Genomic DNA, 57,671 nt, shown 5'->3' on the forward strand with positions numbered 1-57,671 from the left:
TCCAATTAGACCAGGGCCACTTGTGGCTGCAATAGCGTCAATATCTTTCAACTTTATATTAGCTTGTGTAAGTGCTTTAAGAATCAAGCTATCAAGAATTTCAACATGAGCACGCGCAGCAATTTCGGGAACAACACCACCATAAGGTGCATGATGTTCAATTTGGCTCCAAACGATATTGGAAAGAATACAACTTTTTCCATTACTGTTGTGCTCAATAATAGCAGCAGCAGTTTCATCACAGCTTGTTTCTATTCCCAATAGACGCATTGCGGGATAACCTTATGTTGAAAGATTTTTTCATGTAGTGGGTATCACGGATCAAGAGGGATGCAAAGAGTTCTCTTAAAATATAAGGTATATGAGAGGCAATGCATCTGGATATGATCTATGGGGTGTATAGTCAGTGATGGATTATTCCTCCATTTGAAAATTCAATAAAAAAGTAGAATGTTTAGTATAGGATGCATTTTAAAAATATGGTCAGTTATGTTTGTTGACCAATTCTTGGGAATTTTTGTAGTCAAGCCATATGATGTAAGTGTGAGAGGTTGGCAGCGTTAAACCTGGAAAATTTTTTACAATTAGATTTTTATAGGTTTTTAGTACACTTGATGTATTTATTCCAAAATTGATGTGTTTTGTAATTTTTTGACAGTGAGTGGCTACTTTGACAATGAGTAACTGCCATTGGCTGTTGTTGCATTTACTGTTTATGATCAACAATTTTTAAGATTTTTTTTAACATCAATTTTGATGTACTTCCAAGATTTTTTCTCTAAAATATTAAGTGTACTTGAGGGAGGATAGGCTATTAAAATATTTGGTTTAATTGAAATGTCTGGCTTGTGAGTTAAGAGGAATTGAGTAAAAATACTTAAAAAGCGAGATATTCAATTAACGGTTAGCTTTTTAAAGTTTCTTTCATTTTATTATTTTATAATAAAATGAGCGGGAGAAAAGAGGCGTTTATGGCAAAATTTTCAAAACCCAAAGCAAAACCACATTATACTGATACTAACCGTGAAACATCTGTAATTGAGTGTGATGTGATAGATTATGATTTAGAGCAAGAAACACAAAATTCGGCAGAATCAATGACAAAAGAAACACAAAGTACACAAAAAGCAAAGGAAAGGAAAGTATCTGCTATTGCTTGGTTTCATTCGTTGATTTTAGTAATTGTTGGCAGTTTTATCACCTTAAGTTTTTGGATAGGAATGCAATGGGCGGGTTTTCTTTCTCCTTCTCCTTTTTTGAGAAGCGAGCATATTAGAGAAGAACAAGCTTTACAGATTGCTGAAATTGCAAAAAGCCAAGCTGAAGAAACAACGCGGCAATTGCATCATATTATTCAAGAACTTGATGCATTAAAGACAGCTTTTTCTATTTTTTCATCACAAGGTGATAAGTCTTTTCAAAGGGGTGAGGCATCACAAGAAGAAAATAAGGAAATTTTTGCGGCTTTAGAGAAAAAGGTCAATGTTCTTGAAGAGAATATACAAAATTTAGTTGCAATCTCACACGCTATTCATGAAGCTTTATTAGCTGAGCAGGGCAATACAAATGATTTTGCTGCGTTAAAGCAACAAATAGACACTCTACGAGAAGAAATTGCCGCTAAGAATGATATAAGAGGGGGAATAGACCCTGAATTTTTAATGGCGATTAATGCCTTAAAAAATGCCGTCGATCAGGGTAAACCTTATGCCAATGAATTGGAAATAATACAGCGTTTTTCACCTTCAGTTTCTGGGCTTGATCTTTTGCAAGAAACAGCAAATACAGGTCTTCCAAGCCCTGCTAAGCTTGCGGCTGATTTTTCTAGTATTGCAGATACGATTGTTGGGCAACAAAATATTGTTGCACCAGATGCTGGTTTTTTTGCACAAATTTGGGCCTGGATAAAGAGTTTATTTGTTTTACGGCCAGTTGGAAGTGTGGAAGGTGTGACAATAGGTGCGATTGTAGCGCGGATGGAAATGGCCATTCAAGTTGGAGATTACGAAAAGGCTTTAGCAGAGTGGCAAACATTACCCCAAAGTGCTCAGGATATTTCGGTAGATTTTATGCAGCAGTTAAAACGGCATTTAACTGTTCAACGTGTTTTTCAGCAATTACTGATTTTTGTGCAACAAGGATCTTCTAAGGCTATAAAAATGTAAATGGAGCCAAGAATGATACGTGTTTTTATTTATATTTTTGTTGTTTGTGTTCTTGGAGCAGCTTTTGGATGGGTTGTTAGCCATAATAGTGTTGTGACCATAACATTTATGCACACGCGATTATCTATTTCATTGTTAACTTTTTTAAGTACATTTATTGTATTTTTAGGGATTTTATGGGGACTTTTGTATGTTGTTTGTTTTGCACCTGGGGCTTTCTACAATTATTTTTATACACGCCGTCAAAGACGTGGTCGTGAAGCCCTTTCACAGGGCCTTCTTGCAGCCTTTATTGGTGACCATCTAACAGCGCAAAAAATGGAGACACAGGCGTTAAAGTATCTTGAAGAAAATTGTGAACCGTTGATAAAACTTTTACAAGCTCAAACTCTGGTTTTGCAAAAAGATTCTATTCGCGCCATTCACCTCTATGAGGAGATGAGACAAAAGAAATCAACAAAACTTGCAGGGCTTTATGGTTTGTTTCGTGAGGCTATGGATACAAAAACTTATGAAGCAGCACAGCACTATGCACAAGAGGCGTTTACTTTATCACCATCACTTGTGTGGGCTCATCAGGCTGTGCTTGATCGATTGAGTGCTGAGGGGCAATGGGATGAAGCACTGGATGTTTTTGAAAAAGTGCAAAAAGCTTTACCACGCTCTGCCCGTTTGACTGCAGAACGCAATCATACCCATGCTCTGTTACTAAGTGGAAAGGCGCTTCATGTCTTTAAAATCCATCCTGTAAAAGCACGTAGTGCTATTTTAAAAGCACATAAGTTGGTACCTGATTTTGGACCGATAACGGTTATAACAGCTGGTATTCTTTATAAATTAAATGAAACCCGCAAGGCTGATAAAATAATCATTGAAGCTTGGAAGAAGGATCCTCATCCTGATTTTGGAGCACTTTATCTTGGGAGAGAAGAAAGAGCTGTTGGACGTTTGAAAAAAGCTAAAAAACTGGCTTCTTATAATAAAAACACTTTTGAATCAGCCTTTCTTATTGCTAAAGCTGCTTTAGATGCAGGTGAGTTAATATTAGCAAGAGAACAAGCAAAAAAAGCACTAAATTATCACCCCCGTGAAAGTGTGTATTTATTACTAGCAGATATTGAAGAGGTACAAGGAAATGATCAGGGGTTAGTGCATCAGTGGCTCTCTTTAGCACGCAATGCAGAACGTGATCCAACATGGATTTGTGATGATACTCTTTTTTCTTCTTGGTCAGCGGTTTCTCCAATAAGTGGGCGATTGGGCTGTTTTGAATGGAAGGCGCCTCCTCGTCGGTTTCCTTTGACATTAGAAGCTGATGACATTGTACTGAAAAAAGAAGACAAACAAAGTGTTACTGAAATAGCTTTTAAGGATAATCTTTTAAGCAAATGTCCACCTAAAGAAAATGATAGCCCCTTTGAGGTTTACACAAACAAGCAGGATGAAGAAACACTCAATCAGATCCATTTAGATGTTGATGACTCAAACATTAAAACAACGAAAAAAAAGGTTTCTACATCAAAAAAGAAATTTCAATTATTTTAAAGAGAAAAGTTTAAAGTAAACTTTGTTGACAAAAATCATTTTCTTGTGCTTTAGAAGCACGTAACTAAACTATATTGCTGCAATAATAACTAAAAAGAAATTTTTGGCAAAAATGGATCTTGGTAAAAAACAGAAAAATAAAAAGCCAAGAATTGCAGTGGTTTTACATCGTCAATCTCCATGCATTGGCCGCTTGGGACAATTTCTGCAACAAAATGGTTTTGTTCTTGATGCTTATTGCCCTATTGCAGGACAAAAGCTTCCCGATACATTGGAACATTACGCAGGTGTTGTCATTTTAGGTGGCCCGATGAGTGTCAATGACGGGGAAGCATATATTCGTGAAGAAATTAATTGGATTTCTTTATCCATGAAAGAGAATAAACCTTTTTTAGGTATTTGTCTTGGAGCACAAATGTTAGCGCAAAATCTTGGTGGACGTGTTTGTGCTAGAAGTGATAAAATTGTTGAAGTTGGTTGGTATCCACTAGAAGCAACACCTCAAGGTAGAGCGATTATGGATTGGCCTGAAATGGTTTATCATTTTCATGATGAAGGTATTTATGATTTACCTAAAGAGGCAGTTCTTTTAGCAAGTGGTCAAACATACCCTGTACAAGCTTTTCGTTATGGAAATAATGCGTGGGGTTTGCAATTTCATGCTGAATTAACACGGGCTATGATGCAGCATTGGGTCGTGCGTTCAGCTAAAAAATTGACTAAAAAAGGTGCCCAACCTGCCTATGCACATTTACAAGGCCGCTTAATGTATGACAAAGTTTTGCGCCAGTGGTTTAAAAATGCATTGCAACAAATTTTTGGTGTTCCTGCCATTTAAATAAATTTAAAAATTATGTTTATTTTGAAAATAATCTTTGAAAAAAATTTTCGTTTTGTTGGTATTCTATTATGAATATCAAAATAAGAGCTTTTTGATGCTATATTGACGCATTTTGCTCTTCAAAACAGGCCTTTTATGATGAAGGGAAGGGAGAGAGACTTATAGTTGAAGTGCTTGGAAAACTGCTACCGTTTCATTGTTTTTAAAAATCAGAGGTTTAAAGAAATATCTGTGCGCAAGACAACAGGGGGAAATTTTGAAATTTAGATATTTTTTTCAGTGATGCTGATAACAAGATTTCGCATCTATTGGGTCTAAAAAGTATAATAATAGTATTTTAAATTAAGCCTGAGGATAATAATTTATTAGGGTATGTTACTTTTGATTTTTCTATTTTTACGACATTCTTATTTTGTTAATCTTCTCAAAGTTGATAGGGCTTTATGAGTGAAGTTTCAATGATATGCCTCATTTCTTGGAAGAAGATGCGATAGTAGATGATAGAATTGATTGGAAAACAGTATTTGTAGAGAAGAGATGTTTTTTCAGTATAACCAATTGATTTTCATACAGATGGAGTATCTGAGGTAAATAGCTTGTTTCTTTCGATAATGAAGGATATTTGACAAGCAAAATTTAAGTTTCTGTTTCTTTGCATGCAAAATCCTTCTCCACTATACAAGTGTTTGTTTTCTTGTACATAAGCCCGTTTTTTTAAGCTTTATTTTTAATTGATAGCTTGAAGAGTTGCAAACAGCCAGCTTATTTATCGTTTTAAGGTTATGCAGGGGTGAGTAAACCCTTGTTTTCAGCTTGGCTGCTTTGCACACCGCTTTAAGTTTGGAAAGCAGTATTTTTGAGCTGGGCAATCATGTTGGCTGCAAAGATGAAGCGAGAAATATTAAGATCGTTTTCAATAAGTGCACCAATTCGGTTTGTTACATCGCAAATTTGATCTTCTTCGGTTTTAATCCATGCTGCAAGTGGATCATTTTTATCACCGTAGTTTTTTAAGATTTTTATAACAATTTGCCGTACATTTTCAGCAATATTTTCTTTAGCTTGGCTTAAGACCATATCATCATAATAATCAAGAACAGGAATTGTTTGACTGGCGTCATTAATGCGGTTTATGCGAATAATCTGAGTCAATGAAAGATAGATTTTTGCAGTTTTAATAAGGTCGCTTTGGCTTTGTTTTGCGATTAAAGAAATATCACAAATCATTGGGGCAACTTCAAGAAGAGCTAATTGTTTTGCTAAAGTGTTTGGTATTTCTTCTTCGCTATATAATGCTACTTTTTCTGCAATTTTTTCATGTATATCTTCATTGTTGGAGTGTGTAAGCTGTTTTTCAATGGCTTTACGTGCTTGTTGAATTGTTGTCACAAGTTCTTCTAGTGGTACGGATAAATCGATATTGAGCAATCCCCAATTGGTTGTTTCAAAGAGCATTGAAGTAATTGCTGCATAAAATTTATTTTGAACAAGGCCGGGTATTTTATTGTCAAGATTATCAATCTGGTCAGAAAGCTGAGGGATTTCAAATCCATCACGAATAGCAATAAAAACACGAATAATATTTTCAGCCTTTTGTCCCGTTTTATCTTTCAGGCGACTAACAAAAGTAGGTCCTCCACGATTAACAATATCGTTGGCAATGAGCGTGGCAACAATATCACGACGCAATTGGTGGTTAATAATTTCGTTCTTAAAACTTTTTTGGAGTTGAATTGGAAAATAATTTAACAAGGCTGTATCAAAATAATGATTGTCAACAATGGAATTGTTAATGATTTCTTCTTGCAGTGTTAATTTAGCATAAGCCAAAATAACAGCCAATTCTGGGCGTGTAAGGCTTTGACCTTGAGCCATTCTTTGGCGCAAAATTTGATCATCAGGCAGAATTTCAACCCTGCGATCAAGCAGTTTTTTCTGTTCTAAATCATGTATAAAGCGGGCTTGGTAAGGCAGGTCAATAATGCCACGACTTTCAGCCAAAGAAAGGGCAAGAGTTTGCAGATAATTGTTGCGTAGAACTAATTGTTCAACTTGTGGTGTCATTTGTTTTAAAAGTGTATCACGTTCTTTACGCGTAAGCATTTGAGCACGCATTGCTGATGCAAGAACAATTTTGATATTTACTTCAAGATCGGAACAATTAACTCCTGCGGAATTGTCAATGGCATCGGTATTACACCGCCCACCATTTAAGACATATTCAATACGACCACGTTGGGTAAGACCAAGATTGGCCCCCTCACCAATGACTTTGGCGCGTATTTGTTCGCCGGTAATGCGAAGTGCGTCATTAGCACGGTCGCCCACTTGAGCATCGGTTTCTGTTATTGCACGTATATAGGTACCAATGCCACCAAACCATAAAAGATCAACAGGAGCTTTTAAAATGGCTGTAATAATTTCAAAGGGTGTTCCTGTTTGTTTCTCAAAACCGATGGCTTGTGCAGCTTCAGGAGAAAGAGTAATGGTTTTGGCTGCTCGTGAAAAGATACCACCACCTTTTGATAATTTCGCTTTGTCATAGTCTTGCCAACTTGAGCGGGGGAGTTGAAACAGACGCATACGTTCTGTATAACTTTCAGCTATATTGGGTTGTGGATCGATGAAAATATCGCGGTGATCGAAAGCAGCGATAAGCTTTGTTTGTTTGGACAATAACATTCCATTACCAAAGACATCTCCCGACATGTCGCCAACGCCGACACAACTAAAGGGGGTTGTTTGAATGTCCTGGTCAAATAATTCCCGAAAATGTCTTTTAACAGCTTCCCATGCACCTTTAGCCGTGATTCCAATGACTTTGTGGTCATAACCTGCTGATCCTCCAGAAGCAAAAGCATCATCAAGCCAAAAGTTACCTGCTTGGCTGATTGCGTTTGCAGTATCGGAAAAAGTTGCTGTGCCTTTGTCTGCCGCAACAACAAAATAAGGATCGTCACCATCATGGCGGATCACATTTGTGGGGGCACTTATTTTGCCATTGACGAGATTATCAGTAATGGAAAGCAAAGCTGTGATATAGTGAATATAAGCTTGTCGTGCTGCTTCTACCACCACAGCGCGGTCGTTGGTTTGGGGAAGGTGGTGGGGATAGAAGCCACCTTTTGCACCCACAGGAACAATAACTGCATTTTTAACCTGTTGGGCTTTGACTAAATCTAATACTTCAGTACGGTAATCTAATGCGCGGTCAGACCAACGAATGCCGCCACGGGCAATAGGACCAAAGCGCAAATGGACCCCTTCTACTTCTGGTCCGTAAACAAAAATTTCTCGATAAGGGCGTGGCTCAGGTAAGCTTTCAATTTGGCGTGGGTCTAGCTTGGTTGCCAAAATACGCCGTGGGTTACCATTTGGAAGAGGAACAAAAGCATTGGTTCGTAAGCTTGCGGCGATGAGATTGCGATAGCGGCGTAAAATGAGGTCATCATCCAGATTGGGGACCATCTGCAATTTTTCTTCGATACGCTGTTGAATGATTTGTTCGTTGTTTTGGCGTTCTTTCTCTTGGTGGCTTGGATGAAACTTCAAATGAAATAAAGCGTAAAGATCCTTGGTAATATCGGGATAAGCATTTAAAGTTTGAGCGACACGTTTTTGTGAATAAGGAATTCCAGCTTGTTGAAGATAGCGTCCGTAATGGCGCAAAATAACGATTTCACGCCAATCAAGTTGGGCCGTTTGTGTTAAGGCATTAAAGGCATCATCATCGGCATTTTTAGCCCAAATGGCTTCAAAGGTTTCAGCGTGTTTTTGACCATTTTCATTAAGATCAATACAGGTTTGGAAAGCACTTTCCAGTTGCATATCATGAAGATACACATATTTCCCATGCCCATCTGGTAACTCAAGTGTTTGTTCAGCGATGACACGAAAGCCCATATTTTCAAGAAGTGGGACACGTATAGAAAGGGCAAGTGCTTCGTGGCGATGAAAAAGTCTGAGAGAAATATTGTGTTTTTCTTTATGATGGGTGTGATAAAAAGTGACAAAAAGAGGCTTTTCATCGTTAAGGCTTAAAATATGGTCTGCATCTGCAATGGCATCTTCAGCTGAAAATAAATCACGATAGCTGTTTGGAAATTGGCTTGCTAGAAGGGTTTGTTGTTCTGTTGCTTTGTGGGCAAGAGCCACAGCTTGAACATTATCTTCCCAGTTTCTTGTTATTGAGCGAACTTGTTGTTCAAGTATAGTGCGTTCAATAACAGGAGCACTGTGGTTTCCTTTGCGGTGAATGATATAGTGAATGCGAATGAGTGTGCTTTCTAGGAAGAGCGGGTAAGATTCAAAAAAATCACCTTCATAAGTGTCAACAAAATACGCGCCAATTTTTTCAGGAATATTACTGCTGTATTGATCACGCGGGACGTAAACAAGTATGGAAACAAAGCGTCCAAAAGAATCAGTATGTGCAAGCACGCGTAAACGTGGACGTTCATCTAATTGCAAAATAAGTTCGGCATTTTCTGTTAATGTATCAACGTCAGAGCGAAACATTTCATCTCTTGGATAAGTTTCTAAAACGTTAATAAGTGCTTTTCCAGAATAGTCAGCCTGATTATATCCAAGGCGTTGAATAATGGTTTGTGTTTTTTCTTTTAAGAAAGGAATTTGCAAAACAGAGCGGGTATAAGCAGAAGATGTAAACAACCCTACAATACGTAATTCCCCACATATACGCCCTTCTTTATCAAAAATTTTAATTCCAATATAATCTAACCAAATGGGACGGTGAATTTTTGAGCGGCTATTGGCTTTTGTCACAATAAGAAGATCATTACTTTCCATAAAAGATAAAACTTCTTGGGGGCGTTCTTCTACGTGTGTATCGCCAATAATGCGAATGGAGGCATCTGTGAGAATACCCAATTCAATATTGCCAGCTTTCAAACTGTTTTGGGGTTCTTTATTTTTAATGAAGTCATAAGTACGCATTCCAAGGAAAATAAAATTATTATCTGTAAGCCAATTGAGAAATTCAATGGCTTTTTCACCTTCTTTTTGGTAATTTTGTGGGAGGTTTGTTTGATAGGCGTGGATATGCTTTTTAAGTTCCTCCAGCATAGGTTTCCAGTCTTGCACAGCGGCATTGACTTGTTCAAGAACTAGAGTGAGTTCATCTTTAAGTATTTTGGCCTTTTGTTTGCTTAATGCTTCAATGTGAATTTGTATAAGGCTAATGCGTTGTCCAGAAGGGCAATCAAGAACAGGATGCGCAATTAAATAAATGTGGTTTGCGTGTTGATTAAAGACGTTTAAAACAGAATCAAGTAGGAAAGGTTTGTTATCATTGACAAGTGTGATAGCAGTTATAGGCTTGCTGCTACGTGTTAGCTCTTTTTGTTCAAAGCAAATGGTGCTTTTTCCTGCTTGATGTAAGCTGAGCGCTTTAGAAGCAATAGCCGCAGCTTTTTCGAGTTCATCTTTTTTATAACAAGCAATATCTTCTTTATCAGTATGGGCGAAAAGGATTTTTGCTAATTGTTTTTGATTGTTCTTGATATCTAATGCTTCTTGTTTTGACATAGTTATACTCCCCTTTTTGCTCTTGGTGACCTTTTCTCCTCACAAGAGCAGGTCGTTTATGCCATCTTTATACTGTACCATTTTATTTTTGAATGAATAGTTATTTATTCAGATAATTATAAAATTTTTTCGCAAGTTAGAGTAATGCTGTAAATTTTGGATAAATAGTTGGCATAAGTAAAAGGATATTTTTATTGATATTTTTTCTATGAAAAAGTAACATGTTTTTAAAATATACACTAACAATAAATATAAAGATGACAGATCTTCCAGAAAGACTTTTAAACGGTTATCGGTCCTTTATGACCAATAATTTTTCGCAGCAGGCAGCGCGTTATCGGCAATTGGCAGAAGAAGGGCAAAAGCCTGAAATTTTGATGATTGCGTGTTGTGATTCGCGTGCAGCGCCAGAAACGATTTTTGATGCCAGTCCTGGTGAAATTTTTGTTGTGCGCAATGTGGCAAATTTTGTTCCACCTTTTTCTCCTGGTGATCAATATGATGCAACAGCAGCAGCAATTGAGTTTGCAGTGCAGTCGCTGAAAGTTAAGCACGTTGTTATTTTAGGTCATGGGCGTTGTGGGGGAATTAATATTGTTCTTGGTGAGGTGTATAAGCCCTTGTCATCGAACAATTGTATGGGGCTATGGATGGATCTTTTGGTTTCGGTGGGAAAAGGGGCTTGCTGTCGTGAATCGATGACTGAAACACAGCGACAGGCTGCGTTGGAGCATTTTTCTATTCGTTATTCGTTGAAAAATTTAGAGACATTTCCATGGTTAAAAGAACGTAAAGATCAGGGGCTTTTGACAGTTCATGGTGCTTGGTTTGATATTTCAAACGGTGAATTGTGGAGCTTAGAACAAGAAACAGGGCATTTTATGCGTGTTGAGGAAAAATTACTCACCCGGTCATAAATATCTTTAATATCTTTTTGTTGCCTAATCTTTGTGTGCAAAGGTAATTTATGATCAATCTTGACAAAGAGTAGTTTTTGTTGTTTGAAGAAACAAACATTCAGTGACAAGAATTAACTTGGAGCCACCGACTGGGACCCCACTTATTTTAAGGGTATAAAAAGATCCCAGAGGTCAACATCCGATAACGCGTTGCGTCCTCGGATGCCATTTTGATTTGTTTGTTATGTGGTCAATGAGGTAGATGATGTTTGAATCTTTGCAGGAGCGTCTTGGTTCCATTCTGTCCAATTTGACAGGGCGTGGTGCTTTGTCAGATCAGGATGTTGCAACAGCGCTGCGTGAGATTCGTCGTGCTTTGTTAGAAGCTGATGTTGCACTGGATGTGGTGCGTTCTTTCACTGATAGGGTTCGTGAAAAAGCTGTTGGCTCTGCTATTGTTAAATCTATTAAGCCTGGCCAAATGGTTGTTAAAATTGTTCACGATGAACTTGTGAGCGTGTTGGGTGATGAGGCTGTCCTTAGTGATCTAAACGCACCAGCACCAGTTGTTATCATGTTGATTGGTTTGCAAGGTTCGGGGAAAACAACTACGACAGCAAAGCTTGCAAAGCGTTTAACTGACAAACACAATAAAAAAGTTTTGATGGCGTCACTAGATACGCGCCGCCCCGCAGCACAAGAACAGCTTCGTCAATTAGGAGAGCAGGCGCAGCTTGCAAGCTTACCTATTATTTCTGGTCAATCTGCTGTTGATATTACTGCACGGGCAGTGCAGGCAGCAAAATTAGGCGCTTATGATGTTTTGCTTCTTGATACAGCAGGACGCAATCATCTTGATGATGCTTTGATGATTGAATTGGCTGAGATCAAGGCATTGTCGCTTCCTCATGAAATTATGTTGGTTGCTGATAGCCTTACCGGTCAAGATGCTGTTCATCTTGCGCGTTCTTTTGATGAACGTGTAGGCCTTACAGGAATTATTTTAACACGAATGGATAGTGATGGCCGCGGTGGTGCAGCACTTTCAATGCGTGCTGTTACAGGAAAGCCGATCAAAGCCATTGGGGTTGGTGAAAAAATAGATGCTTTGGAAGAGTTTCACCCTCATCGTATTGCAAATCGTATCCTTGGCATGGGGGATATTGTTTCTTTAGTTGAAAAGACTGCTGAAGCGATTGATCATGAAAAGGCGATGAATTTTGCAAAAAAGATGCAGGCTGGAAAATTTGACCTTAATGATCTTGCAGAGCAATTACAAAAAATGAAAAAACTTGGGGGTATGGGCAGCATTATGGGAATGATGCCGGGTTTGGGAAAGATGAAAGAGCAAATAGCGGCTGCAGGTCTTAATGATCATCTTTTGAACCGCCAATTGGCTATTATTTCATCAATGACATTTGCAGAGCGTGCTAATCCTGAGATTTTGAAACATAGTCGTAAACAAAGAATTGCTAAAGGATCTGGTACAAGTGCCGCTGATATTAATAAGCTTTTGAAAATGCACCGTCAAATGGCTGATATGATGAAAGCTATGGGAGGAAAAGGCAAAGGCGGTTTGATGGGAAAAATGTTAGGAGGGCTTGGTTCCAAACTAGGATTTGGGGCTGGGGGTGTTCCTGGTAATATGCCTAATTTATCGGGAATTGATCCGGCACAGTTATCGGCGTTACAAAAGCAGATTAAAAATGGTAATTTAGGAGAGAAATTACCTGGTCTTCCTCAGAGTGGATTACCATTTCCCGGTCTTCCCAGTGGCCTTTCTGGGAATGGGGGGAAATTGCCTCCGCTTCCTAAGAAGAAATCGTAAAGCACAAGAAAAAAGGAAGCGTGATGCAAAAGAAAGTACCAGATGGTTTGACGCGTTTACAAACATCTATTGATAATTTTGGTGTGACGCTGGTTCATATTTTAGCAAAATGCTTTTGCTGTATACAAGCAATTGGGGAGTTAAAAGCTTGTTATGATTTATCTGCAGTTTATGTGACGTGTGAGCAAAATAAGGTTGCTGGTTTGCGACAATTGTTTATGGACAATTGTCTTGAACCTGATTTTGCTGAAAAATTTTTAAATTTCACCATTAGAAGTGATTTACCATAATAATCGTTGCTGAAAGGCAAAGAAACAAAGCAAATTAATTTAGATAAAAATTAAAGTTGATCGGAGAAAAAGATGGCATTAAAAATTCGTTTGTCTCGTGGGGGCTCAAAAAAGCGTCCTTATTACCATATTGTTGTTGCGGATGTGCGTAGTCCGCGCGATGGGCGTTTTCTTGAGCGTGTTGGTGCGTGGAACCCCATGTTGCCTAAAGATCAACAGCGTGTAAAGCTAAACGAAGAACGTATTCAATATTGGCTTGGTCAGGGTGCTCAGCCGACAGATCGTGTTTTGCGGTTTTTAGATGCTGCTGGTTTGAAAAAACGCCCAGCACGTAATAACCCACACAAAGGTGAGCCTGGTAAAAAAGCACAAGAACGTGCTGCAGCAGCAAAGCAAGCTGCTGAAGAAGCATCAGCTTCAATTGCTGAAGAAACTGTATCAGAAGAAGTAGCTGTATCGCAAGAAGATGCTGTATCAAAAGAGGCGGCTGTATCAGGAGAAGCATAGGCGCTTTAAATCTCTTAACTTAAGAGAAGTGTTGTGAAAGCTTGTGTTTTAAGCAGGCAATCATTGCTTGTTTTTATCTGAAAGATGTTTGCTTGTCTTTTAAAAGGTGGTTTGGTTTTTTAAGCCATTAATTTGAGCCTTTTAAAAGTCAATAGCGCGGCCTTTAATTTCCCAATCTCCATAACGTGCTGGGTCTTTTCCGCCGCGCCCACCATTTTCCAAAGGCATATTTTCATGGAGTGCTTGTTTACGTCTTTGTGCAGCCTCTTTGAGGGCACGTTGTGCTTCTGGGGGAAGGGGGCGCTGCTTAAGGGAAGCTGCATTTTGTTTTGTTGCATCTTGTTCTATCACTTTATCTTTTTGGTCCATTTTATGCCTTTCTTCCATTGAAGAATCAAAAAATCCTTATCATATAGATATTATTACGCATTATCATGGAGTTTTAAAGCAATGAATATCCTGCGCACAACAATGCTTGTGGCTTTTATGACTGCACTTTTTATGGGGGTTGGTTATCTTATTGCAGGAAGCAATGGTATGGTTATTGCTCTTTTGATGGCAGGGGGTTTAAACTTTTTTTCTTATTGGAATTCAGATAAAATCGTTTTGCGTATGTATGGTGCGCGTGAAGTGGATCAGCATTCGGCACCCGTTTATTATAAGATTGTGCGTGAATTGGCGCAAAGAGCTTCTCTTCCACAGCCGAAGGTCTATATCATAGACAATAGGCAACCCAATGCTTTTGCTACAGGACGCAATCCGCACAATGCAGCTGTTGTTGCAAGTACAGGGCTGTTAGAGCGGTTAAGTCCAGAAGAAATTGCTGGGGTCATGGCTCATGAGTTAGCGCATATTCAACATCGTGATACCTTGATTATGACTCTTAGCGCAACAATTGCAGGGGCAATTTCTATGCTTGGTAATTTTGCTTTATTGATGGGGGGGCAGCGTTCTTCTTCAGAGCATTCGCATGGTGCTGGGGTGCTTGGTAGTCTTATTGCTCTGTTTGTGGCGCCTTTTGCAGCTATGTTGGTGCAAATGGCTATTAGCCGTACACGTGAATATGCTGCTGATCGACGTGGAGCTGAAATATGCGGTAATCCCTTATGGTTGGCTTCAGCTTTGAGTAAAATTGCAGGTGGGGGACATATGGTGTATAATGAACAGGCAGAGCATAATCCGGCAACGGCTCATATGTTTATTGTTAATCCTTTGAAAGGTGAGGGAGCAGATAGCCTTTTTTCTACTCATCCAACGACTGCAAATCGTATTGCGGCTCTTTATAAGCAAGCTGAGGAAATGAATATATTCAAAGCCAAGAATATAAAAGAAGGTAAAAAGAGTATGTTTGGTGAAAAGGTGAGCGGTTTAGATTTAGAGAATGAAGATTTAAATTTTAGTGCTCAAAACGATGCTCTTAATCGTCAGGAAAGGGGTGCTTTTCGGCGTACAACAGATCGTCCTTCTTGGCTTCGTCATCAGAATTTTAAAAAGCCTCGGTCATAGTGTTTTTAAAGGGGGAGGTGTAGAGGTGTTATTGTGCAAAATAAAAAAGCGGGATGTATGTCTGAAAAGAATATTCCGGGATTGGTTGTTCGCCAAGTTTGTGTCCGTCTTTTAGGTGTGGTGCTTGATAAGCATAAGTCTCTTTCTGGTTTGACCGATCATGAATATGGACATCCACATTATTTAAAGCTTTCACACCGTGATCGCCTATTATGTCGGGCTATTTTAATGGCGGCTTTGCGTCATCGAGGTCAGATTACAGCTGCTTTATCGCGTTTTTTAAAACGGTCTTTGCCGCTTCAAGCATTGTCGCTTCAGCATCTTTTACATATCAGTGCAGCACAAATTCTTTATCTTGATATTCCTGATCATGCGGCGATTGATTTGGCGGTGCAAATGGCTAAAATTGACCCGCGCACACGCCGTTTTTCAGGGTTAGTGAATGCTATTTTACGCAATTTTGCACGTGAGGCGGTGTGTTTGCGTGTGCAAGAGCCGACCATTAAGGATGTTCCAGCTTGGTTTGGGCAGCTTTTGGTGTCAACATATGGGGTTGATAAGGCGCATCAAATTTTAGCGATACAAAATAATGCACCATCGCTTGATTTGACTGTAAAATCAGACAGTATTGGTTGGGCAAAGCGGCTTGGGGGTGTTGTTTTGCCTAATGGTTCAATTCGGCTTGGCGCTTTGGATGGTTCTGTGGTTAATTTACCAGGATATGCGCAAGGGGCTTGGTGGGTTCAAGATTTTGCAGCAGCATTACCTGCTTGTTTGTTAGGAGATATTCGTGGCAAACGGGTTGTTGATTTTTGCGCAAGCCCTGGTGGAAAAACGGCTCAATTGGCTTTGCAAGGGGCAGATGTGACAGCTGTTGAGAGTTCGGCTAATCGGTTAGAGCGTTTAAAAGAAAATATGGAACGTCTTCATTTGTCAGCCCATTATTGGACTGGTGATATGAGAGATTTTTATTCTGAGCGGCTTTTTGATGCGGTTCTTCTTGATGCACCTTGTTCTTCTACGGGGACGATACGCCGTCATCCAGATATTTTATGGACTAAATCGTCTGACGATATCACCAAATTAGCAGCTCTACAGTATGATCTTCTTTTGGCAGCAATTGCTTTTGTAAAGAAGGGTGGATGCATTATTTTTTCTAATTGTTCATTGGCAAGACAAGAGGGAGAAGACCTTATTAAAAAGATTTTGTCTACGCGTGATGATATTATTTTAGATCCCATTTTAACAGAGGAGATGGGTTCTATGAAGCATTTGCTCTCTTATGATGGTACTTTGCGCACAACGCCTGCTGATTGTTGCTATGATAATTGTGATGTTGAAGACCCGCTGTTATTTGGAATGGATGGTTTTTTTGCAGCACGTTTACGCAAGGTGGCTTAATTAACGTTTCATTTACATAAATCGCCGACATTCACTGTGTTTGATAAAGAAATGATTGAGCATTTTGTTTGATAAAGAATGGCTGGAGAGATAAGTGTGGCGATTGCGGTGGGAAGTCATCAGGTAAAGACATCAGTTTTTGTGTATAAGGTGTTACAATCTCTACGGCGTTTATGGGTGGGGCCTTTATTTCGTTGGCGATTTTTGGGTTTTCATCCGCAAAGAATTTTAGCCCATCCCATTGATTTGCACTTAGCTGATTCAAAAGTAGCACATGAATTTTACCATGGCCGTTTTGCTTTTGCTGGTCGGGTTGTTCAGTCTGGTTCTCTTTCGCCTTTTTCATTAGTTCCACCAACGCCAGAATGGGAAGCAGCACTTCATGATTTTCATTGGCTGCGGCATATGACGCCAGCACGCAACCCATTAGCTATAGCACATGCGCGCTCTTTATTAGAAGATTGGCTTGATCATAGTGGTAAGAAAATAAAAGGGCTTTCTTGGAGTGGGGGGGTTGTTGCACGACGTTTGATTTCATGGATTTGTCATTCGCAAATATTGTTGGAAGGTGCAAGTGAACAGTTTAAAAAGCGTTTTTTGCATTCGTTTGGTTTTCAATTTCGTTATTTGCGTATATTAATTCACAGTATGGAAGAAAATGATCAACGCTTACAAGCGGCGATCGCTTTGGTATTTTCTTCTTTGGCTTTGCCTGTTTGTGCTGCCACAAGGAAGAAGATGCAAACCTATCTTATCCGTGAACTTTCACGTCAAATTCTTGTCGATGGGGGGCATATTTCACGCAGTCCTGCTATTTTGCTCAGTTTACTGTTGGATTTATTATCTTTGCGTGATCTTTACAAACATAGCAATGAAACACTGCCACGTGTTTTAATTGATTCAGTTGAACGTATGTTACCAGCTTTGCGGTTTTTTATCCATGAAGATCAAACACTTGCACATTTTAATGGGGTTGGTCCTGTTATGTCGGGGCACCTATCGACTATTTTAGATTTTGATGAAACAGGGGCAAATCCTTTTAGTTATGCGCGTTATTCTGGTTTTCAGCGTTTACAGGCCAATCAAACAACTGTACTTGCAGATACGGGAAAATTTCCACCACATTTTGCTTCAGAATATGCTTGTTCGGGATGTTTATCATTTGAGATGTCTTCTCAAGGAAACCGCTTTATTATCAATGCGGGTATTGCTCCTTATGGGGGGGAAGAGTATCGGCATTTCGGGCGTGTCACAGCGGCACATTCAACAGCAACAATCAATGATTGTTCGGTGGGCATTTTTCGCAAAAAAAAGAGCAAAAATACTTCCCTGTTGCTTGAAGGACCGACGGATATTAAAGTGCAACGTATAGAAGAAGCAGAAAAGATTGGTTTTATTGCATGCCATGATGGGTATGTGCGACCTTTTAATCTTATTCATGAGCGCGGTCTTACTTTAACGACAAATGGAGCGATTATTGAAGGGTTTGATCGCTTTTTCATGCCGCATACTGCTCACTCAAATGGACATAAGGCTGATTGTAATGAGTCTCATTGTGTTGTCGTTCGGTTTCATCTTCACCCCGAAGTTGAGGTCATCCATAATGGAGACAGTGTGCATTTGGCTGTGGAAGGTAAGAAGATGTGGCATTTTATGTCGCCTGATACGGATATTTCTTTAGAAGATTCGATTGATTTTGCTGAATTAACGGGCCCACAACGCACGCAGCAAATTGTTTTATATTTCCGCCCTGCGTTGACAGAAAAAATTCATTGGCGTTTTGTTCGCCTTGAGTCAGAGTAGGAATATGCTTTTGATGTTGGAATGAAGGTGGTTTTATTATTTATGGATTTCAGAATTTTAAGCCTTATATTCTTTCAGTTTTTTGGAAAAGAGATATATTCTATAATAATACATTATAAATTTGCTTGAATTTTAATCCTTTTATTTTTAGAATCTTCCTTATGGCTGCTATTTCAAAAAATTATTCTACGCCTGATCTTCATCAGGTTCGTCGTGCTCTTCTTTCTGTTTCTGATAAAACTGGTTTGGTGGAGTTTGCACAAGCGCTTCACGCTTATGGGATTGAGCTGATTTCAACGGGGGGGACATCCAAAGCATTAAAGGATGCTGGTTTACCGGTAAAAGATGTTGCTGAGGTAACAGGATTTCCGGAACTCATGGATGGGCGTGTTAAAACACTCCACCCATTGATTCATGGTGCTTTATTGGGCATTAGAAAAGACCCAGACCATGCAGCTGCTATGGAAGAACATGGTATTTGTGGGATTGATCTTGTTGTGGTTAATTTATATCCTTTTGAAGCAACAATTCAATCGGGGGCAGATTCACAAACGATTCTTGAAAATATTGATATTGGTGGCCCAGCGATGATTCGCGCAGCGGCTAAGAACCATGCTTATACGGGTGTTGTGACATCAGTTTGTGATTATGATTTGGTTTTGGATGAATTAAAGAAACATAATGGGTGTTTAAGCTTTTTATTGCGTCGTCAATTAGCAGCACGTGCTTATGAGCACACAGCTTCCTATGATGCAGTAATAGCGGCTTGGTTTGCACAAGATTTAAAAGTTGAAATGCCATCTTGGCAGAATTTTTCCGGTCATCTTGATAGTGTGATGCGTTATGGGGAAAATCCGCATCAACGGGCAGCGTTTTATCATACGCGTGATAAACGTTTTGGGGTTGCAACCGCAACGCTTTTACAGGGTAAAGAACTTTCTTATAATAATATGAATGATGCAGATGCAGCATTTGAGCTTGTGGCAGAATTTGATCCTTGTAGAACCGCTGCTGTTGCTATTATTAAACATGCCAATCCTTGTGGTGTTGCAGAAGGGCAGAGTTTAAAAGAAGCTTATTTAAATGCTTTAAGATGTGATAACATATCAGCATTTGGTGGGATTGTTGCTTTAAATCGCCCTTTAGATGAAGAGTGTGCAGGAGAGATTGTTAAGCTTTTTACGGAAGTAATTATTGCTCCTGATGCGACAATGGGGGCACGTGAAATCATTGCACAGAAAAAAAATCTCCGCTTATTGATAACGGGGGGGGTGCCTAATCCACGTTCTGAAGGGCTGATTTTTAAAACACTTTCAGGGGGAGTTTTAGTACAGTCGCGTGATAATGCGGTGGTTGAGGATTTAAAACTCCAGGTGGTAACGAAGCGGGCGCCAAGCCAAGATGAGATGCGTGATCTTCAGTTTGCGTTTCGTGTTGTTAAACATGTTAAGTCAAACGCTATTGTTTATGCAAAAAACAGTGCAACAGTGGGTATTGGTGCTGGCCAAATGAGCCGTCTTGATTCAGCTAAAATTGCAGTTCATAAAGCTGAAGAAAACGCAAAAGGAATGGGTTTAACAGAGCCTTTAACCAAGGGATCTGTTGTTGCATCAGATGCGTTTTTTCCCTTTGCTGATGGTTTATTGTCAGCTGCTGAAGCTGGTGTGAGCGCGGTTATTCAACCAGGTGGGTCAATGCGCGATAAGGAAGTTATTGCAGCGGCTGATGCGCATAACTTGGCAATGGTTTTTACAGGTGTGCGCCATTTTCGCCATTAAAGCGTATGGTTTTTTATTTGTTTTTGTTTACCAGTCGAATGAAGGAAATTTGGCAATATGCTCCTATGCTATAAACGCACGACAGTTATGTGATTATAGCACAACTTATTTGTGAAATTTGCTCTATCTTATGGATCTCAAGAATTTAACGTAAGATTTGGGTAAAAAACATGAACATTCTACAGTCTTTTGGTTCTTGGCGCCGTTATCGTCGGACAGTTAAGGCATTAAATAATCTTTCAACATATGAACTTAATGATCTTGGTATTAATCGGGGTGATATTCGTTCAATTGCATGGCGTTTTTCGCGCAAATCTCTTTGATGTTTGTTTTTGATGAGCACTACTTACACGTGATCACTTGGGTGTGAAATTTAAAGGGGGCGTTTTGATGCGGGGTTTGTGTTTTCCCCTATTGTAGAAATAGGGGAAGAGGGCAAAAAAGAGAATTGTTTTCCTATCAGCTTTACAAGTTTATGAATGATGTTTCTTTGAAAAGAAACCGAGTAAAGTCTATAATTTTCAGCACAATATGATGATATCTTAAGTAATGCATGCTCTTTTTAAAAGAGGGGGGGGTATTTGAGTATTTATTTTATGAGATGGGGATATTTGAGGGTTTTATCTTTTTTAGTTATTATATTTTGAAAGCAGAAAAAAAGATGCACCCAAAACACCAGCTGCTAAAATGAACCATGTGAGAGCATAGCTAAGGTGATTATTGTTAAAATGTACAACTGTTAGACCGACAATAGGAAGATTTCCTTGTGTGGTTATTTTTTGTGTAACATCAATAAAATAAGGGGCCACATTGGAAAGCCCTAGTTTTTGGGCCATGGCGGGGAGTTGGCGTGTATACCAGAGATTTTGATCAGGGTTATTTTTGCGTGGAAATATTCCCTCTCCTTCGCTCATACGTAAAAAACCGGTGATTGTAGTCTGCTCTGTATTCGTGGAAGAATGGGGATGAGGTGGGGTGTTTTCTTGCTCAAAGTGATGGCGTGCATCCATAGGAATAAAACCACGGTTTACAAAGGTTAGAGTATTATCGGCTGTTTGTAAGGGGGTTAAAACCCAATAACCAGTGGTATCTTGAGTGAGGGCTGTTATAAGAATATTTTTGTCTGTTAAAAGCTTTCCGGTAAGTGTGACGGGGCGATATTCATCTTTATCAAAAGTAACATGCTCCCATTGATCTTGGGGGGGAGCTTTGATGGGGGGTAAATGAATGCGCTGATTAGCACTGGCAATAAGATTCGTTTTCCAGTTTAGCCGTTGCATTTGCCAGACGCCTAGTGCACTGAAAAGCAAAAAAAAGCTTATACATAAAATGCCAAGCAGAATAGAAAAAAAACTTATATTTTTGTTGTGTGATTCTATAGGAGATTGTTTCATTTTAGTCATCAATTCTCTTTTAGCATGTTCAGCGTTTAAAGAAAATATTTTATGTGTTTTTTTCAAAAATGAGTAACATATCTGTCAAAAAGGCAGTAATATTGGTAATCACGCGAAAAAAATATGGTTGATATTGGTGATGGAACTGCAAAATTGATAAAATAAGTATCAATAAGCATTGATAAATATCAAAATGCTTGACCTTTTAGTGCTAACACCTTATAAACCCGACATTTCCAATGATGCTTGTTCAAGGCTAAATTTGGTGTGCTTGGCACCCGTTTTGTATTGCTGGATTTGGAATTTAAAAGTTTCTTAAAGTTTAAAGGTGAAGTCTATGTCTCGTGCCTGCGAATTAACAGGAAAAGCTGTCCAGTATGGGAATAATGTTAGCCATGCCAATAATAAAACGCGTCGTCGTTTTTTGCCAAATCTTTGCAATGTGACATTAATTTCGGAAGTGCTTCAGCAAAGTTACCGTTTACGCATTTCAGCGCATGCTTTACGTTCAGTTGAACATCGCGGTGGTCTTGATTGCTTTTTGGTGAAAGCTGATGATAAAGAGTTGTCGCAACGTGCGCGTTTATTAAAACGCCAGATCATGAAGAAAAAAGCTGAACAAGCTGCTTGATTGATTTTGATTCAAAGCAGAATTTAAAATGTTTGCTCTTGTTTTTTGAGGGTGAGATTTTAAATCTGTGGGTGTTTAGCTTATACTATTGATTGATTCGCGTTTATACCTCAGGTTACAAGGAATGTTTTCAACCTGTAAATCTTTAGCAGAGCAGCAAAGAAAAAAGCATATTGTTTTTGCAAGTTTTGCAATGTGTTTGGCGGTGACTGCTTCCAATATTTTGGTTCAATATCCTATCTATTGGTTTGATTTGAATGAAATCTTGACCTATGGGGCTTTTACCTATCCAATTGCTTTTCTGATTAATGATTTAACGAATCGTTTTTATGGTCCAGCTGCGGCGCGACGTGTTGTGTATGCTGGTTTTATAACGGCTTTTTTTGTTTCTTGGGTATTAGTTACGCCACGGCTTGCCATTGCTTCTAGTATGGCATTTTTATTTGCGCAATTACTGGATATTTTTGTTTTTACACCTTTGCGACGTAAAACATGGTGGAAGGCACCTTTAGCAGCAGCATTGGCTGGCTCAGCTTTGGATACGATATTGTTTTTTGCCATTGCTTTTTCTAGTCATTTTAGCTTTATCGATCACATGACAGGTTATGTTGATAGTTCTATCTTGGATAAAACAATATTTTTTGGGTTTGATGTTCCAGTTTGGTTCTCACTTGCTTGTGGTGATTTTTCGGTCAAAATAGTGATGAGTCTGGTTATGCTTGTGCCTTATGGTACAATTTTGAGAAGTTTTAGAGCTTCACTTTTATCAGAGAATTAAAAAGAAAGCTTTTCGTTAGTTTTTTTAAGATTTATCATCAATTCATAAATATGATCAGATTTTATAGTGTATTTGTGGAAATAAATGGCATTTGAAATGTGCTTTATTTATGTGTTTGGTGCATGCAAATCATTTATCGTGGATGTTTATCTTTTGAAAATATTGTGTGAGCGATTAGTTTTTTTAGGGTCAAAGAGTGTTGCTAATTGTTTTGTCATGGCATCTGCTAGTTCTTCAGCGTTGACGATTGTCACGGCGCGTTGGTAATAACGTGTGACATCATGACCAATGCCAATGGCAATTAATTCTATAGGTGAATGTGTTTGGATTTCTTGGATGACAGCGTGCAAATGCTTTTCAAGATAAGAACTAGGATTAACAGAAAGTGTCGAATCGTCGATTGGTGCACCATCAGAAATGACCATGAGGATGCGGCGAGATTCGTGTCGTGATAGAAGGCGCTGATGCGCCCAAATGAGTGCTTCACCATCAATATTTTCTTTGAGCAATCCTTCCTGCATCATTAGGCCTAAATTACGTCGGGCACGGCGCCATGGTGTATCGGCACTTTTGTAGATGATATGGAGCAGATCATTTAAACGCCCTGGATTATCAGGTTTATTTTGGTTGTTCCATTCCTCCCGGGCTTGACCGCCTTTCCAAGCTTTAGTGGTAAAGCCTAAAATTTCGACTTTGACTTTGCAGCGTTCAAGTGTTTGCGCTAAAATATCAGCACAACTTGCTGCAACAGTAATTGGTCGTCCTCGCATTGATCCTGAATTATCAATGAGCAATGAGACAACTGTATCACGAAAGTGTGTATCGTGTTCTCTTTTAAAAGAAAGCGATTGCATGGGATCGATAATGAGGCGTGCAAGTCGTGCTGTATCCAGATGTCCTTCTTCAAGATCAAAATGCCAAGAACGATTTTGTTGTGCCATAAGACGGCGTTGCAGGCGGTTTGCTAAGCGTCCGACAATGTTTTGGAGATGATTTAATTGTTTATCAAGGCAGTGGCGTAAATGATCTAATTCGCTTTCTGAACAAAAATGAGTCGCTTCTGAAATTTCATCAAATTGACGCGTGAAAATTTTATAATCAGCAAGTTTCTCCATTGGCTGAGAAACATCAGAAGAGCATTTGAATTTCCTTTGTTCTTTTTGCCAAGTATTTTCCTGTTTTTTTTGGGTTGTATCATCATCGCTTAATTGGGTGTTTCGTGTGCTCTTTTTATCATATCTATCATTGTTTTGGTCAGTTGTTTTTTGTTCTTTATTTTGAGAGTATTTTGCGCTTTCGCTTTCTTCTTTATCTGGGCTTTTGGTTTCAAGATCATTGTTTGGTTTTCTACTGCGTTCCCTCTTGGAATTTTCATTCAATTGGTCGGTAATTTTCAATGCAATAAGCATTTGATGAACAATATGTGCAAAAGCTTTTTGGTTATAAATATGATATGTAAGCTCACGCAGTTCTGTTGCAGCTTTTTGTTCAATTGATTGACGCCATAATTCCAATATGGGTTCAGCTTCTTGTGGAGGGGGGCGTTTTGTTATCTTTTCACGCAGTAAAAGTGCAAGTGCATCTTCTAAAGGCGCTTCATTTTGATGGCGCACCATTTGGTAATGGGTTTTTTGGTATTTATCGGCGAGCATTGTATCAAGATTTTGAGCAATTCCTTCCATTGCTAAGGTGCCGATTGCTTCAACGCGTGTTTGCTCAAGAGCATCAAAAATAGCACGTGCTTCTGGTTGTGTTGGAGCAGACTTGGCATGAATATGGGGATCATGCCATGCTTTGTGTAGTGCTATGCAATCTCCCAATGCACGGGTAATGGTGACATCTTTTTGTGTTATGTGTGGTGGTAATATTGATAGGCGAACATAATTGTCGTTTGTAGATGATTTATTTTTGTTAAAAGTGATTTCAAAATTGCATGTGCTAGAAAGTGTGCGGGTACAGATAGAAACGGCTTTTTTAAAAGCTGCAATGTCAAACTTACCATTGGGAGAGTGGTTTATTTGATGTTTGCTGTTGTCACCAACTTCTGTCGTCATAATTGACGCATTCCTTAAAGATCAGACATTATAGATTGAGTGATTTGGATAAATTGAGTGATTTGGTAAGCTCTTTTCCAAAAGCACGTTGGTAAAACTCTGCAACGATTGAGTGTTCGAGTTCGTCACATTTATTAAGAAAGGTTAATTGAAAAGCCAAGTCAACATTTTGAAAAATTTCAGTATTTTCTGCCCAGGTGATTACGCTGCGCGGGCTCATAACCGTTGAAAGGTCACCATTGATAAAGGCTTGGCGTACCATGTTGGCTACATGCACCATTTGTGAAACTGTTTTTTTTCTTTGAGATGTTTGGAAATGTTTGACTTTTGAACAGACAATGTCAACTTCATGGTCATGGGGTAAATAATTTAATATCGCCACAATAGACCACCGGTCCATTTGGGCTTGGTTAATTTGTTGTGTGCCATGATAAAGCCCTGTTGTATCGCCAAGGCCAATGGTATTTGCTGTTGCAAAAAGGCGAAATGCTGGATGAGGAGCGATAACGCGGCTTTGATCGAGTAAGCTCAACCGTCCAGAGGCTTCAAGTACCCGTTGAATAACAAACATAACATCAGGTCTGCCTGCATCATATTCATCAAAAACAAGAGCAATGTTATTTTGATAAGCCCAGGGTAAAATGCCATCTTTAAATTCAGTAATTTGTAGGCCATCTTTCAAAACGATGGCATCTTTTCCAACAAGGTCAATGCGACTGACGTGACTGTCAAGATTAATTCGAATACAAGGCCAGTTAAGACGTGCTGCAACTTGTTCAATATGTGTTGATTTACCAGTGCCATGATAGCCAGAAACCATAACACGACGATTAAAAGCAAAGCCTGCTAAAATGGCTAAAGTTGTTTGCTGGTCAAAAAGATAATCGGGATCTAAGTCAGGGACATGTAAGCTTTTTGCGCTAAAAGCGGGTACTTTCATGTCTGTATCAATATGAAATATATCACGAGCGCAGACTGTGATATCAGGAACATCGGTAGCGTGATTTGGTTTTGTCATTGTTTTTTTGGAAGGGTATCCACTCTTTATTATTTGAGTTGAAAAACAATACAAGACATCAATTGCTGATGCAATGCTCTTTAGAAAGAGAGGGAATGGGGATTGAGATCTATCACTTTTTAATATTTCATGGTGCTTTTAAAACAAGTAAATTAAACAAGAAAACAGCTTGCACTAAAGTGGATTGCTTTGAGCACGGTGATCCTCCTTTAGCACAGGCCGGATTTCTTGAGTAAATTATAGGCGTGTAAAACATCGCGGAAACGTTCTTCTGAAGAACGGTTACCACCATTGGCATCAGGATGATGTTTTTTGACCAGTTCTTTATATTTTGTTTTAATATCCTCAGCTGAGGCATTGGCTTGTAACCCTAAAGTATCAAAAGCTTTGGCTTCCAAAGGTTTTAATTTTCGTGAGGTTGTACTGGCTGAGTGACGTTTGGTGAAAAATGAAAAAGGATCACGCATACGGTTTTGATAAGCCGCTGTTCCAGAGCGAATTGTTGCATAATGAGGGGATGTTTTTTTTGATGCACTATTGCTCCCAGTAGACCACGTAGGGCGGTGCCCTGTGAGGGCGTCTTTCTGAAAATTTGCGATATCTTTATCGCTAAGGCCTGAGAAATAATTGAAGTCTTTATTATAAGTACGTACATGATCAAGGCAAAAGTAAAAATACTGCCCTTCACGATTACGGCCTGCTGGTGCTTTGTGCACCCCGGTTTTTTCACACCCCTCCCATTGACACTGTTGGGCTTGTGCTTCACCTTGTTTTCTTTTATTGGAGCTGATACGAATTGAATCAAATAGTTTAGATGTTGTAGCCATGTTTTTGGTTTATGCAAAATCGGTGTGTTTGACAAGGATTGACTTTGAAAATTTATTTTCATACTTAATGTAGTGTCGAAGATGGCTAATTACACTATCCATTTTAGTGGAGAGTAAAGAAAAAATGTCTACTGTGATTCAAACAGTCATCGAAACAAAGCTTCGTGATGCTTTTTGCCCACAAAAACTTGAAGTGATTAATGAAAGCAGTCTTCATGCGGGGCATCGTCATGAAGGTGGTGTTTTTAATAGTCATGGGGAAACGCATTTTCGGGTGAAAATTTTCTCTTCTTCTTTTTCAGGTATGTCACGGGTAGAAAGACACCGGGCGATTTATAAAGTTTTACAGCAAGAATTAACGACGCATATTCATGCTTTGGCTCTTGAAGTTGAAGCTATTTGAGATGGTTTTTCTGATTCAATGACTTTTGAAGCACGAGGATGTGCTTTTTGATAAACTTCTAATAAGCGGTCTGTATCAATGTGGGTGTAAACTTGTGTTGTCGATAAACAGGCATGGCCAAGTAATTCCTGAATGGTACGCAAATCCCCTCCACGCGACAAAAGGTGGGTTGCAAAAGAATGACGCAATGCATGGGGTGTAGTCGTTTCTGGTAAACCAAGACGAGCACGTAAATTTTGAACAAGGCGTTGAATAATAGCCGGTTGTAGCGGGCCACCTCGAACACCACGAAACATTGGTTGAGTGCTCACTAAAGAGTAAGGGCAGCATTTAAGATAAGCCTCTACCATTTCGTAAACGGTTTTAATCAGTGGAACTAGGCGTGTTTTACCCCCTTTTCCTATTATAGATAAACTTGTTATCTCTGGATCAGAAAATTGTTCCGGTGTAAGTGCTAAAGCTTCTGATATTCGCATTCCGCAGCCGTAAAGGAGTGCTAAAACAGCAACGTTACGGGCAATAATCCATGGTTCATCTTCTTGCTGATTTTCTGGTTTGATGATATGCAATGCTGCTTGTACGTTCAAAGGTTTAGGTAAAAGCTTTGGGTGTTTTGGTGTGCGAATAAGTTTAGCAGCTAGGGTATCAACGATACCCTCACGCGATAAGTAATTGAAAAAAGAGCGCAAACTCGCTACATTTCGGCTTAAAGAGCGTGCACTTATTTTTAACGTACGCCGATGAGCCAAATAAGCACGCAAATCAACTACACGCAAATCAGCAAGGTCTTTGCAAGTTACTTCATGCCCGAGGTGATGACACAAAAAAATCAAAAATTGTCGTGTATCGCGTTCATAAGCTTGTGCTGTGTGTGTAGCCATACGACGCGTTTTTACAAGACCCTCTAGCCATTTTTTTCTTGCAACCAAAAGACCTTGCTCCGCTGGGATCAGAGGAGCATTTTGGCCTTTTTTTGTTGTCATTATTGGAGGACATTCCTAGTTAAGGGTATTTTTTTCCTTTGTATGTTTTTCAGAACTAGCCTCCTGCCCATTTGTTTTTTCTTTCTGTTCCACAGAATTAGCAACGGCTTGACTTTCACCTTTTAAAGAGAGTACCTTTAGAAGGTTATTCATTGATAAAAGATGCGCAAAAATCCGCCCTAAAAAGCCGTTTTTATGCAATTTAGCAAGTTGATGAGCGGGTAATTTATGAAGTTTTTCTTCATCAACAATCCAGAAGTCTTCTAATTGAGCTGAAAGACCTTTGTCGTTTTTAACATTAATTGACTTTTGACTAAGAAGGTCCATCTTAACAAGGGTATCAATAAATTCAGCCGTTCTTTCCATACCGATTTTAAAGTGCTCGAGGAAATTGATACGCTCTTCCATGAAGGGAGAAATAGATCCATCGGAATTGAAAAGTTCTATACCGGTAACGTCATTAAACATACCAGATTGTTGGTCAAAACAAACGGAAAGCTCTTTTTGATCTTGTATTTGTGCAAGAACAAAAGGATAACGACGAATAAAAGCAGGGATATAAGTGTCACGTTGCCAACTTTTATCAGCAGTAATGTAATTATTTACATCATTAGAAAGACCTACAAGAGCGATGGATGTGTAATGGCGCTTTTTTTGCTCATCTTCTGCACTCATAAACAAGATAGGGTAATCGAGAGCAGCTTGAAAATATTCATCACTTGCTAGGGGAACCCAATGAGTATCCTTTGCAAAGGACATATCTTGTGAGGGATTGAATTTAAGACTTTTATGAAAGGTCTTGTTGATTGGAGTAACATTTTTATAAAAAAGCATAATATTCGCCATCAGACTTCTCCTTTTTTCATTCACTCTATGCCACAAAATACGCTTTTATAGAATTTTTGTATGGCAACAAGCTCTAATGGACAATAATTTAAGTATATAATGATTCTTTCTTTTTAGAAGAGATGATATTATACATGAAACAAAAGAGAAAAAAACTTAAAAAGGCAATTTGTCTTGCTATTATTGGTTCAGCCCACGGAATCAGGGGGGATGTTTGGGTTAAGGTATTGGGAGGTGAGCCTCAGCGCTTAAAGACTTACGGTATCCTTTATGATGAAGGAGGGCGCTGTTATGAAATTGCAACATTTCGGGTGCAAAAAAACGATGCAATTGTGCGTTTTAAAGGGGTGGAGGAGCGAAGTGCTGCTGAAGCTTTAAAGGGAATTAACCTTTATATTAAGCGGGATCAATTGCTTGATGATTTGGCTGAGGATGAATTTTATCAAATCGATTTGATTGGGCTTTGCGTTTATGATGATGCAAACAAACTTCTTGGTGAAGTGAGCGGTTTTTTTAATTTTGGTGCTGGTGATTTGCTTGAAATCCGTTTAGATGGTGGCAAGAGAGAGCTCATTCCATTTAGCAAGGCGGCTGTGCCGGAAATTTGTGTTGCTTCTGGTTTTATTGTGATCAATCCAGTGGCAGCTGGTTTGGTTGCATGAAAGAAGAATAATAAACAAGGGAGATTTGAACAAAAAGAGTGGGATGAGAGAATAAACATGGGATTTCAAGCACATATTTTAACACTTTATCCTGAAATGTTTCCAGGATTATTGGGTTATTCTTTAGCAGGGCAGGCTCTAGAGCGAGGGATATGGTCGCTCAATACAGTACAGATTAGAGACTTTGCTTTTGACAAACACCACAGTGTTGATGATACACCGGCTGGTGGTGGTGCTGGTATGGTGATGCGGGCAGATGTGTTAGCTGCTGCAATTGATAGTTGCCCCCCTGATTTGCCAAGGTTTTTGTTGAGCCCACGGGGACGCCCTTTTAACCAAAACTATGCTCGTTCTTTGGCGCGTGGTTTAGGCGCGATATTGGTGTGTGGTCGTTTTGAAGGGGTTGATGAACGCGTGATAAAAGCGCGAAAATTAGAAGAAATTTCAATTGGTGATTATATTCTTTCAGGTGGAGAGGTGGCTGCATTGGTTCTTATGGATGCAATTGTACGGCTTTTACCCGGTGTTATGGGCAATCAAGCTTCTGGAGAATGTGAAAGTTTTGAGAATAGTTTGCTTGAGTATCCCCATTATACGCGTCCTTCAGTTTTTGAAGGACTTACTATTCCACCGGTATTGACATCAGGCCATCACAAAGCTATTGCAAATTGGCGTCAAGAGCAGGCCGAATGCTTAACACGTCAACGTCGACCTGACCTTTATGCTCTTTATACCAAAAATCTTCGAAAAGCTTGATTCATTTTTAAAGATGGTGTATTGCACAACGCACTTTTAAGAGAGTTTTTTGAAAAAAGCTTTCTATGGATTTAAAAGAAATAAATTCTAAAAGAAAAAAATAGTGTATTCGCTCTTGTTTAAAGCAGAGCCCAGGTGTTTAAAGCAGAACCCAAAGAATATCCTTTTTGTGTGAAAGGCAGCTTTGTGGTAAGAGTTGAAGGCTCTGACTGTTCGAAAAGAACATGAAGGATGAAAGAAATGAATATTATAGCGCAGCTTGAAGCTGAACAATGCGCAAAAATTGAAGAAAAACGCCAATTTCCAGCGTTTCAGGTGGGAGATACATTGCGCGTTTTGGTCCGTGTGACGGAAGGTACGCGCACACGTGTTCAGGCTTATGAAGGAATTTGCATTGCACGTTCGGGCGGTGGTTTGAATGAGAGCTTTACAGTGCGCAAGATTTCTTATGGCGAAGGTGTTGAGCGTGTGTTTCCAATGTATTCTCCCTTGGTTGAAGGTGTTGAGATTGTCCGTCGGGGTAAGGTTCGTCGTGCAAAGCTTTATTACCTTCGTGGTTTAAGAGGAAAGGCTGCACGTATCGCTGAAAAGAGAGATTACCGTAAGAATGCTAAGGTTTCTGAGGGAGGAGAAAAAACAGTCGTTGCAGAAAAAGTTGAAGACAAGACTGCTGAATAAATATTTCTTTAAAGTTTTTTTAAAAAAAGCGGCTTTTATGCCGCTTTTTTGCTTTGTGAGGGAGAATTGCGATTAAAAAGAACTTCTTTATCAAGGAATTTTATACAAAATAAGAGAGATCCCTATAGAGATGCTTATAAGAGATGCTTGGTGATCAAATTTTAGAGAATCATTTTGTTTTTCATGGAAAAATGAAAGGTGTCTTTTAATATTTTATTTGCTTTGTATTGATCTTACAAAATGTGTGTAGTGGTTAACTTTAACAATATTTTTGTAATGAATTGTTTGTTACTTTTTTGATGCAAAAATTGCTTACACAAAAACTATCAAGAAACCGATATGCTCTTATAAAAATGGGTACATTTAAAAATGGGGAGATTGGAGGAGATGTAGAGATAGCACCTCCTTGGTCGTGTGAATTAAAAGTTATTCCAATAATTTTCGTTATAATGAGTCTTTCAATGTATTTTTATGAAGGAAATGCGGGTTTGATGAAGGAACAAATATAAGCAAAAAGCTGTAACACTGTTATTGAAGTTGAATTTGGTATGTGTGGATTATTGGGTTCAATCTATTGATCTTTTAAGAGAGAGGGGTTTGTCTTTAAAAGAGAAGCTTATTTTAATAAGGGGAAGTTTATTTTAATGTTAAGCGTAATTTGAAAGTTCTCTATAAAGAAGAGCGGTATTCGTTTTTTCATAATGATTTAATATAGTTAATGATTTAAACTGTAAATATTGTGAAGTATTTCATTACTATTTAACGGGTGGGATTTGAGTGCGTTTGAAAAAATACATGTTTGCGTTGAAGAAACAATGTTTAAGCCTTTGACGTGAAGATAAAATTGTACTAAACAAAGCAGGCTTTATGGTTTATTGCTATAAGCTAATCGGTTTTTTTTATGCGCGACCTTTAATCCGTTATTTGAGATAACCGACCTGTAATGTGCGCCTTTAGGTATCAAAATTGGAATGTGCTTGATCGTTTATTATGAGTTTTCTCGTTTGCGATAAAGTTGCAATAAAAGTCAGGTCAGAGTTTTTATGATAGAGACATCTAGGATAAAAGATCGCCCTTATTCTCCCCATTTGAGTATTTATCGTTGGTCGATTACTATGGCGATGTCGATTGCACATCGTATCACTGGTGTAGCGCTTTATTTTGGAATGATATGTTTTGCCATTTGGTTGGGGGCAATCGCTTGCGGGAGTGATACGTTTAAAACGGTTAATGGGATTTATGGATCTTTCCCGGGGTTGTGTGTGTTATTTCTTTTTACGCTTGCTGGGGTTCACCATATGGTTGGCTGTATTCGCCATCTTGTTTGGAATATGAAGCCTTGTCTTTTAGCAAAAGAAAAAGCAACTGCGACTGCTTGGGCAACTGTGTTTATTACCCTTATTGTGACATGCGCAATTTGGGTTATTGGATATGGGTTGTCTTGATAGGGGATGGAGAGAAATATGAAAAAAGATTTTCGAACAGAGTTTGGGAAAGTGCGTGGTTTTGGAAGTGCGCATGAGGGAACAGGGCATTTTTGGTTAGAAAATCTGACGAGTTTTACCAGTGTGCTGCTTTGGATATTTTTTATTGTTCTTGTTATTTCGCTTGTGGGGGAGGGGTATGATGTTATTTATGCACGACTTTCGCACCCTATTGTGGCGGTTTTAATGGGTTTGATGACTTTTTCAAGCCTTTATTATATGAAACTTGGAATGCAAGTTGTTATTGAAGATTATATTCCACATGGAAATTTGCGGATATTATTTTTAGTATTAAACACCTTATTTTGTTGTGTTTTGGGTGGTTTCATTATTTTTGCTCTTTTAAAAATCGTATTGGGAGTTTAACCAACATGGTGGCTACAGTATCGTCTTTGGGCCCTAAAGCGGGTCATGCTCCTTATCATTATGTAGATCATAAATTTGATGTTGTTGTTATTGGCGCTGGCGGTTCAGGTTTGCGTGCAACCCTTGGCATGGCTGAACAGGGGTTAAGGACAGCATGTATTACAAAGGTTTTTCCCACTCGTTCACATACAGTTGCAGCACAAGGCGGTATTGCAGCGTCTCTTGCAAATATGGGGCCTGACAATTGGCAGTGGCATTTGTATGATACAGTGAAAGGCTCTGATTGGCTTGGCGACACTGATGCGATGGAATATTTGGTGCGCAATGCTCCTGCTGCTGTTTATGAATTAGAGCATTATGGGGTTCCTTTTTCGCGTACACAAGAGGGTAAAATTTACCAACGGCCTTTTGGTGGGCATACGACGCAGTTTGGAGAAGGTCCGCCAGTTCAACGTACTTGTGCGGCGGCTGATCGTACTGGGCATGCTATTTTGCACGCGCTTTATGGGCAAAGCTTAAAGCATAATGCGCAATTTTTTATTGAATATTTTGCGCTTGATTTGATCATGACCGATGGTGTGTGTACAGGTGTTGTGGCGTGGAATTTAGATGACGGTACAATTCACCGTTTTTCTGCTAAAATGGTTGTTTTGGCAACAGGTGGTTATGGACGTGCTTATTTTTCTGCTACATCAGCCCATACATGTACAGGTGATGGCGGTGGAATGATTGCACGTGCTGGGTTGCCGCTTCAGGATATGGAGTTTGTTCAATTTCACCCCACGGGTATTTATGGTTCTGGTTGTTTAATCACAGAAGGGGCGCGTGGAGAAGGTGGTTATTTGATCAATTCTGAAGGTGAACGTTTTATGGAGCGTTATGCGCCTTCTTTTAAAGATTTGGCTTCACGTGATTTGGTTTCACGTTGTATTACGCTTGAAATTCGTGAAGGGCGTGGGGTTGGTGCCAAGAAGGACCATATTCATTTGGTTCTCAATCATATTGATCCTGCTATATTGCATGAACGTTTGCCGGGGATTTCTGAATCAGCACGAATTTTTGCAGGTGTTGATGTGACAAAAGACCCTATCCCGGTTTTACCAACAGTTCATTATAATATGGGTGGTATTCCTACCAATTACTATGGGGAAGTTTTAAATCCAACAAGTGATTCGCCTGATTGTGTTCAACCGGGGTTGATGGCTGTGGGTGAGGCAGGGTGTGCATCTGTTCACGGTGCCAATCGTTTGGGTTCCAATTCACTGATTGATCTTGTGGTATTTGGGCGTGCGGCTGCAATTCGTGCAGGAAAAATAATTGACCGCAATGCAGAGATTCCGGCAATTAATGAAACAGCTGTTGATGAAATTATGGCACGTTTTGATCGTTTGCGTTTTGCTCAAGGGCATACACCAACGGCGGTGTTGCGTGAAAAAATGCAGCGGACTATGCAGGAAGATGCTGCAGTATTCCGTACGGCAGATTCTTTAAAGCAAGGATGTCAGCGTGTAAGTAAACTCTGGAATGAACTTTCTGATCTTAAAGTGACAGATCATTCGTTGATTTGGAATTCTGATTTGGTTGAAACATTAGAGCTTGAGAATTTGATGGCAAATGCTATTACGACAGTTCATTCTGCGGCTGCGCGTTTAGAAAGCCGTGGGGCGCATGCACGTGAAGATTATCCAGAGCGTGACGACAAAAATTGGCGTTGCCATACACTTTCGCATTTGTCAAAAGATGGGAAAGTGACATTATCCTATCGGCCTGTTCACGTGGATCCATTAACATCTGAGGCAGATGGCGGTATAGACTTAAAGCGCATTGTGCCTAAAAAACGTGTTTACTAAGGGGAGAATGAGTCATGGTTCAAATTAGGCTTCCCAAAAATTCTCGTGTAAAGGCTGGAAAGATTTGGCCTAAACCTGAAGGTGCGACACAGCTGACAGAATTTCACATTTATCGTTGGTCACCTGATGATGAGGATAATCCTCGTCTTGATACCTATTATGTGGATCGTTCAGCATGTGGTCCGATGATTCTTGATGGTCTTTTGTTTATTAAGAATCATATTGATCCAACTTTGGCGCTTCGTCGGTCGTGTCGTGAGGGTATTTGTGGTTCATGTGCGATGAATATTGATGGGGTCAATACGCTAGCTTGTACTAAAGGGATGGATGATGTGAAACATCCCATCAAGGTGTATCCTCTTCCCTCTATGCCGGTTGTTAAAGATCTGGTTCCTGATTTGAAGCGTTTTTATGCGCAACATCGTGCTATTGAGCCTTGGTTGCAAACTGTTTCACCTGAGCCTGCAAAAGAGTGGTTGCAAAGCTATTCTGATCGTCAAAAAATTGATGGTCTTTATGAGTGTATTCTTTGTGCGTGTTGTCAAACATCGTGTCCAAGTTATTGGTGGAATGGTGACCGTTATTTAGGGCCTGCTGTTTTGCTTCAGGCTTATCGTTGGATTGCTGATTCGCGTGATGAAATGAGTGGGGAGCGTCTTGATAATTTGGAAGATCCTTTCCGGCTTTATCGATGCCATACGATTATGAATTGTACGCAAACTTGCCCAAAGGGTTTAAATCCGGCTAAAGCGATTGCTGAGATTAAAAAACTTATGGTTGAACGCCGTCTTTAAAAAATTGTTAGCTTAGAAAGTTAGCTAGAAACAAAAGCAATAGAAGGAAGTGGGGGCATATGTGTCCTTGTCTTTTTTATATGCTTTGGAAGGTGGGGTTATTGAATTTTTTGCTGTGCACTTGCTTTTCTTTTGTATTGTGCATTTTAGAATCTATTAGCACCTTGAAATTATACTTGTGTTTTTGAGATGTGTTGTGCTCTTGAAACGCACTTGTGTTCGTGAACGATACGATAGGTGCGGTTGTGTAAATAAGGGCTTTTACTGTTTTTAAAAAGGGGAAGAGGGGTGCTGTGGTTCATTTAGAGCGGGAGTCCACGTAAAAGGCGTGGGGCATTTGGGGTAAGGCCGGAAGCTTCTTGAATGAAATATTTTTTTATTTTTGGCCTCTGATTAACAAATCCAAGACCAATATCACGCAGTACTCTCAAAAATAGGGTATCATTAGAAAAGAGCTTGTTGATCCAGTCATTACTCAAGGCCATACGCACGGTTTCGAAACGTCGCCAATTTTGATAGCGCTCAAGAGCGATGATTGACCCAATATCAAGACCTAACCGTGCTGTTTTAATGATAACTTCAGCCAAAGCTGCACTATCACGAAGCCCTAAGTTAAGACCTTGGCCTGCAATGGGGTGAATTGTGTGGGCAGCATCTCCCACAAGAGCAAAACGGGGTTTAATGCAAGAATATGCTAGCGAAAGGGCTAAGGGAAATCCTTGGCGTTCGCCATCCCAAGTTAGTTTTCCAAATCGGTGACCGATACGTTTTTCGAGTTCTGTTTCAAAAATAAGAGGATCAGCTTTAAGGTAATATTGAGCGGTTTGATGGTCTTCATTCCATACAATGGCTGATCGATTGCCTTTAAGGGGCAAAAGAGCAAAAGGCCCGGCAGGCAAAAAATGTTGAATTGCTTGACCATGATGGGGTTTTTCATGTTCGATAGTGCATATGATTGCTGTTTGTTTATAGGGGTGCACAAAGTTTTTAAGGTTTGCTTTCTCGCGTAGTTTGGAACGTGTTCCATCGGCTGCGATCAGCAATTGTGTTTGCCAAATTTCTTTATTGCTTAAGGTAACAGTTGTGTGGTGGTCTTCTTGATAAAAATCAATAACACGTGCAGTTTTGATGAAAGAGATATTCAGTTCTTTTACACGTTTTTTTAAAGCAGCAGTAAGCTCTTTATTTTCAATCATAACGGCAAAGGGCTCGCCAGGGGTGATATCTCCTTCAAAGGTTAAAAGGGTTGGTTTGAAAAGATCATTAACGCGCGCATCGGTAATGAGCATTGAATGAATAGGTTGAGCATGAGGCTTAATATGTTCCCAGCATTGCAATTGCTTTAACATACGGATAGAAGCAGCGGAAATAGCTAGCGCTTGTCTTTTTTTATTAGGTGTATTCTCTTGAGAGGGGGCATCGACAATGTTTATTCTCAATTCAGGTGCGGCTTGTTTGAGCGCTAGCGCAAGTGTTAAACCAACGATTGCTCCCCCTGCGATGAGGAGATCACATTGTTTTATATTTTGATTCATATTAAAAGACACTACATTTCTTTCTACTTTTATGTAGTTTATTAGCTCTTAAATGAAAATAATACCCTTTTTAAAAATTATTTTTACAGTTTTAATTAAGAAATTGCTGTAATAAGAGTGGTTAAAATGGCATTAATATTTTAAAACTATAAGCTGTAATGTTTTTAACTATAAGCTGTGAAACCAGTTTTTTATGAAAAGTTTTATGTTTGGAATTGATTGATGCGCCAAGGTTTGTCTTCTGATCATTTATCAGAAAGGCTTGATTATCAAAGTCTACGTCTTGTGAATTTATTTTTGCGTCAGATTGGTGCCTTCATTGGGCTTGGGCTTTTGGGTCTTATTATTTTTTGTGTTTTAGCTTTAGCAACATGGAATGTTGTAGACCCATCATTGACTTATGCCAATGCTCATGAGGTTACAAATCTTATGGGGTGGCCTGGTGCGATTTTTTCAGATTTTGCTATACAGTTTTTTGGTTTGGCGAGTTTGTGCATTTTATTACCCCCGTTTTTTTGGTCACTTTTATTGTTGGCACAAAAAGATATTCGTAATTTTATATTTCGTCTTTTTTTGTGGGGGGTATCAGCGATTTATTTTTCAGCTGTTTTTGCTTTGTTGACACATTTTGCCTCTTTTACGCGTTGGCCATTGCCAATTGGTTTTGGAGGCGTTGTGGGTGATAAAATTTTAAATACTGCTTATTTATTTTTTCCTTCCTTTTTTGCTTCTTTTTCTTCCTTACAAATTGCTTTTATAGGTGTTTGTCTTGCTCCTTTAGGTTTTGTGATAGCTGCTTTTGCTGGCAATGTGGTGTGGCGTTGCAAGAATGATGACAAAAAGAAACAAAAAAACAAAAAGGTCAAAGTAACAGATTCAGTCAGTGATGATGTGGAAGAGGCTCATCACTCTATCTATGAAGTGCTGCTTGGTTTTTTTGTTACAGTTTTTGGAGCAGTTTTGCATTTTCTTTATTTTTTACAAGCGCGTTTGGGGCGCCTTTTTTCATGGAGCAAGAATTCTAAAAAACAAGATGATCTTTCTGAGCAACAAAGTTGGCTCCCTGAGGGGGAAGAAAATGTATTTGGTCGGGTTGAACCGGTTTTATTTGAAGAAGAAGGAAAGCAGGAGTCTTGCCCCCATAAAGAATCTGTTTCGTCCTCCAAGGGCCGTGTTTTCAAGCCGTCAAAAGTTGTTTTTAAAAATGGTTTTACGCTTCCGCTTTTGGATTATCTTTCTGTTTTTCCACCGGCTGAGAAAGATGCGAGATTGTCTCCTACTGCTTTAAAAGAAAATTCTCGTGAACTTGAGACAATCTTATTAGATTTTGGTGTTAAGGGTAAAATGATTAATGCACGCCCTGGGCCAGTTGTAACTTTATATGAATTTGAGCCAGCAGCTGGTATTAAATCTTCACGTGTTATTGGATTGGCTGATGATATTGCTCGTTCAATGCGTGCTATTTCAGCACGTGTTGCTGTTGTTCCAGGGCGCAATGTGATTGGAATAGAGTTGCCCAATGCAACGCGTGAGACGGTTTATTTGCGGGAAATTTTGCAAGCTCAAGAATTTGTTCACAACAAAGCAAACTTAGCGCTTGCTTTGGGTAAAACAATAGGTGGTGAAACGGTGATTGCAGATTTGGCAAAGATGCCGCATCTTTTGGTAGCAGGTACCACTGGGTCGGGTAAATCTGTTGCTATTAATACAATGATTTTGTCACTTCTTTATCGTATGACATCTGAGCAATGTCGTTTAATTATGATCGATCCTAAGATGCTTGAACTTTCGATTTATGACGGTATTCCGCATTTATTAACGCCGGTGGTAACAGATCCTAAAAAAGCAGTGATTGCTCTTAAGTGGGCTGTTCGTGAAATGGAAGAACGCTATAGTAAAATGTCAAAAGTTGGCGTTCGTAATATTGATGGGTTTAATGCGCGTTTAAAAGAAGCACAAAGTCAGGGCGAGACATTGACACGAACGGTCCAAGTGGGATTTGATCGCACGACTGGTGAGCCCCTTTATGAATCAGAAACTCTCGATTTAAATCCTATGCCCTATATTGTTGTTATTATTGATGAAATGGCAGATTTAATGCTTGTTGCGGGGAAGGATATTGAAGGAGCAGTTCAACGTTTAGCACAAATGGCGCGTGCTGCTGGTATTCATGTGATTATGGCCACGCAGCGCCCTTCGGTGGATGTTATTACGGGTACGATTAAAGCTAATTTTCCTACACGCATTTCTTTTTCTGTTAGTTCAAAGATTGATAGTCGGACAATTCTTGGTGAACAAGGAGCTGAACAATTGCTAGGGCAAGGAGATATGCTTTTTATGATGGGAGGGGGGCGTATTCAGCGTGTTCATGGTCCTTTTGTTGCTGATAATGAAGTTGAACAGGTTGTTGCTCATCTGAAAGCTCAAGCGCAGCCTGATTATTTAGAGGCTGTTACACAAGAAACGGCAGATCATGGCGTTGATGTTTCGCTTGTTTCTCCTGCGGAAAATGATCCTTATAGTCAAGCTGTTGCAGTTGTTTTGCGTGATCGTAGGGTTTCAACTTCTTATATTCAGCGTCGTTTAGGGATTGGATATAACCGCGCTGCTTCACTAATTGAGCGAATGGAAGAAGAAGGAATCATTAGCTCTGCTAATCATGCGGGAAAACGAGAAATTTTAGTACCTGCTGAAGAAGAGCCGTTAAAGTAAAAGCCTTTAAGTGAATTTTTTAAATAATGCTTTAATAAATATTTGCGAGTTAAAGGCGCTGTTTAATGTTTATATTTTGAAGTTTGCTGCTTATATTTTCAAAGGAGCATATGTTGCTTTAAGCGATTAGGAGGCGTTGTTTGTGATGACATATTATTTATCATCAAGAAGAGCATTTATTGTTTTTGGTTTTATTGTTTGTGTGCTGTTGGCTGTGCCTTCTTTTGCGCAATCATCTCGTCAGGTAGCACGAGCTCAGGCTATTGCTAATCATTTTTCCGACATTAAAACGATGACAGGGGATTTTATTCAGTTTAGCCCAAAGGGCAAAATGAGTGAGGGAACATTTTATTTAGAGCGTCCTGGTAGGATTCGTTTTGGTTATAAAGGGGTTCCTTTACAGATTATAGCAGATGGCAAAATGGTGGGTGTGAACAATCGTGCGCTCAATACTTGGAACCTTTATCAACTTTCTCAAACACCGATGAAATTTCTATTAGACGATAAAATTAATATATCATCGAAGAATTTATTAGCACTTCGTGAAGATCCTGGGGCGATAACGATTGTTTTGCATGATAAAAGCATGGGCAAAGGGCAGATAAGAATGATTTTTGATTCTAAAGACTATAGTTTGCGCCAATGGACGATTGTTGATCAGCAGAATTTGGAAACAACGGTTCAAATTATGAACGTGCGCACGGGGATTCGGTTTGTTGATGGAATGTTTACGATTCCTTATAAAAATATTGCAATATCGCGCAATCGGAATGGAAATTGATGTTTTTTCGTATCGCTACTTGGAATATTAATTCTATTCGTTTACGCCTTGCGCAAGTCCTTCAATATTTGGATCTCTTTGCGCCAGATATTTTGTGTTTACAAGAAACTAAATGTCCAGATCATTTATTCCCACGTGAGCCTTTTCAAGCTGCAGGTTATGAGCATATTGCACTAAGTGGTCAAAAATCTTACCATGGTGTGGCGATTGTTTCACGTTTGCCTTTGTTAGATGTTGAAAAGCGTTTTTTTTGTCAAAAAGAAGAGTGCCGCTATCTCTCAGTGGTTGTTCAGCCCTGTGGTAGGATGATTCGGATTCATAATTTTTATGTTCCTGCTGGGGGGGATGAGCCTGATGTTAGTGTGAATGAAAAATTTCGTCATAAGCTTGATTTTTTAGAAGAAATGTCTTCTATCCGAGCGGATCAGGGTGATGGTTTATCTTCTCTTTTGCTGGGTGATCTGAATATTGCTCCTTTGGAAGATGATGTATGGTCTCATAAGAAATTATTGAACGTTGTCAGTCATACGCCGGTTGAAACCGAGCGTTTACAAGCATTATGCCGTGAAGGGGGATGGATTGATTTGATGCGCATTAAATTTCCAGTTCCTACTAAGCTTTATACCTGGTGGAGTTACCGCGCACGTGATTTTGCTCTTTCTGACCGTGGGCGGCGGCTTGATCATATTTGGTCTTCACCAGATTTAGTACCTTTTATGGATGATCTTTCGATTTTTCGTGCTGCACGGGGGGAATTTCAACCTTCCGATCACGTTCCAGTACAGACAGTATTTGATTTTTCATGTAAAGTTTGAAATAAATGCTAAAAAAGAAACATAGCTAGGTTGATTTGAAGACCACGCAAGGAGGGTGGATGCGGATGAGTACTTTAAAGTGGATTGCTTCAAAGAATCTTTGCTATAGTTTCCTTTGTGTGTTTTTGATGTTGTCAGGATGTGCTGTTGGCCCTGATTATCATAAGACATCTTTTAGTGTTCCAGCAGTTTGGGGGAGAAAATCTGCTCAAATATCTGACCACTCAGTTGCACTTGCGGGATGGTGGCGGCGTTTCAATGATCCTGTTTTAAATGAGCTAATCGATGATGCGATATCTGGTAATAATAACGTTGCTGTTGCAAAAGCACGCGTTCGTGAAGCACGTGCCAGTGTGGGGCAAGTAGCAGGATATCTTGCACCAAGTGTTTCTGGTTCAATTTCGGGCAATCGTTTTTCTGAACAACCTGATGTGTCTTTAAGTCAATATCGTGGTGGTTTTGATGCCAGCTGGGAGCTTGATATTTTTGGAGGTCATAAGCGAGCGGTTGAGGCAGCCCGTTATGGTCTTGATAGTGCTGTAGAAGATATGCGAGCGACAATGGTAACATTGTTGGGAGATGTGGCAACAAATTATGTTGAAATGCGTGGTTGGCAACAAAAATTGTTGATTGCACGTCGGATTGTTGTGTCGCAGCGTAAAACTTTTGAACTTATGCGTACCAAATTGGCCGCTGGTGAGGCTTCAGAACTTGATTTTTCAAATGCGCAAGCACAAATGGCTAACACAGAGGCTGATATATTTCAGATGGAAGCTAATTTAGCGATGAATATTCATCGTCTTTCTGTGTTGACTGGTCGTGTTCCTATGGCTTTGGAGGCTTTTTTACAAAAGAGTGCTAAAAAAGAAGGGTCAATTCCACAACCACAATGGCCAATACCTGCAGGAATTCCAGCTGATATTTTGTTAACGCGTCCAGATTTACGGCGTGCAGAACGCCAATATGCACAAGCTACAGCGCGTATTGGCCAGCGTGAGGCAGATCTTTACCCATCGCTCACCTTAACGGGTCGTATTTCAACAGCGGCAACACAGATTGGCTATTTGGGAAAAAATTCAACCATTGGTTGGTCTTTTGGGCCTGGTCTTCAATTTCCTTTTTTTGATGGGGGGCAGAGAGCTGCATCGGTTGAAGTGGCGCGTGCACAGCGTGATCAAGCGTTTATTACTTACCGGGCAGAAGTGCTTGGTGCTTTAGAAGATGTAGAAAATGCACTGGTGAGACTTTATAAGGAACATCAGCGTTTAGAAAAGCTGACAGTTGCAAATGCAGCTGCTTTGCGTTCATTAAAGCTTTCCCAGCTCCTTTTTGAAAGTGGGAATATTAGTTTCTTTGAGTTTTTAGATGCGCGTCGTTCATATTATTCTGCGCAAATGGCGCTTAAAAATAGCTGTGTTAGTGTGGCTTTTCAGTATATTGCTTTGATGAAAGCATTAGGTGGTGGTTGGGATGGTGTGGTTGATGTTTCACGCCCGGAAATAGTGGATAAAGTGACGGGTTTACACGTGAGAGTAAATGAGGGAGGAAAAGTTCAATCATGATGAAATACAACATGAAACGAAAAAAGCTTATTTTATGCATTGTGGCTTTTCTTGTCGTGTTTTTAGGGTTTATCCGTATTCTCTTTTTTGGAAACTCCACCCAGGCTTATATCACAGCGGTGGTGAAACGTGGTGATATTGAAGAAAGTGTTTTAGCTTCTGGTGTTGTGCGCCCTTATCGGCTTGTTGCTGTTGGTGCACGCGCGACAGGGCGTGTTATTGCAATGCATGTTTCTCCTGGTAGTGTTGTGAAAGAAGGAGATTTATTGGCAGAGATTGATCCCACAGATCAGGAAAATGATCTGAAAAGGAAAAAAGCTGTTTTATCTCATTATTATGCTAGTTTAGTCGAACAAGAAGCCCACCTTACTTTAGCGCAGAAAAATTTGGCACGTCAAAAAGAGATGATCAAAGAACATGCAGTTTCACGTGCTAACTTTGATAATGCTCTAATACAAGTAAAAATACGTGAAGCTCAAATTGCTCAGCTTCGAGAGCAAATTGTGCAAGCACAAATTGATGTTACAGGTGCAGAGGTTAATTTAAGCTATACGCGGATAACAGCGCCTTCATCAGGCACGGTTTTAGCTACGGTTGTTGAAGAGGGACAAAATGTTAATGCAGTTCAATCCGTGCCAACAATTGTTATTTTAGGGGATTTGTCAAAAATGACAGTGAAAGCGCAAATTTCAGAAGCTGATATTTTGAAAGTTCACGCTGGACAAGCACTTTATTTTACAATTTTTGGTGATTCACAGCGCCGTTATAATGGGATATTAGAAACGATAGAGCCTGCACCTGAAGCTATTCGTAATGATATTAGCATTCACCCTGAGATGTCTGGAGGGGGTAGTGCTTTGGCATCATCAGCTATCTATTATAATGGGCTTGTGCATGTTGACAATAAAGACAATTTTTTGCGCACTTATATGACCGCTCAAGTCCATATTATCTTAGGTCGTTCTCACAATGTATTATTGGTGCCAAGCGATGCTTTACATGATGAGACAAAAGATCATAAAGCGTGGGTCCGGCTTTTGGTTGGCAAAAATAGGGTGGTTGCAAAACAGGTGACTATTGGGCTCAATAATAAGGTGATAGCTGAGGTTGTTTCAGGATTAAATGAGGGTGATGTAGTGATTACCGGTTCAAGCGGTGGATTAATATTAGAAGATACCGATTGGCAAAGCGAAGACGAGATCTAAAACATGGAAACAAAGCAGACAGATGCTATTCTTGTCTTGGAAGATATCACGCGCGAATTTCGTGCAGGTGAAACATTAGTTCCTATTTTAAAAAATATTAATTTAACCATTAAACGTGGTGAAATGGTAGCTATTGTAGGGGCTTCTGGTTCAGGAAAATCCACGTTGATGAATATTTTAGGTTGCCTTGATCGACCAAGTGGGGGACGTTATTGGGTTTCAGGAAAAGAGATCGCTTCACTTTCAGCAGATGACTTGTCAGCTTTACGGCGCAACCATTTTGGATTTATTTTTCAGCGCTATCATTTGTTGCATGAATTGACAGCTCTTGGGAATGTTGAAATGCCAGCCATTTATGCACGGTGTGCATCGGCAATACGAAGAAAGCGTGCACAAAGCCTTTTAACACGCTTAGGGATGGGTGAGCGTATGAACCACCGCCCCAATCAACTTTCAGGCGGTCAACAACAACGTGTATCGATTGCTCGTGCCTTGATGAATGATGCTGATGTTATTCTTGCAGATGAACCAACAGGTGCACTAGATAAACACAGTGGGCAAGAAGTTTTACGTATTTTAGACGAGCTTCATCAAGAAGGGCGCACCATTGTTATTGTAACCCATGATATGGATGTGGCTCAAAGAGCACAGCGCATTATTGAGATTAGTGATGGGGAAATTATTTCCGATAATGTGTCGAAAATTAAAAAGGTTAAGGTTGATGATATTGAGCCTCTTCATGAAGGGGAAGATCTAGAAGATCATCAACAGCTTGGGGTTTTTCGTTCTTTTATGGATCGTTTCTGTGAAGCGTTTACTATGGCTTTGTTTGCGATGAATGCACACCGGATGCGAACTTTTTTAACAATGCTTGGGGTGATTATCGGCATTGCGTCAGTTATTGCGATGGTGTCTTTGGGTAATGGGACTCAAAAGAAAATTCTTGAAAATTTTAAAAGTTTGGGCACAAATATATTAACAATTTTACCGGGTAAGAGTTTTTCTGATCCACTAGCAGACAAGATAACAAGTTTGGTTGAAGATGATGCGCAAGCATTATCGGGGCTACCTTATGTTGATGGTGTAACACCTCAGATTTCAGTGAGCTCGACAGTTTATTATGGGGGGATTGAAGCCAATGCTGTGGTTGCTGGTGTGGGAGAACAATTTTTTCAGACATACGGGTTTAGCGTTGTTGAAGGACAATTGTTTAATCGACAAAGTGTGCGTGATCGAGCAGTTGATTTGGTGATTGAAAAGGAGGCCATTGCTTCTCTTTTTCCGCATAGTCATGAAAGCCCTGTTGGGAAAGTGGTGCGTGTGGGTAAAGTGCCTGCGCGTATTATTGGTGTTGTGGCTTCAAATAATGGGGCAGGTATATCAAATACACTCCAGGTTTATTTGCCTTATACTGCTGTGCAAACCCGTTTTCTTGGAACCACAATTGTTCGTGCAATTACTGTGAAAATTGCTGATGATGTCGATTCAAGGTTAGCAGAAGCTGAGGTCCGGCGTTTTTTAATTACGCGCCATGGTCAGGAAGATTTTTTCATTAGAAATTCGGAATCGTTTCGTCAACGTCTTATACAGAGTACACAGATTTTAACGCTTTTAGTGACTTCAATTGCAGCAATTTCACTGATTGTGGGGGGCATTGGGGTAATGAATATTATGCTTGTGACTGTTTCTGAGCGGATCAATGAGATTGGGGTGCGCATGGCAGTTGGTGCACGCCAGAGTGATATTTTACAACAATTTCTAATCGAAGCAGTTTTGATGTGTGCAATTGGTGGGAGTTTTGGGATTCTTTTAGGGCTTTCTGTTGGCAGCTTGTTTTCGCTGTTATCTCTATCTATTCAATTGATTTATACGATAAATTCAATCGTTATAGCCTTTGTTTTTTCAGCCTTTATTGGAGTGTGTTTTGGTTTTTTTCCAGCACGCAAGGCCTCACAGCTTGATCCTGTGATTGCTCTGGCACGTGATTGAGAGATCAATCTAAAGAAGAATTATAGTTGCCGTAATAAGTGTGCAATAGCGTTGAATAAGTGTGCAACAGCGTGATGGGTGTGTTTTATGAACATAAAGCTGATGATGTTGCGTTTGAGTTCATAATTTGGCTTTTTGCATATGATCAAGAGACAATAGGATTTAAGTTAATAGTTGTTATAGTTGAATGAAAGAGTTGGGTGCTCATTATTTTTGCGTGTTTAATTGCCTTTAAAATTTGGAAAGGATTCTTGCATTTTGCAAGATTCATAAACAGAAAGATACGGTTGTGCATAAAGGGCATGGGGCGCCTATATGGGTGCCTTATGAGAGCCTTTGAATTGGCTTTAATGAGAGGGGAGACGGGGGGGCGTTTTAATGTTTGTTTAAAAAAATCAAGATGTGAAACTGTGCTTATAGCACAAAGGTGTAATGTGGCTGTAAGAAGAAAAATCTATGTGACCTGAGGGTGATAAAAATAAGAGCTTAAGTGTTTTAATTAAGAAAATTTATGGCAAGTGAAATCAAGTGAAGTGGTGTGTGAGGGTCAAAATGCGGTTCTGATGTATACTCCAATATTTTTGATATATTCAGAAACAAGAATGCGTATTTGATTGATTTGTTTGATCCAACTGCCTGTAGTATTCTCTTTAATGGGATATGCAATGAAATCTATATGGGGCATTAAATATTTAAGTTCGAGCAAAGAGCGCACCATATGATAATCATGCGTGACAATATAAACTGTCTTATAGTTGTGTTGTTTGATCCAGGCAGCGCTTTCTTCAGCATTGCCTTTGGTATTTGTTGCTTCATATCCAAAATCAACACGGGAAGCCAAAAGATGCGGATTGATATATGTGGCGTCAATCAGTTTATTAAAGTCAATTGTTGAGTTGACTCCACTGATTAATAGTCGAGAGCCAAGCTCTTTTTGCAAGAGATCAAACCCTGTTTTTATTCGGTTTTCTCCACCTGTAAGGACGATGATTGCATCTGCTTTTGGTAAGGGATTTGGAGGGGTTAAGTGCTCAATTTTTTCTGAGAAAGTAACAAATGTAGCACCAATGAATAAAATTGTAATGAAAAGAGCAAGGACTGTTAATGGCACATAGCGTGAAAAACGTTTATAAAACCGTAAGGCACTTGTGGTGGATTTTGCAATACAACATTTTTGCTGATTATTGTGTGATGATAATTGAGAATGGGGTGAATTGTGGAGCATGACGCTAAAATAAACCGTTTTCGTGGTGATCAATTTTTTTAAGTTGTGCTAAAATGGTAATCCGGCTTGTTAGTGTGGTAAGAAGGGACACAAAAAGAATAAGGCCAAGAATTTTCCCATAAGTTGTGAGATTTATCGAAAAATGCCCAAACAAGGCGGTGATTTGACTGCTTTGTGCTGTGCCAAGGTTATTGTTTATCCAGAAGAAAAAAGCGCTAAAGACAAGTGCGCTTGTCACACCACCATACAATGCACCACGCAGTGCTGTTTTAAAAAAATGCCAATCGAATTGTTTGGCAATGAAATGGGTTTCAGTCCCCAGGAAATATAAGACATTGATAACATGAGAATTTTCTGCCAAAGCGTTGCGTGTTGCAAAGATAATTGTGAGCATAAGAGAGCTTAAAACCAGTGCTAAAATTGAAAAGCCGATAAAAACAGTTGTTTGTGCCATTGTTGCAAAACGATTGATCCAGAAGCGATGATCATCAAATTGGCCACCTGGGATATGTGTTTTTATAGCTTGGCTGATGGCGTGAAAGTCGGTTTTTTCATCCTTGTTTAAAGTGACAATAATGAGCCGGGGAATGGGCAATTTGCTTAAAGTTAAGCCTTCTCCAAGCCATGGCTCAAGCAATTTTTCAGTGGCTGTTTGATCAACAATTTTGGCTTCTTTCACACCGTGAAATGTGGTGACTAATTGCACTGCATTGCGCAGAGCTTGCTCAATATCGACATTTTCAACAGGCTGTATGTGAATTGTTGCTTCATGGCTAATTTGAGCGCTCCAATTGTGAGCAGCCCGGTGCACTAAATCAACACTGCTTAATGTTAAGCTTGCAAGAAATGTCATAATAGCGATCACAACAACCAAAGCTTGTCCGGAAATATTGTCACTGGGAATAATAGCCGTAGTTGTTTTATTGCGTATAAAAATTGATTTTTGAATGTGAGAAATGGGGAAAGACTTAGTCATAAATTGTCATCCGTCCATTATGAAGAATCATACGTCGTGCTGCGACTTGTTCCATCAATGTGACATCATGGGTGGCAATGACAACAGCTGTTCCAAAACGGTTTAATTCAATAAATAAGCGCAAGAGGCGTTTTGCTAAAGGCGGGTCAACATTTCCTGTGGGTTCATCAGCAAGAAGAATTTCAGGTTGATCAATAAGAGCGCGTGCAATTGCTACTCTTTGCTTTTCTCCACCTGAAAGAACAGGTGGTAAAGCGTGAATATGGTTTCCAAGACCAACCCACTGCAAGAGATCTTCCACTTCACTGCGATATGTTGCTTCTTCTTGCCCTTTAATGCGTAGAGGTAATGCAACATTTTCATAAGTTGTCATATGGTCAAGTAGGCGAAAATCTTGAAAGACGACACCAATGCGTCGTCTTAAAGCGGGAAGCTCTTGTCGTTTAAGTAAGGCGGTATCACTTCCAAACAAATCAATATGACCACGCGTTGGTCTGAGGGCTAGAAACATGAGACGCATTAAGGATGTTTTACCTGCACCCGATGCTCCAGTTAAAAACTGAAATGATCCATGCGGAATGTGAAAGCTTATGTCATGGAGGATTTCAGGCCCCATCCCATAGCGCAAACCGACATTTTCGAAACGAATCACTCTGAGTTACCACTTTTGCTTTTGAATTTAAGTCATTATCATTGACTTTTTTTATAGTAGTTTCAAGTTTTTTCAGTTTTTACACTTAATGTTCTTTAAATGTTTTTTGTCATTCTTTTAATTAATTGATGATTTGAATAGTGGATATATGAGCCACCTTTTGGAAAGAGGGGTATATAATTTAAGCAAAAGGGTGTTTAGAGTGGACGTTGTCCAAACAAAGCTGTGCCAATACGAAGGACATTGGCACCAAATTGAAGAGCGGTTTTAAAGTCATTTGACATGCCCATAGACAATTTTGAAACACCGGCTTTTTTTGCAAGTTTAGCTAAAAGAGCAAAATAAGGACCAGGATTTTCTTCAACTGGTGGAATTGCCATGAGGCCTATAATATCAAGCCCATATTGATTTTTGCACAAGCTTACAAAATCAGCCACTTCTTGTGGTGCAATGCCACTTTTTTGTGGTTCTAATCCGATATTGACTTGAACATAACAGGGAAGATATTTTTTTTGTTTGTTCATTTCTTCGGATAATTTTTGAGCTATTTTTTCGCGGTCAACAGTTTGAATAACATCAAAGATTTTGACAGCTTCTACTACTTTATTGGATTGTAAAGGGCCGATAAGGTGAAGTTTTATGGCTTCAAATTGCTCTTGTAGGCAAGGCCATTTTTGTGCTGCTTCTTGTACACGGTTTTCAGCAAAGAGTCGTTGACCTGCTTGTAATAGTGGAACAATTTGTTGTGCAGCAACAGTTTTTGAAACAGCAATTAGCTCAACACTTTCTAATGAGCGGTGATAGTCTTTACATGTTGCAGCAATGTCTTGTTGAAGGTTTTTCCACGCCTCAATGGGGGAGGTATTGAGTGTGCTCATGTTTTGTTGTTCCTGTTTTTTGTTTAAAGTTTTGAATCATTGTTTATAAAAGCTTTTAAAATTTCTATTGAAGAGGTTGACGATAGCTTTAATCCATGGTGAAGCATTTACAAAGCTTTTTGGTTCAATTTTGTAAAGAGTATAATGGGAATGACAATTGAGCGCTATAATCCACGTGCACGTGAACAACAATGGCAAGCGGTTTGGGATGAGAGACAAATTTTTCAAACCTCTCATGATGATGGGCGTGAAAAATATTACGTTTTAGAGATGTTTCCCTATCCTTCAGGGCGCATTCATATGGGGCATGTGCGCAATTATACTATGGGAGATGTTGTTGCACGTTATAAACGTGCCAAAGGGTTTAATGTGCTCCATCCCATGGGGTGGGATGCTTTTGGTATGCCAGCTGAAAATGCTGCCATGCAAAATAAGGTGCATCCAAAAGTGTGGACCTATCAAAATATTGCAGTGATGCGTGGGCAATTAAAGCAATTGGGGCTTTCTTTAGATTGGTCGCGTGAATTTGCAACGTGCGATGTGGAATATTATCATCGTCAACAGATGATCTTTCTTGACTTTTATGAAAAGGGACTGATTGCACGCAAAGTGGCCAAGGTAAATTGGGACCCTGTTGACCACACAGTTTTAGCCAATGAGCAGGTTGTTGATGGAAGAGGCTGGCGTTCTGGTGCTTTGGTTGAACAGCGAGAATTGACGCAGTGGTTTTTCAAAATCAGTGACTTTAGTGAGGATTTATTGGCAGGGCTTGAAAGGCTTGATAAATGGCCAGAAAAAGTCCGCATTATGCAAAAAAACTGGATTGGTAAGTCACAAGGCCTTTTGATTAGCTGGGCTTTAGATAAGACAAATGTTGCTGATGATATATGCCAAGAATTTGATGAGGTTGTTTGTTATTCAACCCGTCCGGATACTTTATTTGGAGCGTCTTTTTTGGCCCTTTCTATAGATCACCCGATTGCGCACACACTAGCACAACAAGACAAAGAACTTGCTGCTTTTATTGAGAACTGTCGGTGTGGTAGTACAACAACTGCAGCACTTGAAACAGCTGAAAAACAGGGATTTCGCACAAAGCTTTTAGCTGTTCATCCATTTGATGCAAGGGTGCGTATTCCTATCTATGTGGCTAATTTTGTATTCATGGATTATGGAACAGGTGCTATTTTTGGGTGTCCTGCTCATGATCAAAGGGATTTAGATTTTGCGCGTAAATATGATCTTCCCGTACGAGCGGTGGTTTTGCCAAAAGATGCTGATGCCGAGGATTTTATGATTTCCAAAACGGCTTACAGTGGTGAAGGCGTGATGATTAATTCAGACTTTTTAAATGGTCTTACGGTGAGGGAGGCTTTTGAAGCGGTTGCTAAACGCCTTGAAGAACAGATCTTGAATGGTCAACCTCAGGGGAAAAGAACTGTGCAATTCCGATTGCGTGATTGGGGAATTTCACGTCAACGTTATTGGGGTTGCCCGATACCTATGGTTCATTGTGCTACTTGCGGAGTGGTTCCTGTAGCACGCACTGATTTGCCAGTTGTTTTGCCTGATGATGTGACTTTTGATAAGCCTGGCAACCCTCTTACACGCCATGAAAAGTGGCAAGAAGTCACTTGCCCCTCTTGCGGGCAGTTGGCAAAGCGCGAAACCGATACAATGGATACATTTGTGGATTCTTCTTGGTATTATGCGCGTTTTATCGCACCTCAAGCACAAGAACCAACAGACCAGAAAGAAACGGCACAGTGGTTGCCTGTTCAACAATATATTGGTGGTATTGAACATGCGATTTTACATCTTTTATATGCGCGTTTTTTTATGCGTGCGATGAAGATTTCTGGCCATGTTAGTGTGGATGAGCCCTTTGAGGGGTTATTTACGCAAGGCATGGTTGTTCATGAAACCTACCGTGATGAACAAGGGTGGGTTGCACCAGCAGAAGTTTCCATTGTTGAAAAAGACGGGAAACGCCAGGCTTATAAATTGACTGATCAAAGTCATGTGACGATTGGTTCAATTGAAAAAATGTCGAAGTCAAAAAAGAATATCATTGATCCTGATGATATTATTGCTTCTTACGGGGCAGATACGGTGCGCTGGTTTATGTTGTCTGATTCTCCTCCTGAGCGTGATGTCATTTGGACAGAAGCAGGAATTGAAGGAGCCCATCGCTTTGTGCAACGCATTTGGCGCTGTGTGGCTTTGAGTGCTTCAGTTTTAAAGGAAGTTGAACCGCGCACAGGCTGTCATGGTGAAGCTTTGGAGCTTTCAAAGGTAGCACATCGCACGCTTTGTGCTGTGGAGGATGATTTAGAAAAACTTGCCTTTAATCGGGCAGTTGCACGCCTTTATGAATTATTAAATACGATGACGCCATTTTTAAATAAAGTGGAAAATATTGATGATGAGATGAAGTCTGCTTTGCGCCAAGCAATGGATTTTTTCTTTGCAATGATTGCACCTATAATGCCACATTTGGCAGAAGAATGTCATGCTGCTTTTGGGGGAAAAACACTCATTTGTGAACTTTCTTGGCCTGTTTTTGACCCTGCGTTGACAGTTGAAGAGTTTATTACTTTGCCGGTGCAGATTAATGGTAAAAAACGCGGTGATATCACCCTTTGTGTGACAGCCAATAAAGAGGAAATTGAAGAGGCAGTTTTGGCTCTTGAATGTGTTAAAGCACAGTTGGTAGAAAAGCCGGTGAAGAAAGTTATTATTGTTCCACAAAGGATTATCAATGTCGTTATTTAAGTGGGCATTTTTTGCTGGTTTTACCTGTTTGTTTATGTTTCTTTATGGGTGTCGTGTTGAGCCTCTTTATCGTCAAAAGGTTCAAGGGGGGGAACAGGTGGGATCACAAATGGGGGTGCAGGTGGCGTCGTCACAAGTGGGTAGTGCTGCCTTGCATGGGAAGCATTCAAAAGCGGTTTCTTCAGATCTTGCTGCAAAATTTGCTACAGTTGTTGTTGAGGAACCTTCAGATCGTTTTGGCCAGATGGTCCGCAATCATTTATTGTTTCTTATGTATGGGAATGGAAGCAAGCCTTCAGTTCCAGTTTATCAACTATCACTGCACACATCAGCTGCTACGCACACATCTGTGCAAATAGAAATTTATGAAGATCCAGATGGAGTGGGGCGTTCTTCTGTTGGGACAGTGATAAGCAGGGCTTCTTATATATTAAGAGATATGAATAATGTTGTTGTTGCTAAAGGTAAAGGCGCTATGAGTGCATCTTTTGATCGGCTTCGTCAAGAATATGCGACAGTGCAGGCTGAAGAAAATGCACAAAAGCGTGTAGCTGAAGAGTTGGCTGAGCAAATTTTTATGTTACTTTCAAAAGACTTGGTAAAACTTTAAGCGCTTTTTATGCAATAGCTTATTCATAATGAAAATTTAGTTGGTTTTTGCACAAAGGAGGTGTCAAAATACCAATTGATTGGAAATATTTGTCATCTTTTTATCAATGATAAGGTGTTTATCAATTACAAGATATTTTGAACATAAGATTATTTCTGACAAAAAGGCTTTACGTCTGCACTGTTTAATGTGGCCTTTTTGACAGAATAAGTAATGTTAAAAATAGTGCAAATGAGGAGGGTTTGAGTTTTGTATTATTTATCTATGTGTGATGCAAATTTCATAAAAGCAGCTTTTAAGCGTTGATTGTATAATTATTGAATGTTCTGGCAAAGGGGGGGTAGAAATAAAGGGATGTGTGATTTGCAAGATTTAAGTGAAGTGGTGAGGTTGGTGATTTTAAGAGGTTTTTTAAGTGGTAAGGCTGGTTGATTGGAGTGAGAAAAAATAAGGAATATTGGTTGATTATTGTTGATATGGGGTGGGGGAGCGACAAGGAAGAATAATAAGTAAGGTGAGATTAAGAGTTGTTAAACTCCATGCAATGCCAAGAAATGCTCGTATAAAAGGGGAAATCAAACGTGACAGAGCTAAAAATTGTTTCGGTTTTGGTGCCACTTCCTGTTCCCCATGCTTATAGCTATGAGGTTCCTCCTTCTATGGGGGTGGAGATTGGGTCTTTTGTTCGTGTTCCTGTGATGGGGCGTGAGGTTTGCGGTTTTGTGGTGGCCGTTGATGAGCAGACAGAAGATAACGATGGGCAGGGAGCTGTTCCTATAGCGCGTGAAAAGCTGCGCTTGATTACGCATGTTTTTGATTGCCCACCTCTAAAGGCTGAAATGATTGCGTTTTTGCGTTTTGTCAGTCACTATACAATGACGCCTTTTGGCTTTGTTGCACGGTTGGTTTTGCGTGTGCCAACAGCATTAGAGCCGGAAGCGCAGACTTTAGGTTTGCGTTATTGTGGGGGAGATGTTGGCCGTTTAACACCGGCGCGTTCACGGGTTTTAGAGGTGGCGCGTGAGGGACTGGTGTGGACACACTCTGGTCTTGCCCGTGCAGCGGGAACTTCTGTTTCGGTTGTTGAGGGGTTAAAGGGGCTTGGGGTTTTTGAAGAAGTGATGATGCCAGCTCTTCCACTTGTGGCAATGCCGGATCCTGATTTTTGTGTACCTGTTTTGGAGGAGGAACAAAAATCGGCAGCAGCTCTTCTGCGCAAGGGTGTTTTGTCTTCTCAATTTCAAGTTTTTTTGCTTGATGGGGTTACTGGGGCAGGTAAGACGGAAGTGTATTTTGAAGCTGTTGCTCAAGCACTAACATGTGGTAAGCAGGTTTTGATTTTATTGCCAGAAATTGCTTTGACACAACAGTTTTTAGATCGGTTTCATGCACGTTTTGGAACACCAGCGGTTGAGTGGCATTCAGATTTAACACCGCGTCGTCGCGAACGTGTGTGGAGGCAAGTTGCAGAAGGGCAGGTGCGGGTTGTTGCGGGTGCGCGTTCAGCACTTTTTTTGCCATTTCAAGATCTTGGTTTGATTGTTGTTGATGAAGAGCATGATGGTTCTTACAAACAGGAAGAACGTGTTTTTTATCATGCGCGTGATATGGCTGTTGCACGGGGTTCTTTTGAAAAGTACCCTATTATTTTATCTTCGGCTACACCTTCAATTGAAAGCCAGGTTAATGTTTTATGGGGGCGTTATCAGCGGGTTGCTTTATCATCGCGTTTCCAAGCAGCTGCACTGCCACACTTACAAGTGGTGGATATGCGCAAAGGGGGGGTAGAAAAGGGGCGCTTTATTTCTTCTGTTCTTGAACGTGCTTTAAGACAAACTATAGACAAAGGAGAGCAAGCTCTTCTTTTTCTCAACAGGCGAGGTTATGCACCTTTAACGCTATGTCGGGTTTGTGGGCATCGTTTTCATTGTATCAATTGCTCAAGTTGGTTGGTTGAACACCGTTTGTATGGTCAACTTAAATGTCATCATTGTGGTTATTATGAGCCTATTCCAGAGGCGTGCCCTGAATGTGGTACGCTTGATCATCTTGTTGCTTGTGGCCCGGGGGTGGAAAGGATTGCAGAGGAAACACGCGAACTTTTCCCACAGGCACGTTTGCTGATTTTGTCAACGGATTTAAAAGGTGGAATAGGTCAGTTACGACGGGAATTGGAAGCGATTACAAACAAGGATGTGGATATTATTATTGGCACACAGTTGGTGGCTAAGGGGCATCATTTCCCTGGTCTTTCTCTGGTTGGGGTGATTGATGCTGATCTTGGTCTTGCTAATGGTGATTTGCGGGCAAGTGAACGCACTTTTCAGCTTTTGTCGCAGGTTACAGGAAGGGCTGGGCGTATGGGGTTGGAAAGTTTAGGATTGTTGCAAACTTATCAGCCAGATCATCCGGTCATACAAGCATTGCTTTCGCAACAGCGCGAGAATTTTTATACGCGTGAGATTGCCACACGTCAGCATTATCATTTACCACCTTATGGACGGCTTGCATCTTTAATTGTATCTTCAAAAGAGCGCAAAGCTGCAGAAAATTATGCACGTGCGTTGCGCCGGGTTGCGCCAACGGTGCAGGGTGTATCCTTGATGGGGCCAGCAGAAGCACAATTGGCACTTGTGCGCGGGCGATATCGTTTTCGGCTTTTGCTGCATGGGCAGCGCTCGTTTGATATGCAAGGGTTTATTCGTGCAATGATTGCAAATGCACCCAAAAGACCTGGTTCAGTTCAAGTTCAAATTGATATTGATCCGCAGAGTTTTCTTTAAAAAAATAAAGCAATAAAAAGTAAATGCGTTTGTTTTTAAAAAATATTGTTTGAGAGAGGGTAGTTTTGAACAAGATGATGAGGTTTGTGGTTTTTATTGTCGCTTGGCTTTTAGGAGGAGTGGGAGCATACTCATCGGTTATCTTGTCATCGGTTACAGATGTGATTAAAAGCAATGAAACAAAAGAAATGCAAAGCATTGATGCAACAGTTTTTGTTTTTGCCTATCGTTTAATGAAAGAAAGCGAAAAAATTTTTCAACCAATGATTACTTCTCCACAACAAACGATGCAGTCTCTTTGTGGTTTTCCAGTGGTGCATTCACGCCAATTGATTTATCAATATGCAGCCTTTTATGACACAGTGCTTGAGCAAAATATTATGGCTTTTAATAAGGAGTTGAGTCTTAATGGAACAAGGAAGGCAGGCGTGATGACAGCACAAATTTTAGAGCATTTACACATCCATCGCAAATTGATGGAAAAGGCTCATATACTCAACCTTTCTGCAGATGTGGTGGGAACTTTTTTGACAGATGAGAATTTAAAAATAGATGTATTGTTGTCTAAGTTTGGGGCTGATATTGCTGCTTTAGTGTTTGATACTTTTCATGAGGGGGATATGAATCAGTTGAAGAATATGTCTGAAGATATCAAACAGGGGCTGAGAGAAAAATGTGGACCTGATAGCGAGTTGGAAGAGCAATTTTCAGGGACATTGTAAATATTTCATTTAAAATTTTCAAAAAGCATTGCTTTGTGGTGTTGCGAGTCGGTTATGTCTATGCTAGGAGTGAAGAAATTTGTTCATTCTGAATTTCAAGAAGAAGATTCTTAAAATTTGAGATATTTGATCCATTTTGTTTGATCAAGATTAAAGAATCGCTAAAAGGAAAGAGGCGAGGTTTCGTGTCGGATTCATTTTCTCGTATGCCATTGCCATTAGCGAGCCGACGTTATGCGCAAGCGCTTTTTGATTTGGTTCAAGAAGCAGGCTATGTAAAAGATTTCGAAAAGGCGTTTACATCTTTTTTGGATATTTTGGATCGCAATACAGATTTAAAGCGCTTAATACAAAGCCCATTTTTTTCAACAAAAGAACAGGCTCAAACGCTTGATTCTATTTGTGAGAGTTTTAGGTTTTCTGACAAAGGGGCGGGTCAAATTATGCGCAATTTTTTGCGTGTTATTGTAGAAAATCGTCGACTTTTTGCTTTGTCTGATATTTTACGTGCTTTTCAGTGTTGTGTTGCTTCATTTCGTGGGGAAGCATCAGCACATATTATTTCTGCACATCCGTTGGATGTTCATCAACAAGAGGAGTTACGCGTGGCTTTGGAAGGTGTTGTTGGGAGAAAAATTTCGCTACGCTTGTTTGTCGATTCGACGATTTTGGGTGGGCTTATTGTCCGCTTGGGGTCATGTCAGATTGATGCCTCTCTTGAGGGGAAATTGTCTTCGCTTAAGCTTGCATTGAAAAAAGAGGTCAGCTGATGGATATTAGACCGTCTGAAATTTCAAAAATCCTAAAAGAGCAAATC

Annotated in this window: 48 protein-coding genes (2 of these 48 only partly in view); 34 read left to right on the plus strand and 14 right to left on the minus strand. The window is 39.8% G+C overall.

Annotation, left to right across the window (positions count from 1 at the left end):
• Positions 1–270, minus strand: partial view of a tRNA (adenosine(37)-N6)-threonylcarbamoyltransferase complex transferase subunit TsaD gene (gene tsaD / locus J7R05_RS01155; RefSeq protein ID WP_208540835.1) — the beginning only. Its footprint begins 825 nt before the window's first position; only the first 270 of its 1,095 coding nucleotides appear in the window; it begins with the start codon at positions 268–270; its stop codon lies off the left edge, out of view.
• A 701-nt stretch (positions 271–971) separates the two neighbouring features.
• Here tsaD and J7R05_RS01160 point away from each other — a divergent pair.
• The 3 genes from J7R05_RS01160 to J7R05_RS01170 all read left to right on the plus strand — a co-directional run bounded on the left by J7R05_RS01160 (position 972) and on the right by J7R05_RS01170 (position 4,548).
• Entirely contained in the window at positions 972–2,165 is a 1,194-nt protein-coding gene (locus J7R05_RS01160) for a COG4223 family protein (RefSeq protein WP_208540836.1), read from the plus strand.
• Between the two features lie 12 nt (positions 2,166–2,177).
• On the plus strand, positions 2,178–3,710 hold the full coding sequence (locus J7R05_RS01165; protein ID WP_208540837.1) for a heme biosynthesis protein HemY: 1,533 nt from the start codon (positions 2,178–2,180) through the stop codon (positions 3,708–3,710).
• 112 nt (positions 3,711–3,822) lie between these two features.
• Positions 3,823–4,548, plus strand: coding sequence for a glutamine amidotransferase (locus J7R05_RS01170; protein WP_208540984.1), 726 nt, complete (start codon positions 3,823–3,825; stop codon positions 4,546–4,548).
• Between the two features lie 837 nt (positions 4,549–5,385).
• On the opposite strand, the gene J7R05_RS01175 is transcribed toward J7R05_RS01170, so the two are convergent.
• The gene (locus tag J7R05_RS01175; RefSeq protein ID WP_208540838.1) at positions 5,386–10,098 is read right to left on the minus strand and encodes an NAD-glutamate dehydrogenase; all 4,713 of its coding nucleotides are present in this window, start codon (positions 10,096–10,098) and stop codon (positions 5,386–5,388) included.
• A gap of 257 nt (positions 10,099–10,355) precedes the next feature.
• On the opposite strand from J7R05_RS01175, the gene J7R05_RS01180 reads away from it, so the two are divergent.
• The 4 genes from J7R05_RS01180 to rpsP all read left to right on the plus strand — a co-directional run bounded on the left by J7R05_RS01180 (position 10,356) and on the right by rpsP (position 13,622).
• On the plus strand, positions 10,356–11,015 hold the full coding sequence (locus J7R05_RS01180) for a carbonic anhydrase (RefSeq protein WP_208540839.1): 660 nt from the start codon (positions 10,356–10,358) through the stop codon (positions 11,013–11,015).
• Between the two features lie 247 nt (positions 11,016–11,262).
• Positions 11,263–12,825 carry a signal recognition particle protein gene (gene ffh, locus J7R05_RS01185; RefSeq protein ID WP_208540985.1) on the plus strand — a complete coding sequence of 521 codons (1,563 nt, stop codon included), beginning with the start codon at positions 11,263–11,265 and terminating at the stop codon, positions 12,823–12,825.
• Positions 12,826–12,848: 23 nt separating this feature from the next.
• Positions 12,849–13,115: a chorismate mutase family protein gene (locus J7R05_RS01190; RefSeq protein ID WP_208540840.1), complete on the plus strand. Its 267-nt coding sequence runs from the start codon at positions 12,849–12,851 to the stop codon at positions 13,113–13,115.
• Positions 13,116–13,187: 72 nt separating this feature from the next.
• Positions 13,188–13,622 (plus strand): 30S ribosomal protein S16, encoded by a 435-nt coding sequence (rpsP, locus tag J7R05_RS01195; protein WP_078690235.1) that lies wholly within the window; start codon positions 13,188–13,190, stop codon positions 13,620–13,622.
• Between the two features lie 141 nt (positions 13,623–13,763).
• Here the strand turns inward: rpsP and J7R05_RS01200 are convergent, their stop codons facing one another.
• Positions 13,764–13,991 carry a DUF1674 domain-containing protein gene (locus tag J7R05_RS01200; RefSeq protein WP_208540986.1) on the minus strand — a complete coding sequence of 76 codons (228 nt, stop codon included), beginning with the start codon at positions 13,989–13,991 and terminating at the stop codon, positions 13,764–13,766.
• Between the two features lie 81 nt (positions 13,992–14,072).
• Between J7R05_RS01200 and htpX the strand changes: the two genes are divergently transcribed.
• The 5 genes from htpX (at position 14,073) to J7R05_RS01225 (ending at position 20,433) form a co-directional block, all read left to right on the plus strand.
• Positions 14,073–15,128 (plus strand): zinc metalloprotease HtpX, encoded by a 1,056-nt coding sequence (gene htpX, locus J7R05_RS01205; protein ID WP_208540841.1) that lies wholly within the window; start codon positions 14,073–14,075, stop codon positions 15,126–15,128.
• A gap of 33 nt (positions 15,129–15,161) precedes the next feature.
• A complete protein-coding gene (locus J7R05_RS01210; protein ID WP_208540842.1) occupies positions 15,162–16,529 on the plus strand; it encodes an RsmB/NOP family class I SAM-dependent RNA methyltransferase in 1,368 nt (455 codons plus the stop codon).
• Between the two features lie 78 nt (positions 16,530–16,607).
• The gene (locus tag J7R05_RS01215) at positions 16,608–18,332 is read left to right on the plus strand and encodes a heparinase II/III family protein (protein WP_208540843.1); all 1,725 of its coding nucleotides are present in this window, start codon (positions 16,608–16,610) and stop codon (positions 18,330–18,332) included.
• Between the two features lie 161 nt (positions 18,333–18,493).
• The gene (purH, locus tag J7R05_RS01220; protein ID WP_208540844.1) at positions 18,494–20,110 is read left to right on the plus strand and encodes a bifunctional phosphoribosylaminoimidazolecarboxamide formyltransferase/IMP cyclohydrolase; all 1,617 of its coding nucleotides are present in this window, start codon (positions 18,494–18,496) and stop codon (positions 20,108–20,110) included.
• 170 nt (positions 20,111–20,280) lie between these two features.
• A complete protein-coding gene (locus tag J7R05_RS01225; protein WP_010704399.1) occupies positions 20,281–20,433 on the plus strand; it encodes a DUF1127 domain-containing protein in 153 nt (50 codons plus the stop codon).
• 306 nt (positions 20,434–20,739) lie between these two features.
• Here the strand turns inward: J7R05_RS01225 and J7R05_RS01230 are convergent, their stop codons facing one another.
• Positions 20,740–21,513 (minus strand): SURF1 family protein, encoded by a 774-nt coding sequence (locus J7R05_RS01230; protein ID WP_208540845.1) that lies wholly within the window; start codon positions 21,511–21,513, stop codon positions 20,740–20,742.
• A gap of 328 nt (positions 21,514–21,841) precedes the next feature.
• Here J7R05_RS01230 and rpmB point away from each other — a divergent pair, with 328 nt between their 5' ends.
• Entirely contained in the window at positions 21,842–22,135 is a 294-nt protein-coding gene (gene rpmB / locus J7R05_RS01235) for a 50S ribosomal protein L28 (protein ID WP_007476415.1), read from the plus strand.
• A gap of 124 nt (positions 22,136–22,259) precedes the next feature.
• Positions 22,260–22,913, plus strand: coding sequence for a VUT family protein (locus tag J7R05_RS01240; RefSeq protein ID WP_208540846.1), 654 nt, complete (start codon positions 22,260–22,262; stop codon positions 22,911–22,913).
• Positions 22,914–23,059: 146 nt separating this feature from the next.
• Here J7R05_RS01240 and cobT read toward each other — a convergent pair whose 3' ends face one another.
• The 3 genes from cobT to J7R05_RS01255 all read right to left on the minus strand — a co-directional run bounded on the left by cobT (position 23,060) and on the right by J7R05_RS01255 (position 26,812).
• The gene (cobT, locus tag J7R05_RS01245) at positions 23,060–24,967 is read right to left on the minus strand and encodes a cobaltochelatase subunit CobT (protein ID WP_208540847.1); all 1,908 of its coding nucleotides are present in this window, start codon (positions 24,965–24,967) and stop codon (positions 23,060–23,062) included.
• Positions 24,968–24,995: 28 nt separating this feature from the next.
• The gene (gene cobS / locus J7R05_RS01250) at positions 24,996–25,985 is read right to left on the minus strand and encodes a cobaltochelatase subunit CobS (RefSeq protein ID WP_208540848.1); all 990 of its coding nucleotides are present in this window, start codon (positions 25,983–25,985) and stop codon (positions 24,996–24,998) included.
• 209 nt (positions 25,986–26,194) lie between these two features.
• On the minus strand, positions 26,195–26,812 hold the full coding sequence (locus J7R05_RS01255) for a J domain-containing protein (protein WP_208540849.1): 618 nt from the start codon (positions 26,810–26,812) through the stop codon (positions 26,195–26,197).
• Positions 26,813–26,936: 124 nt separating this feature from the next.
• On the opposite strand from J7R05_RS01255, the gene J7R05_RS01260 reads away from it, so the two are divergent.
• Complete coding sequence (locus J7R05_RS01260) at positions 26,937–27,215, plus strand: BolA family protein (protein WP_208540850.1); 279 nt, start codon at positions 26,937–26,939, stop codon at positions 27,213–27,215.
• Here J7R05_RS01260 and J7R05_RS01265 read toward each other — a convergent pair.
• Positions 27,182–28,198: a tyrosine recombinase XerC gene (locus tag J7R05_RS01265; protein WP_208540851.1), complete on the minus strand. Its 1,017-nt coding sequence runs from the start codon at positions 28,196–28,198 to the stop codon at positions 27,182–27,184. The genes J7R05_RS01260 and J7R05_RS01265 overlap by 34 nt on opposite strands.
• A 15-nt stretch (positions 28,199–28,213) precedes the next feature.
• Positions 28,214–29,044, minus strand: coding sequence for a SapC family protein (locus J7R05_RS01270; RefSeq protein WP_208540852.1), 831 nt, complete (start codon positions 29,042–29,044; stop codon positions 28,214–28,216).
• A 134-nt stretch (positions 29,045–29,178) separates the two neighbouring features.
• Between J7R05_RS01270 and rimM the strand changes: the two genes are divergently transcribed.
• From rimM to J7R05_RS01305, 7 genes are all read left to right on the plus strand, one after another.
• Positions 29,179–29,706: a ribosome maturation factor RimM gene (rimM, locus tag J7R05_RS01275; RefSeq protein ID WP_208540853.1), complete on the plus strand. Its 528-nt coding sequence runs from the start codon at positions 29,179–29,181 to the stop codon at positions 29,704–29,706.
• Between the two features lie 57 nt (positions 29,707–29,763).
• Positions 29,764–30,462 carry a tRNA (guanosine(37)-N1)-methyltransferase TrmD gene (trmD, locus tag J7R05_RS01280; RefSeq protein ID WP_208540854.1) on the plus strand — a complete coding sequence of 233 codons (699 nt, stop codon included), beginning with the start codon at positions 29,764–29,766 and terminating at the stop codon, positions 30,460–30,462.
• A gap of 240 nt (positions 30,463–30,702) precedes the next feature.
• Positions 30,703–31,140: a 50S ribosomal protein L19 gene (gene rplS, locus J7R05_RS01285; protein WP_208540855.1), complete on the plus strand. Its 438-nt coding sequence runs from the start codon at positions 30,703–30,705 to the stop codon at positions 31,138–31,140.
• 1,043 nt (positions 31,141–32,183) lie between these two features.
• Positions 32,184–32,585 (plus strand): succinate dehydrogenase, cytochrome b556 subunit, encoded by a 402-nt coding sequence (gene sdhC, locus J7R05_RS01290; protein WP_078690223.1) that lies wholly within the window; start codon positions 32,184–32,186, stop codon positions 32,583–32,585.
• Positions 32,586–32,603: 18 nt separating this feature from the next.
• Positions 32,604–32,990 carry a succinate dehydrogenase, hydrophobic membrane anchor protein gene (sdhD, locus tag J7R05_RS01295; protein WP_208540856.1) on the plus strand — a complete coding sequence of 129 codons (387 nt, stop codon included), beginning with the start codon at positions 32,604–32,606 and terminating at the stop codon, positions 32,988–32,990.
• A 5-nt stretch (positions 32,991–32,995) separates the two neighbouring features.
• Positions 32,996–34,840, plus strand: coding sequence for a succinate dehydrogenase flavoprotein subunit (sdhA, locus tag J7R05_RS01300; RefSeq protein ID WP_208540857.1), 1,845 nt, complete (start codon positions 32,996–32,998; stop codon positions 34,838–34,840).
• A gap of 14 nt (positions 34,841–34,854) precedes the next feature.
• On the plus strand, positions 34,855–35,634 hold the full coding sequence (locus J7R05_RS01305) for a succinate dehydrogenase iron-sulfur subunit (protein ID WP_078690221.1): 780 nt from the start codon (positions 34,855–34,857) through the stop codon (positions 35,632–35,634).
• A gap of 302 nt (positions 35,635–35,936) precedes the next feature.
• Here J7R05_RS01305 and J7R05_RS01310 read toward each other — a convergent pair whose 3' ends face one another.
• Positions 35,937–37,169: a ubiquinone biosynthesis hydroxylase gene (locus J7R05_RS01310; protein WP_208540987.1), complete on the minus strand. Its 1,233-nt coding sequence runs from the start codon at positions 37,167–37,169 to the stop codon at positions 35,937–35,939.
• A gap of 222 nt (positions 37,170–37,391) precedes the next feature.
• On the opposite strand from J7R05_RS01310, the gene J7R05_RS01315 reads away from it, so the two are divergent.
• From J7R05_RS01315 to J7R05_RS01340, 6 genes are all read left to right on the plus strand, one after another.
• Positions 37,392–39,881: an FtsK/SpoIIIE family DNA translocase gene (locus J7R05_RS01315; protein WP_208540858.1), complete on the plus strand. Its 2,490-nt coding sequence runs from the start codon at positions 37,392–37,394 to the stop codon at positions 39,879–39,881.
• A 145-nt stretch (positions 39,882–40,026) separates the two neighbouring features.
• Positions 40,027–40,662, plus strand: coding sequence for a LolA family protein (locus J7R05_RS01320; RefSeq protein WP_208540859.1), 636 nt, complete (start codon positions 40,027–40,029; stop codon positions 40,660–40,662).
• Positions 40,662–41,477: an exodeoxyribonuclease III gene (locus J7R05_RS01325; protein WP_208540988.1), complete on the plus strand. Its 816-nt coding sequence runs from the start codon at positions 40,662–40,664 to the stop codon at positions 41,475–41,477. The genes J7R05_RS01320 and J7R05_RS01325 overlap by 1 nt, the downstream gene beginning before the upstream one ends.
• A gap of 59 nt (positions 41,478–41,536) precedes the next feature.
• Positions 41,537–43,039, plus strand: coding sequence for an efflux transporter outer membrane subunit (locus J7R05_RS01330; protein ID WP_208540860.1), 1,503 nt, complete (start codon positions 41,537–41,539; stop codon positions 43,037–43,039).
• Positions 43,036–44,244 (plus strand): efflux RND transporter periplasmic adaptor subunit, encoded by a 1,209-nt coding sequence (locus J7R05_RS01335; RefSeq protein ID WP_208540861.1) that lies wholly within the window; start codon positions 43,036–43,038, stop codon positions 44,242–44,244. The genes J7R05_RS01330 and J7R05_RS01335 overlap by 4 nt, the downstream gene beginning before the upstream one ends.
• Before the next feature lie 3 nt (positions 44,245–44,247).
• Positions 44,248–46,233 carry a MacB family efflux pump subunit gene (locus J7R05_RS01340; protein ID WP_208540862.1) on the plus strand — a complete coding sequence of 662 codons (1,986 nt, stop codon included), beginning with the start codon at positions 44,248–44,250 and terminating at the stop codon, positions 46,231–46,233.
• Positions 46,234–46,780: 547 nt separating this feature from the next.
• On the opposite strand, the gene J7R05_RS01345 is transcribed toward J7R05_RS01340, so the two are convergent.
• The 4 genes from J7R05_RS01345 to J7R05_RS01360 form a co-directional block, all read right to left on the minus strand.
• Positions 46,781–47,458 carry a YdcF family protein gene (locus J7R05_RS01345; RefSeq protein WP_208540863.1) on the minus strand — a complete coding sequence of 226 codons (678 nt, stop codon included), beginning with the start codon at positions 47,456–47,458 and terminating at the stop codon, positions 46,781–46,783.
• A 4-nt stretch (positions 47,459–47,462) separates the two neighbouring features.
• Positions 47,463–48,434: a cell division protein FtsX gene (locus J7R05_RS01350; protein WP_208540864.1), complete on the minus strand. Its 972-nt coding sequence runs from the start codon at positions 48,432–48,434 to the stop codon at positions 47,463–47,465.
• Positions 48,427–49,086 (minus strand): cell division ATP-binding protein FtsE, encoded by a 660-nt coding sequence (ftsE, locus tag J7R05_RS01355; protein WP_208540865.1) that lies wholly within the window; start codon positions 49,084–49,086, stop codon positions 48,427–48,429. Before ftsE ends, J7R05_RS01350 begins: the two co-directional genes overlap by 8 nt.
• A 197-nt stretch (positions 49,087–49,283) precedes the next feature.
• Complete coding sequence (locus J7R05_RS01360) at positions 49,284–49,964, minus strand: YggS family pyridoxal phosphate-dependent enzyme (RefSeq protein WP_208540866.1); 681 nt, start codon at positions 49,962–49,964, stop codon at positions 49,284–49,286.
• Between the two features lie 150 nt (positions 49,965–50,114).
• On the opposite strand from J7R05_RS01360, the gene leuS reads away from it, so the two are divergent.
• From leuS to atpA, 6 genes are all read left to right on the plus strand, one after another.
• Positions 50,115–52,739, plus strand: a complete 2,625-nt coding sequence (leuS, locus tag J7R05_RS01365) for a leucine--tRNA ligase (RefSeq protein WP_208540867.1) — start codon at positions 50,115–50,117, stop codon at positions 52,737–52,739.
• A complete protein-coding gene (gene lptE / locus J7R05_RS01370; protein WP_208540868.1) occupies positions 52,726–53,349 on the plus strand; it encodes an LPS assembly lipoprotein LptE in 624 nt (207 codons plus the stop codon). The genes leuS and lptE overlap by 14 nt, the downstream gene beginning before the upstream one ends.
• A 581-nt stretch (positions 53,350–53,930) precedes the next feature.
• Positions 53,931–56,132 carry a primosomal protein N' gene (locus J7R05_RS01375; protein WP_208540869.1) on the plus strand — a complete coding sequence of 734 codons (2,202 nt, stop codon included), beginning with the start codon at positions 53,931–53,933 and terminating at the stop codon, positions 56,130–56,132.
• 74 nt (positions 56,133–56,206) lie between these two features.
• Entirely contained in the window at positions 56,207–56,854 is a 648-nt protein-coding gene (locus tag J7R05_RS01380) for a hypothetical protein (protein ID WP_208540870.1), read from the plus strand.
• Between the two features lie 185 nt (positions 56,855–57,039).
• Positions 57,040–57,624, plus strand: a complete 585-nt coding sequence (atpH, locus tag J7R05_RS01385) for an ATP synthase F1 subunit delta (protein ID WP_208540871.1) — start codon at positions 57,040–57,042, stop codon at positions 57,622–57,624.
• Positions 57,624–57,671: the 5' end (the start) of a F0F1 ATP synthase subunit alpha gene (gene atpA, locus J7R05_RS01390; RefSeq protein WP_208540872.1), read on the plus strand. The gene runs 1,488 nt beyond the window's last position; only the first 48 of its 1,536 coding nucleotides appear in the window; its start codon is at positions 57,624–57,626; the stop codon falls past the right edge of the window. Before atpH ends, atpA begins: the two co-directional genes overlap by 1 nt.

Source organism: Bartonella capreoli (assembly GCF_902813205.1).
GTDB lineage: Bacteria > Pseudomonadota > Alphaproteobacteria > Rhizobiales > Rhizobiaceae > Bartonella > Bartonella schoenbuchensis.

Coding starts and splice junctions, on each gene's coding strand:
- J7R05_RS01180 (WP_208540839.1), top strand. CDS start 10,356: ATGACAGATCTTCCAGAAAGACTTTTAAACGGTTATCGGTCCTTTATG.
- sdhD (WP_208540856.1), top strand. CDS start 32,604: ATGAAAAAAGATTTTCGAACAGAGTTTGGGAAAGTGCGTGGTTTTGGA.
- J7R05_RS01315 (WP_208540858.1), top strand. CDS start 37,392: ATGCGCCAAGGTTTGTCTTCTGATCATTTATCAGAAAGGCTTGATTAT.
- sdhA (WP_208540857.1), top strand. CDS start 32,996: ATGGTGGCTACAGTATCGTCTTTGGGCCCTAAAGCGGGTCATGCTCCT.
- lptE (WP_208540868.1), top strand. CDS start 52,726: ATGTCGTTATTTAAGTGGGCATTTTTTGCTGGTTTTACCTGTTTGTTT.
- J7R05_RS01240 (WP_208540846.1), top strand. CDS start 22,260: ATGTTTTCAACCTGTAAATCTTTAGCAGAGCAGCAAAGAAAAAAGCAT.
- J7R05_RS01230 (WP_208540845.1), bottom strand. CDS start 21,513: ATGACTAAAATGAAACAATCTCCTATAGAATCACACAACAAAAATATA.
- J7R05_RS01325 (WP_208540988.1), top strand. CDS start 40,662: ATGTTTTTTCGTATCGCTACTTGGAATATTAATTCTATTCGTTTACGC.
- J7R05_RS01215 (WP_208540843.1), top strand. CDS start 16,608: ATGGCTGGAGAGATAAGTGTGGCGATTGCGGTGGGAAGTCATCAGGTA.
- rpmB (WP_007476415.1), top strand. CDS start 21,842: ATGTCTCGTGCCTGCGAATTAACAGGAAAAGCTGTCCAGTATGGGAAT.
- cobT (WP_208540847.1), bottom strand. CDS start 24,967: ATGACGACAGAAGTTGGTGACAACAGCAAACATCAAATAAACCACTCT.
- rimM (WP_208540853.1), top strand. CDS start 29,179: ATGAAACAAAAGAGAAAAAAACTTAAAAAGGCAATTTGTCTTGCTATT.
- J7R05_RS01225 (WP_010704399.1), top strand. CDS start 20,281: ATGAACATTCTACAGTCTTTTGGTTCTTGGCGCCGTTATCGTCGGACA.
- trmD (WP_208540854.1), top strand. CDS start 29,764: ATGGGATTTCAAGCACATATTTTAACACTTTATCCTGAAATGTTTCCA.
- J7R05_RS01310 (WP_208540987.1), bottom strand. CDS start 37,169: ATGAATCAAAATATAAAACAATGTGATCTCCTCATCGCAGGGGGAGCA.
- J7R05_RS01165 (WP_208540837.1), top strand. CDS start 2,178: ATGATACGTGTTTTTATTTATATTTTTGTTGTTTGTGTTCTTGGAGCA.
- J7R05_RS01160 (WP_208540836.1), top strand. CDS start 972: ATGGCAAAATTTTCAAAACCCAAAGCAAAACCACATTATACTGATACT.
- ffh (WP_208540985.1), top strand. CDS start 11,263: ATGTTTGAATCTTTGCAGGAGCGTCTTGGTTCCATTCTGTCCAATTTG.
- J7R05_RS01260 (WP_208540850.1), top strand. CDS start 26,937: ATGTCTACTGTGATTCAAACAGTCATCGAAACAAAGCTTCGTGATGCT.
- J7R05_RS01190 (WP_208540840.1), top strand. CDS start 12,849: ATGCAAAAGAAAGTACCAGATGGTTTGACGCGTTTACAAACATCTATT.
- J7R05_RS01200 (WP_208540986.1), bottom strand. CDS start 13,991: ATGGACCAAAAAGATAAAGTGATAGAACAAGATGCAACAAAACAAAAT.
- J7R05_RS01265 (WP_208540851.1), bottom strand. CDS start 28,198: ATGACAACAAAAAAAGGCCAAAATGCTCCTCTGATCCCAGCGGAGCAA.
- J7R05_RS01330 (WP_208540860.1), top strand. CDS start 41,537: ATGCGGATGAGTACTTTAAAGTGGATTGCTTCAAAGAATCTTTGCTAT.
- J7R05_RS01380 (WP_208540870.1), top strand. CDS start 56,207: ATGATGAGGTTTGTGGTTTTTATTGTCGCTTGGCTTTTAGGAGGAGTG.
- cobS (WP_208540848.1), bottom strand. CDS start 25,985: ATGACAAAACCAAATCACGCTACCGATGTTCCTGATATCACAGTCTGC.
- J7R05_RS01345 (WP_208540863.1), bottom strand. CDS start 47,458: ATGCTCCACAATTCACCCCATTCTCAATTATCATCACACAATAATCAG.
- sdhC (WP_078690223.1), top strand. CDS start 32,184: ATGATAGAGACATCTAGGATAAAAGATCGCCCTTATTCTCCCCATTTG.
- J7R05_RS01320 (WP_208540859.1), top strand. CDS start 40,027: ATGACATATTATTTATCATCAAGAAGAGCATTTATTGTTTTTGGTTTT.
- J7R05_RS01340 (WP_208540862.1), top strand. CDS start 44,248: ATGGAAACAAAGCAGACAGATGCTATTCTTGTCTTGGAAGATATCACG.
- J7R05_RS01175 (WP_208540838.1), bottom strand. CDS start 10,098: ATGTCAAAACAAGAAGCATTAGATATCAAGAACAATCAAAAACAATTA.
- leuS (WP_208540867.1), top strand. CDS start 50,115: ATGACAATTGAGCGCTATAATCCACGTGCACGTGAACAACAATGGCAA.
- rplS (WP_208540855.1), top strand. CDS start 30,703: ATGAATATTATAGCGCAGCTTGAAGCTGAACAATGCGCAAAAATTGAA.
- J7R05_RS01305 (WP_078690221.1), top strand. CDS start 34,855: ATGGTTCAAATTAGGCTTCCCAAAAATTCTCGTGTAAAGGCTGGAAAG.
- J7R05_RS01350 (WP_208540864.1), bottom strand. CDS start 48,434: ATGACTAAGTCTTTCCCCATTTCTCACATTCAAAAATCAATTTTTATA.
- purH (WP_208540844.1), top strand. CDS start 18,494: ATGGCTGCTATTTCAAAAAATTATTCTACGCCTGATCTTCATCAGGTT.
- rpsP (WP_078690235.1), top strand. CDS start 13,188: ATGGCATTAAAAATTCGTTTGTCTCGTGGGGGCTCAAAAAAGCGTCCT.
- J7R05_RS01360 (WP_208540866.1), bottom strand. CDS start 49,964: ATGAGCACACTCAATACCTCCCCCATTGAGGCGTGGAAAAACCTTCAA.
- J7R05_RS01255 (WP_208540849.1), bottom strand. CDS start 26,812: ATGGCTACAACATCTAAACTATTTGATTCAATTCGTATCAGCTCCAAT.
- J7R05_RS01335 (WP_208540861.1), top strand. CDS start 43,036: ATGATGAAATACAACATGAAACGAAAAAAGCTTATTTTATGCATTGTG.
- J7R05_RS01270 (WP_208540852.1), bottom strand. CDS start 29,044: ATGGCGAATATTATGCTTTTTTATAAAAATGTTACTCCAATCAACAAG.
- J7R05_RS01170 (WP_208540984.1), top strand. CDS start 3,823: ATGGATCTTGGTAAAAAACAGAAAAATAAAAAGCCAAGAATTGCAGTG.
- htpX (WP_208540841.1), top strand. CDS start 14,073: ATGAATATCCTGCGCACAACAATGCTTGTGGCTTTTATGACTGCACTT.